Origin of the sequence: Leptospira haakeii (assembly GCF_002812045.1) — a bacterium.
Classification (GTDB): Bacteria; Spirochaetota; Leptospiria; order Leptospirales; family Leptospiraceae; genus Leptospira_B; species Leptospira_B haakeii.
In genome coordinates this window covers 1-42,148 of the sequence record NZ_NPEG01000020.1, presented here as the reverse complement: position 1 = coordinate 42,148, position 42,148 = coordinate 1, and the positions used below count along the sequence as shown (strand labels likewise).

Below are 42,148 nucleotides of genomic sequence, written 5' to 3'. Positions count from 1 at the left end.
ACACTTAGATTCCGAATGTTTCTTTGGAGGTTGTGAATTCCGTCTTAGAAAAGATCCGTTCCTTCTTTCTTAAACCACTTCCTAAATTCTTTTTTCCGATCTCTTGTATTCTATTCGTATATGTGGTGATTATGAATTCTTGGGTCACGGAAGATGCTTATATCAGTTTAAGAAAGAAGGAACGGATCTTTTCTAAGACGGAATTCACAACCTCCAAAGAAACATTCGGAATCTAAGTGTCATTCAGAATTCGGATGCCCAAAAAAAGATCAAAACTTTCCTTTGGGATTTCTTCTTGACCTTTGATTTTCCGTAAGCTTCTTAGTAGAATGTTTAATCGTCTTCTTTCCCGGATTTCTTCCTTTACTGGCAAGTATGCGGGATTCCTGATTTTCGGAACGGTATTTTTATGTGTATTTTTGGCCTGGCAATACCAAACTGGAATCCGAGTCGGAGACGGAGCGGTCAAAGGACAACAACTTGCTGATCTTATACATAACGGTTTCCCTGATTTTTCTTGTAGATACTCCGGAAAAGAAATAGATCCCGAGTTTAGATTCTTACCTTTAGATCTAAAAAAAGGGTCCACTATGACCCATGTGTATAAAGGAAAATGTTATTACGTTTTTCCTTTTTATTATACTGCTATCCAGTATCCGTTCGCAGTTCTCATGGGAAGATTCGGAAGTTTTTTCCTATCATTGATATTTGGGATTTTAACACTAAGAGCGTTATTCCAAATTTCGGAACTTTTAGGACTAAATGAAAAATCTAAATTTTTCTTTTTGATCCTATTACTATTAGGATCAGCATTCAGCCTATTTTCTACGGATCTATCCGAAACGATCTTAGCAGTCTATGGAGTTACCCAAGGAATTTATTTTTTACTTAAAGAGGACAAATCCTCCCAATCTTCCGATTTAGTTCTGGCGGGTGGATTTTTCGGATTCGCAGCATTCTTTCGACAAGAAACTATCCTGTTAGCTGCCAGTATTTCCTTAGTTTATGCTTTTAGAATATTCAGAAATCCGAAAACAGCATTATTCCCGTTTACTTTCGGGACTCTTTTAATCATCCAAGCAGTGATCAATTATTCAGTGGTCGGGCACCCTTTAGGTTCCAGAGGTTATTTGCAGGAATCTTCTTCTTATGAATTAGTTTCTCAAATCTACTATCTATGGCAATTGGTGTTTTTAGGGAATGGCTCCTTGGGATTATTCGGAGCCTACCCCGCTTTGGCATTCATCATTCTATGGAGACCAAAATCCGATTCTTTAACTCGGATTATATACGGATTAGGGATTTTTATACTTCTCTCAGGTTTTTTAACCTCCACTAAATTTTGGCAGGGAGTATTATTCGGACCTAGATTCTTGATCACGATCCTTCCTTTTTTGCTTTTGTTCTTATTTTCAATTTTAGAAAAAAATTGGGAGAAGCTCAGCAAACCGTTGAAGATTACAGCCATTCTTCTTATTTCCTATTCTATCGTAGGAGGAGTGGTATTTGACAGATTATATTATAAATTCACAAAATCAATTGTAACTGAGCAAAGAGAACTCAGCGATCATACTTCCAAAATAGTAATCTACAGAAAAGGTTCCGTATTTTTGCCTTCTAATTCTTTTAGAGAAGAAAGAGAGGTATACGAGATCGATTCTCCTGAATCTTTCGATGCACTTTTAGAAAAATTATATGAGATCGGAAAAACCCGAGTAACAGTAGTCGGTTTCGAAGACTCTTATCCTCGAGAAATTTTAGTTCCTAAATCGGAACATTTCGAGTTTAAGAATAGAATATTCTACCAAAGCCCTTCCATCAATATGGAAACTTTAGAATTTTCTAAAATAACTAAGTAATTAGTTTCGCACGGAGTCCACGGAGATAGAAACTCAACCTCCGTGATCTCAGTATTCTCTGCGCGAATGAAAATACGCTATTACTTTCCCCAGACCCTTCTAAATAGATCCGATTCTAATAGATTTTTTGGATCCAATTTTTTCTTCATGACTCTGAACTTTTCCAGGTTCTGTTTAGGCATGGATCTTCTGTAAACTTCAGGACGAAGAGTGCTATCTTTTGCAAAATAGAATCTTCCTCCATTCTTCACAACGATCTCATCCATTTCTTTGGCGAGTTCCCAAAGTTTAGTTTTGTTCCCTTTGGTCAGAGGAAAATCCATAGCCATTGAATAACCGTCGACTGCATGAGTGAGTAAGAACTTGTCAGGTCTATGTTTCTTAAATACACCTAACCAGTTTACAATCCCTCTTTTTTGACAAAGACTTAAGATCTCTTCAAAACCTTTAACCGCATTCTCTTTTGGAATAAAACTTTGGTATTGGATCATTGCGCCGGGCTTGTACATAAATTTCCAATTCGGAACATAGTCCAAAAGGAAAGCGTATTCTGCATGACCTTGCTCGTAAGGTTTATTATTATTTAAAAACCCGGAGATCCATTTCCCGAAGTTCACGAATCTCATCCCAAATTTATTGCTGAATGGATACATGAATAACCACATCCAAGACTTAGGAATGATCCCTAAGAATGTGCTTGGCAGAATTTGATTTTCCAATTTACAATTTTCAGGAAAACCAGGATCTTCTCCTGCTTTTAGATGAACTGCTTTATGGATTTGACCACGGCCCAAACCTTTCCCGGAAGCAAATCCGTCCACCCAACCAACCAAATAGTCGGATTGTTTATATTCCTTTTCGAAATAATCATACATCTCTTGTAGGTTAGCAGTATTCACCGGCCAAACCTTCATTTTGCCAGAGTAGATTTTTTTGAGTTTGATGGTTACTGTTAGAAATGCTCCGAGCATTCCGAAACCGGAAATTGCGGAGTAAAATAGATCAGAATTCTTTTTAGGAGAACAAAGTGATTCTTTTCCATCAGGACTTAAAAAAGTAAATTCTTGAATATGATCTCCGATCGGTCCAACTGCAAAGTTATTCTTTCCATGAATATTCATAGAAAGTGCACCGCCTAAAGTAGGAAACATCGTACCACTTACAACTGGAGGCCAAAATCCTCTTTCGATCCCAAACTCCCAAAGTTGTTTGATGGTTACTCCGGATTCTGCAACTAAGATACCGGTCTTAGGATCGAATGATAAGATCTTATTAAAGCTGCGAATATCAACTACGATCCCTTGATCATTCGTAGCGGCGTCACCGTAACTACAGCCGCCGCCTCTGAATGCAACTTTCGTATTCGTATCTCTTGCATAAGAGAATAGATCCTTAAAGTCCTGGATGGATGTAGGTAAAAAAACCTTACTGTTGGAGAAATGGTTCATTCCCCAGGCTTCTACCTTTTGAGAAGGACTTAAACGGGACTCAAACTGTTTAGGATTAAAACCCGTTTTTTTAATTTTAGAAGATGTCGCTTTTTTAACGGTCTTTTTTTTAGAAGCGGTTGCCATTTTAGATCACCTTTTCCTTAAACGGAAAGTTTTCTGAAAATAAAAGATGGGATAAGTCTAATAATCAAAGAGACTAAAGCCCAGCGAGCAGGCACATAGAAGTTCTCTTTTCCTGCATTCACTTTTGCTAATATAACTTGAGCTGCTTCCTTAGCGGTGATGAGCCACATAAGACCTGACAAACCTTCCGTCATTGGGGTCTCGATCATTCCTGGCTTTACAGTAACAACTTGTATCCCTTTTACTGCTAAACGATTGCGTAGAGCTTCTAAATAAGTGGACATTCCTGCTTTAGATGCGTTGTAAACCGGATTCCCTCTGCGACCTCTATCGCCCGCGATGGAAGAAATACCTATAATTTTGCCAGCCTTCTTCTCTTGGAAATAAGTAGCTGCAGAATTCAACCAAGCAACACAACCTAAAAGGTTCACTTCTAACATTTCCAAGTCTTTCTCTACAGAAAATTCTTCTGCGCCGACTCTATGCATCACGCCGGATGCATAATAAATTTCGTCCAAGCCGCCTAAAGCCTTTACTGCTTTGGCAAATTCTCCAGGGACCTTGGAGTATTCAGTAACGTCATGTTTGACGAATAAGTTTTTTACTTTGGAAGAAGGAAGTTTTTTCAGTTCCTTCTCTCTTCTTGCAAAAGCAGCGACCTGATGTCCCTCTTCGATCAATTGAGATGCAATTTCTTTTCCGATACCGCTAGAAGCGCCTACTACGATGATCTTTTTAGCCATACCAACCTTTCTGAGACGCAAGGCCAGTATGACAAGCCTGATTTGGGGGTTTCGGAGAGAAGAATGACCCGAGTTTAAGCGCCTATTCGTTTATCTCCATTGGAACCATTCTCCAAAATATAATCGGAAAGAAAAGATTTGCTCTCCTTCCAAACACCAGTGTTACGATTTAAAATTTCAGCCGGTTTCCAGTTCTTTTTATAATCCATCTTAGGATGTCCCGGAAGAAAAAGACCCAAGTGGAATTCTTTATAACCCTTCTCCTTTGCCCAAAGAATAGAAGATAGTATCAGAAAATTTCCCAAACTTCTTCTAGATTCTTCCGGATTGAAAACGGAATACACAGCTGACACGGTTTCTTTTCCAAGATCCAATAAGATCCATCCGAGTAAATTCTCGTCCTTAGTAAGTAGAAGTTCCAAAGAACTTTCGGAACCTTCATACATTTGGTATTTCATCGTTTCCAAAATTTCAAAATCGGATTCTCCGTGACTTCCCTTATGTCTGGATCTTTGGTATTTCAGATATAAACTTTCTTTATTCGTATCTATTTGTGGGAGAGCTGTCTTGAGACTTAGATCGGAATTGATTTTTTCAAATCTTTTATGCGATGAAGTTTTTTGAAAGGTTTCAAGAGGAATACGATAACTTAAACAATGTGAACAGTTCGAACAATTCGTTCTATAAAAAAAGCTCCCGGATCTTCTGAAACCGAATCTAAATAGTACGTCCAATCCTTCTCGTGGAATATTTTCCCTTAAGATAAAACCTTTTACCTTTGAACGCCTTTCCGGATAATAACTACATTCCGACTCAGGAGTTTCAGGGAGAGAATTTAGGAACTGAAAATAATCTATATGCATCGTTAGAATGCCAATATCCTGGATCGTTTTTACATTGCCAAACCAAAGCCTCCGAAGGATAGGACTATTGATGGTATTTGGTTTAATGATAGATCATCCGGCACGTTGGAACGCTTATAAATTGGCTTTCGGATTCACTGCCTTAAGTTATCTTTTTTATTTTTTATCCCTTCCTTTCGTTCTGTTTGCCTTATTAGCGGCCGGACTTTTATGCTTGGCCGGAGGGTTATTCTTTCCTCACACATTCGATCATTTATATCGAACTTTCCAATTTTTGGTTTTAGGCATACTCTCCTTTTTAGTTTCCTTATTCATCCTGATCGGCTATTTAATATTCTGGAGACCACTCCAATTCATTTTGGGATCTAAAAACCAAGATTAAAGCCGGTGAAAAAGTTCAAAATATACTGTGACGGTGCCTCAAAAGGAAACCCGGGGCCTTCTTCCATCGGGGTTGCCGTGTATGAAGGAGAAACCGAGGTACATTCCATCTCACGTAGGATCTCCGACGGAACGAACAATGTGGCAGAATGGGCGGCTCTGGAAGCAGGGGTAGAATATTGCCTTTCCCAAGACGCTAGTGAAGTTACAGCCTATCTGGATTCGGAACTGGTAGTAAAACAATTCAAGGGAGAATATAAGGTAAAATCCCCTCATCTTCAAGTAGCAAAAGAAAAGGTAAAACGTCTGACTTCCAAACTTAAGCTATTTTCTATCCACCATGTCCCCAGGGAAAAAAACAAAAGAGCGGATAAACTAGCCAACCTAGCATTCGAATCTTTATAAAAAATGGTTTCCTAATAGAGTTCTTTCTAAAAAATTCTTAGCATGACTTCTCGAAAGTATCTGCTTCCGATCTTTTTTAACCTTCTAACGCTTGTCGCTTTGTCCAACTGCAAAGTTAGCGTCTTAGACAAAATGTTAGAGCTGAAAAAAGAAGGAAAGTATCTGGAACTTGCAATCCTATGCAACGAACATAAGGACGAAGAATACAAAGAAATCTGCAATACTGCCTGGGACGAAACAGGAAGAAGGATCGACCAAATCCTTTCTCAACAAGCGGATCTTCCCTTCTTAAGAGTTTCCGTAGACCAAAAAACCAAAAAACAAGTAGAGGAAATTTTTTCAAAGAACCCTGCACTCAAGGATCGTTATTTACCAATTTGGAAAAAGATCGTCCAGGAATGATGAGCCCCGATCCAAAACAACTCATCTCCCAAATCCCTTCTCCTTTTTTACAAGATCTATTAGAGATAAGTAAAACGATAAAAGATCACGAAGGAGAAGCCTATTTAGTTGGTGGAAGCGTCCGTGACCTAATATTAGATAAAGTCCCTCATGAATATGATCTAGCGGTTTCCATATCTCCGGAAAAAATGCAAAAGATCTTCAAAAGAACTGTGCCAACAGGGATCAAACATGGGACTATCACCGTATTATTCCAGGATAGATCCTATGAATTGACTACATTCAGAAAAGATGAAGACTATATAGATGGTAGAAGGCCCGAAACAGTACAATTCGGAGTAAGCCTGAGTGAAGATCTAAAAAGAAGGGACTTCACTATGAATGCCCTGGCCCTGGATCTCCTACAAGAGATATTAGTGGATGAACATTCCGGACAGGAAGACATTCAAAATTCTTTAATTAGAACTATAGGGAACCCGGTCTCCAGATTTACGGAAGATGGACTTAGACCAGTCAGAGCTATTCGATTCGTTTCCACACTAGGATTCACGATCCATCCGGAAACTTCAGAAGCAATCGATACTTGTAGATTGATTACTGCAAAGGTTTCCCCCGAAAGAATACACGACGAATTTTTAAAAATACTCAAAAGTAAAAATCCGATCGGAGGATTGGATCTATTAAAAAAACATAAAATTCTGGAATTATTTACAAAAACAAAATTATATTCGGCAGACTGGGAAAAATATAAAAACGGATTCTCCAAACTTCTGGAAACTTCCGAAAGACCAAGGTTGGCCTACTTTTTAGCTTCTTGTTTTTCGGAACAAACCTGGCTTTCTGACTCCACCGTATTTTTTAAAGAACTCAGATTTTCCAACCAAAGGACCAAGGACTCTCAATTTTTGGTAAAGACCCTATATTCTATTATCCGGCATAAAGAAGAATTAAGGACTTCCCCCGGCCTGAGAGTTCATCTCCTCCACCCAATTGCACAATATGCAGGTAAAAAAGATCTTCAAGATCTGTGCTTAGAACTTTCCCTTCTTTGGTCTGCTTTCTTAAATCAAGAACCGTTTTGGCTCGCAAGCGCAGAACAAGAATGGAAGAAGGATCCGCCACTTCTACTTTCCGATCTGACCATAGACGGAAATTCGGTCCGGGAAAAATTTCCAGAACTTCCAGCGCCAAAATTGGGAGAGATACTACGATCTTCTTTACTTGCTGTACTCCAAGATCCGAGTCTGAACTCAAAGGAACTTCTTCTAGATATTATCCAAAAATCATTCTAACCGGAAGACCTCTTAGCGTCGTAGTTACTACAAAATTCACCTCCTTCTAACCCTGCTTATACCAAAACATCTTCTAATCTGCTTACTCCTTCAGCAAGCCCAAACTTGCTCAAAAATTAAGCATATTGCGGCTAATGAAAAAATAGTCCAAAAAGTTTATATAAAATGAGCACCAAATAATGGATTTAGAATCGTTTTTAAGCCTTATTTAGTCTCTTTGCCTATTTTTTACATGTTGGCACGCTAGTTGCATACTTATGGGCATAGGAGATTTAGGAGAATGATGAGAAAAAAAACAGCCAGCCTCATTGCTACCTTTACTCTGGTGACCGCCTCTTCGGTTTTTGCCCAGCCGAAAAAGGAAACGCCGGACCCGAAGGCAGCAGGTGCAGTGAAAGCTGCTCCAGCCCCAGAACCTGAAGATACGAAATGGTATGATAAGGTAGACTTTTCTGGATTTGTGGATGTGTACTACATGTACAACAACAACCCACTCCAAGGAAGCGCCGTAGATTCGACCAGAGCGTTCGAAACAAGTAACAAAAACTTTGGTGTTAACGCAGCAGCTCTTGCTGTTCAAAAAACCGCTGAAAAATCCAGCCCTTGGGGATTCCGTGTGGATTTCCAAAACGGTCAGAACAACGCTTACCAAGAGGCGCCTTACGTTCAATACAACGGAATATACAACTATAACATGCTAAAACAAGCATATATCAGTATGTATTTCCCAGTGCTGAAAGGGATGACCTTAGACGTTGGTAAAATGGCAACGCATATCGGATACGAAGTATTGGAATCGATGAACAACCCTAACTACTCGATAGGGGCCATCTTCCAAAACACAATCCCATTCATTCACACCGGTGCTCGCTTAACTACTCAATTTACAGACAAATGGGCAGGAACCTTTTATCTGTATAACAGTGGTGGTGGTACCGGTTATAGAACTGGAGTTCCAGATGGAAGTACAACTAATAACTACTTCTACGAAGCAGCTACTCAGCATAAAGCGATTGGAACTCAGTTAAAGGGACAATTGATCGAAGATAAATTATCGATCACTTGGAACACTTTGTATTCCCAAGATGGTGCTACCGGAAGAATCGATCCATGGAAACAATATGCAGCTGATCAATTAGCTGCTACTACAGGTGATCCTGCAGTTTCAGCTCTTGTAGCTCCTAATGCAAAGTATAACAAGGATTACTGGTTCATGAACCATGCAATCCTTTCCATTACTCCGACCGACAGGATCCAAATTGACTTAGACTATACTTGGAGTGAAAAAGCCGGTGGCGCTGCTGCGGCTAACCTTCTCCAACAACAGTACAACTCAGCTGGTACTGCAAATCTTGAAACTATTCTTGGTGGAACCGTTACTACTGAAAAAACCAAAAGTAGCTATAAGGCTTATGGTATCTTCAGTAAATTCAAGATCGGTGAAACTTGGGGAGTTAACGTTCGTTTTGAGTATATCGACGATAGCCATAACAACGGCCGTTTGACTACCTTCAACCCATTTGCAGGATCTCAAGCAGCTAACTCTTGGTATGCAGGAAAATATGCGCAAGACAAAGCAGTTGCAGAACAAATCCTTGCAGCGACTCCTGCATTAGCGGGCTTAACTGCGGACCAATTACTTGCAGCTTTAGACCCGAAAAACTACAAAGATTACGGTGGATCTTCCAACTACGGACAGTATAAAACATTTACTGTAACTCCTGTTTGGAACTATACTGAAAATCTACTCATCAAATTGGATATGAGAAGAGACTGGGCAACCGGATATCAATTCGTAACCCAAAGCGGTGAGAAAAGTAAAGACCAATATGGTATAACCTTAGGGGTCGTTGCTAAGTTCGATTAATTCGAATTAAGTAGATTTCTACGAAAAAGAGCGTCCTCTCGGGCGCTCTTTTTTTATCTTCAGATAAATCGATCAGATATATTAACTAAGGAAAGAAGAAGGTTAACTACTTAGAAATCAAGATCTGATTGCCCGGACATGGCAACCAATTGTCTTCTAAAAGAATGAGGAAGAATACTCCAACAGGATCTGAATGTCTTTTTCCAAAAGCCTGAGTCTGCTTTTTTAAGTTTTGCCTTTAAGTGCTCGCTCATCTTCAGAACCCTCTTAAGATTTTTAGAGCGAAAAAATTGTAAAAAAACTTCGGATGATTGGTTGTTTCTTTGTTCGGAATTTTAAAAATCTACCTAAGAAATTGTGAGTCTCTTAGATAGATTTTTAGGATTTATACGTCCGATAAAGGATCAGTTTTCGGACCAGTAGCCTTACGGGTCCTTCTGCCTTCGATCTTAAGCAGCCAAAACCCCATATACGATAATTGCTATCCCTACAAGATTTGCGGTAACGCCGATCCCACCTAGGATCTTTCCAAGAGGAGGGTTTTCCTTAAATTCGTCTTTGACCCCTTGTAACCAATCCACAGTATCTTTCAAAGCGATAAATCCGGAAGAAACCGCAAATGAAATTGCTCCAACTAAAGCTGCCGTTTCTGAAAGGGGTGCAAGTTGAAATGCAAATACCAAACCAAGGATCATAGCGCCTTGCATCAATGGTCCGATATGTGCCGCTTGTAGATATCTGGAAGGAAATTCAGCCTTCATTCTCGCGAATGCATACGCAAAGCCTGTTAGACTTCCGTATGCTAAATTTATGACCCCGGTTAGGATCAAAATTTTTTCGGGTAGATTCATAGTCATCACCTGTCTTTATTTAAGACAAGTGCATAAACTAACGTTTCTTTTTAGCGAGAACTTTTTTCTTTACCTTCTTACTTCCATTCCTATGTACAGGAGAGGCATTTTCTATATCTTCTTCATCATATAAGGAAACGTATGCTTCCGGATGAAGTTCGAATGTTTCAGCTTCAGCAGGATGTTTTGTATCTCCCACCAAAACCAAATAAAGTGAAGGTAATATTGTCAAAACCAGGAATAAAGCGGAGAATAACCCTCCTACAATCACAGTAGCCAGTGGTCTCTGAACGTCCGAACCTACTCCAGATGCAAGAGTTGCCGGAATTAATCCAAGTAACGCAAGTAACATCGTCATCAACATTGGTCGTAATTGGATCACAGCCGCTTGTGTGACTGCTTCTTTCGTAGTCAATGTAGGCTCATCCCTTAAAAGGTGATTTGTCCTAGAAACGAAAAGAACCCCGGACATGGTTGCAATCCCGAAAAGGGAAATAAACCCTACCCCGCTGGATACGTTAAAATAATATCCTCTGAGCAGAAGTGCATACATTCCTCCCACCAAGGAAAGAGGAAGACAAGCTAAAGCAACGTAAACGTATTTTAGATTTCTATAAAGTAAGAATAAGACTCCAAAAATGATCGCAATGGTTACCGGAATAACAGCAGCTAACTTTTTACCTACCCGAGCAAGGTTTTCATACTGTCCTCCGTATCGGACCTCGTATCCTTCCGGAAGTTTTATCTTCTGCTGGATTTTTTTACGTAGTTCGGTTACGAATCCACCCTGGTCCCGTCCCCTTACGTTCGTTCTGACGGTAATTGTTCTTCGACCCTCTTGACGAAAGATCATAGTAGGCCCATCTTCTAAGGTGATCTTTGCCAATTGAGAAAGTGGGACTCTCTCCCCCTTAGGTGAAATGATAGGCATAGTTTCAATTGCTCTTTTGGAAGCCCTATAATCTTTAGAGAATCGAACGACGATCCCGAATCTAGCAGGTGTTCTCGGAGGAATGTCGGAAGGCCCCTCATATAATGTACTGATCCTTTGCATTCCGATGGCAGCTTCCACCATCTGTTGTATATCGCTCACGTTGATCCCGTAACGAGCTGCGGCTTCCCGATCTATCCTAATCGTTAACTGAGGGCTATCCGCTTCTTGTTCTATACCGAATTCACTTGCTCCAGGCATATCCTTTACTAGATCCAGGATCTCTTCTGCAAGCTTACGCATCACTTTTAAGTCTTGGCCGGAAACGAATACCGCCAAATCCGCAATGGTTCCCATGATCGCTTCCGACAAGTTATCCATAATTGGCTGAGAGAAACTGATCCTCGCACCTGGAAGAGTAGCTTCCAGGTCATTCTTCATTCTGAGAAGAAGTTCCTGCTTGGTAATTCTTTCCTTCCAATCATCATAATCTTTCAAACTTACGAGTACTTCCAATCGGTTCGGAGGTAGAGGGTCGGTTCCGTCATCGTTTCTTCCAAGCTGAGAAAGTACTACGCTTACCTGTTCGTTTTTATAGATCGTTTCTCGGATCTTAGGCATAAATTTACGCGCTTCCGGAAGGGAAATCCCTACTGGGAAAAAGATCCTCAGGTTAAAACCACCCTCATCCATTTCAGGTAGGAACTCTGTTCCGAGTTTATAACCGCCTATTCCCAAAAGTATGATCACGACCGTGAAAGCTCCGATCACTACCCTTCTGGATCTTTCTACCAAATAATCTATTAATGTTTTATAACGTACTTCTATCCATTCATACACAGGGTTATGCCATGCGATAGGACCCGGTTTCTCCGATTCGAAATAATTCCGGAACATATAAGTCATCAAGACCGGAACAACTGTCATGGAAAAAATTAAAGCTCCAAAAATCGCAAAGGAGATAGTGAAAGCCATCGGCTTAAACAGACGACCTTCAATACGTTCGAAAGAAAAAATCGGTAAATATGCAAGTATGATGATCAAAATGGAGAATAAAATCTCGGTCCCTACTTCAGAGCCGGACTCTGCAGTCAGCTTAATGATCCCTTTACTCTTATCACTAGGAGTGGCATCCCTATATCTTCTCATGATATTTTCTACCATGATCACTGCGCCATCCACTACGATCCCGAAGTCGATAGCTCCTAAAGACAATAAACTTGCCGGGATCCCGGTCATATTCATTAGAAGGAAAGCGAATAATAATGCGAATGGAATAGTCGCTACTACTACAAGAGAGGCTTTTGCACTCCCTATAAAGAAGATCAAAACCAAGCTGACCACCATCACACCTTCCAGAAGTGTCCTTCCAATAGTACGTAATGTATAATTTACAAGGTCACTTCTGTCGTAAGTGGTTCTGAGTTGAACTCCGTCAGGAAGATAGTTCTCGTTGATCTCTTTTACTTTGGCACGAATTCGATCTCCCATCTCATTCGGATCACCCCAACGACGCATTGCAACAAGACCTTGGACGGAAGAATCCACATCCATGACTTGATCTTCCATGCGGACCGTATAACCCAAGACTCCACTCGGAATTGGATGAGATATTTCCACAGTAGCCAGGTCCCGAACGAAAACCGGAACACCATTCACTGTTTTTACTACGATATTTTCGATATGTTGTGCTTCTCGTATCGCACCCAAAGAACGGATCGGAAATCCTTGCTCTCCTTGTAAAAGTAGGTTTCCACCGGTATTCAGGTTATTTTCCTGAACTGCATCGATTACATCTTTGATAGTAAGTTTATAACGTACTAATTTATCTGGAGAAGTTACTATATGGAATTGTTTAGGCAAACCTCCGAAGGTAACCACGTCCGCGATCCCTGGAATAGCAAGCATCTTAGGCATTACGATCCAATCTTGGATCGTTCTTAATTCCATAGAAGTGTGGTTCCCGGAAGATTCCACCACATATCTGAAAATTTCTCCGACAGGAGAACTCATAGGTCCTAAAGCGGGTTGAACTTCCTCAGGAATATCCGCATCTGCAACTCTTTCCATGAGTCGCATCCTTGCAAAATAATCGTCGGTCCCATCTTCAAAGACGAATTGGAATACTACAAGACCATTGATTGTCCTGGAACGACGGACCGCTACTTTAGGGATTGCATTCAATACCCTTTCAATCGGAAGAGTTACTCTTTCTTCCACTTCAACCGCAGCTTTACCCGGAAATTTTGCAATCAAACGGACTTGAGTATCCGCGATATCAGAGTAGGCTTCCTTTCGAATATCTACCCAGGCCCAAACTCCCAAAATCGCAACAAATAGAGATGCGATAAGGGTGGGAATCCTAAACTTGAGTACGGATTCTATGAGTCTATCTATCATTAGTATGACCTCGTATCAAAGAAGTAGCCTAATTGGATAAGAAGTTGAGGATTTTTATAATCACCACTTCCTATCCCTCCGCCAACTTGCAGAAAGAAATTTCCGAGTAGGAAATCGTAAGTAAGTCCTATATATCTTTGGTTTAAAGTTACCTTCTGTTTGTCCCTACTCTCATATTCCAAAAAAGTAGCTAGATTCGGATTTTGTTGAGCTACATAAGAACGGATGATCGCGTCCTCAAACGTTGGATTCCTATGTTGGTATCCTGGAAAATCACTTCCCGTTGGATAAGAAGTTTGTCCACCTCTTCCCAACTCGGGAGCAAAAGGATCGACTTGGAATTGTCCGATTACTACGGACACACTATGTGCAATGACGGAAGTTTTCCAAAAACTAAATCCAAGATCCGCCTGCCAGCCCCACCAATGAGGTCCCCAGTGACCACCGGACCCGCGGATTACGATATCCTTATAATAATATCCTAAATTAAAATTGATACTCCCTGGAGAACCGATACTTGCTCCGTATACGAAAAAGTTCGTAGATTTAGGAAGAGCCTTTTGGTTAAGATCATCTTTTTCTTCTTCCTTAAATCTGGTCTTGCGATCCGGATCTGGGGTCCACTCAGGAGAAGGATCTTCGCTCTTATAATCTTTCTTTGCTTCCTCCGAATGAACGGACGAAATAAAAGAAAATAAGAATATTATAATAATAAAACTTAGTATTCTTTTCATAGAGATTAAAATCCGAAACTAAGTCCTTTCAAGAGAATGGCTCCTTCTGTAACCACTTTATCGCCTTTAGTCAAACCTTCCAGAACATTGACTCTTTCTCGAGTAGAGATCCCTAAGACAACTTCTCTTCTAAAAAATTCATGAGGAGTCTCTTCTACAAATACGTAATTTTTACCTTCTACAGTAACGACGGAATTGAAAGGAATGACTACAGAGTCGCTTCCTGTTTCTTCTGGGAATTTTACGGTCGCGAACATTCCCGGCTTTAATCTATAACCTTCGTTTTTAATCGCGATCCTTACTTTCACTGTTCTTGTAAAAGGATCTACGTTATCTCCCAATGCCTCTGCAGTTCCGCCCCATTCTTGGTTTGGGAAAGAGTTAAATACTACTTTAACCCTTTTTCCTTTTTGCAGATTGGAAAGTTGGGATTCAGGAACGTCTGAAATGATCCAAGCAGTCTGTCCAGAGGCCTTTTTGATCATCGCAGGGTTTAAACCCACCGCTCTCAGTTTTCCTTCGAATTCAGCAAATTCTGCCTCGTCGTTATTCACTTCGGTTTCTGCTTCGATCAGATCCTTTTCAGTCGCGACTCGATGCTTAAACATATCTTTGATACGATCCAAGTTCTTTCGGGATCTATTCAGGCTATTTTTTGCATGAACATAACCTACATAAAGATCGTTCAACTCGGCAGATTCAAACAATATGATCTGTTCGGAATCGGATACGGAAGGAGAAGTAGTGGCGATCAACCTTGCGGGAGCTTCCACATTTACGAATTCTCCCGGCTTACCTATCTCGGCACTTTTTACGATCTCAAGGCCGGGAGAATTTTCTTTAAATTCTATCCTTTCCCCATGATCATGAACGATTGCCTTTTGAGGACGAGGGGCGTTTTTTTTCTGCCCTTTATTATAGGTAAAAGAGACAATGGAAACGGAAACAGCCCCCACTAGAATGATTAATAAAAGTTTAAGTTTGTTAGATGATGGAATCATTTCGAGCCCCCTTCTTTAGCACCGGAATCTCCGTTGGATTTATAACTTGGAACGATCAGCCCCGTTCCTACCGAGTAATTTACTCCTTCGATCGCTTCCATTCTGTCCGTTTGGAGGCGTAACATTTCCACGATACTGGATCTGTATGTTTCAAAGAAATCGGCGAATTCTAAAATGGATATATAACGTTTTTCGTAACTAAGGATCATATCTTCTGCAAGGTTTGCATAATCCGAAGTATAAGTGTTTCTGAATTTTTTGTAGAGATCGTCTTTCGCTTTCGCGGTAGCCAATGCGACGCTTACATCGTTCTCCACTTCCAAGATCAGGTTTTTTAATTCTTGTTTTCTGACTTGGATAGATTTTTCCGCAGCCTTAATATTACCTTGGTTCCTATCGAAGATCGGAATATTCAACTGAGCGGTAACCCCCCAATAATTCTGGAAGGCAGTTCCCCCTCTGTTGTACATCGGACCGAATGCAAGATCCGGGATCGCGTTTGCATGTTGTAATTCAAGGTTCGCTTCTTCGTATCTCAATGCTTGGACGGCTTTTTTCAGGTCGGGTCTGTATTCCCGAGCTTTCGCAAGCATATTATCTAATTTTAATCCTTCGATGGTTGCTTTTTCCACGAAGTCCAGATCCAAAATTGGAACGATTGCAACCGATTGGCTTTTATAAGAATCTTCGTTAAGTAAAACTCTTAGATCAGCTTCCTTCTCCAGTACCTTGATCCTAAGATCTTCTCTTTCTTTTCTTAAGAAGAATAGGAGTGCTTTTAAACGTAAAACTTCGGATTGAAGGACGGCTCTTCTCTTATAGGCAAGATCCGCAGAGTTCACCGTTTTTTCTAGGGCGATCAGACTTTTGTCGTAAAAGGCGATAGCATCTCGGTAATAATGAATAAAGTAGAAGGTCCTACGCAACTTAGTGATCAGCGCTCTTGCAAGATCATAAAATTCTTGCTCGCTCATCTTAGCGCTTAACTCTGCAACACGTACACGTTTGTCTATTTTACCGCCGAGTAAGAATACCTGTTGGATCTGCACAACAGTTTGTCCCGATCTGGTAAAATCAAAATAACGTTGTGTAGGCTCCGCGAAAATACTCTGATCCACAAAAATATTCGGATTCGCATAGAGACCTGCTTGTTCTATACTGGCTTTTCTCGCATCGATATTAAACTTGGATGCGAGTAATAGAAGGTTATTCTTCCAAAGTAATTCTTCTGCCTTGGCAAGTTCCAAACGAACTTGTGTTCTTTCCTGGTCTCCCGAAGCGGCAGCAATCTTAGCTTCAGAATATAAAGGATCCACCCCAGCGGGAGCACCACCCGGACTAGGATCAGGCTGAGATACGGTCTGATTCGTCGCCCAGACCAAAATTAGAAACGTTAGTATCTTTTTATTCATAGTTGTACGAAGTTATCCCTGAAGATAGCTTATGCTTATGCAAGACTCCCCTATGGAACGATGCCAATAAACCTATGGCGCGAAAATCGTTCCGAAGTTAATATAAACGATTAAGCCAGGTTAGGTGGGGGTAGATTTGTTAGGGAAAAGTGGAGAAGTCGGTCCGATTTACGTTGGCCGCTTATAAATACGATCTTAGAATCGAATGTGGATGGAGTCCAAGGATAGCTGGATAACGCTTCGGCAAGAAAATCAATGAGCCTGCTGTCTCTTTCTCTTGCTTGAGTGTAAACTAATCCTTCGGAATCCTTAAGATCCGATTCCAGGGCGGTGGAAATGTTTTTCTTTGTTTGGGATAAAGAAATAGCACGACTCTCTAGGTCCTTATCCACCCATTCCAAAGTAGATGAAAAGACTACCAGAGCAATCTGTAAGAAGATCAGCAGAATGTAAGGTATGCGCCGCACTATTATGCCAAAAGAATATAGAGGTATATTCCGTCAATCCTTACTATATATTACGAAGAAATGACTGACATTCCAATAAGTTTTTGTTAAATTAAATGGAAGATGGATTAACGATTAGGGCTAGGCGGTGTATAACCCACATGGACTACTGCACCCCGTTGAAATCGTATTAAGATCTCTCTATCCGGCCTGGAACCTTCTGCGAATTTGGAGACCGGCCTATAATACAGCCATTCTTCCATTCCCGGAGCCCAGTTATTCACTATCCTTTTTTCGTCCGGTTCCCCTAATTTATTTTTTACGAATAGCTTGTTTTGGTAGAGAAGCGATTGGATCAGTTGGGCACGGATAAAAATATTAGCGGAAGCTGCTAGCTCCGCCTGATTTGCAGTTTGTCCCAATAAACTTACATCCGCATCCGGAATGGATTTGAGAACGAACTCTTTACACTTTGTATCATCTGAGAATGTACTCATACACTCGGAATACAATTGTGAAGGACTTTTACCTTCTCTTGCGCCCGCATTATCTCCCGAAAGATAAGCGCATTCCGAGAAGGCTAAAATACAAAAAGGAATTAGAAGTTTAGCATTCATTTTCTTTTCCTACGACTGGTTTTTCTTTCAGAACCGCCGCCTCCGGAAGTCACTGGCATTGCTTCTGCCATAGGATTTTTAGGTTTAGCTCCTTGCAATTCCTGGAAGCCTCCGGTCAATTCCTGTCCTACTTTTTTATACTCTTTTTTCTCTTCAGGCAACTGAGTTTTTTCAGTAACTTCTACACGGACTAAAAAGCTGACGATCTCATATTTCATGTTCTCGATTGCTTGGTCGAATAATCTAAAACCTTGTAGTTTATATTCTACGAGAGGATTTTTTTCTCCATAACCTACGGTCCAGATACCTTCTCTCAAATGGTCCATCGAATATAGATGTTCTTTCCAACGATGATCTAGAATATCTAGGAAGATATTTCTTTCTAAAAGTTTCCAAACATCTCCGCCAATCCGATCCGCTTTCTCTTGATAGAAAGTTTGAGCCGCATTATTCAAAGAATCAAAAATGGCTAATTGAGGATTTTTGGATTTTCTGATAACCTCTTGGTCCACCTTCCAAGGAAGCCCTAGGCCTTCGAACCATTCTTTTAAAACATCCCATTCCCAACCGTTAGGGTTTCCTCCCTCACAGGTGGCGACTACTTGTGCTTCGATCATTTCTTCTAAGAAACTTTTTGCCTGACCGGTTACATCTCCACCTTCTAAGACCTCGTTTCTCATCTTGTAGATCACAATACGCTGACGGTTCATCACATCATCGTATTCCAAAAGATGTTTACGGATATCGAAGTTATGACCTTCTACCCTTTTTTGCGCTCTCGCAATTGCGTTAGACACCATCGGATGTTCAATCTCTTGCCCTTCCGGCATCTTAAGCCTTTCCATGATGCCTGCGATACGATCCGATCCGAAAATCCTCATAAGATCGTCTTGTAAGGAAAGATAGAATCTACTGGAACCAGGATCTCCCTGACGACCGGAACGACCTCTGAGCTGGTTGTCGATCCTTCTTGCCTCATGTCTTTCCGTTCCTAAAATATGAAGACCACCCGCTTCCAAAACTTCTTCGTGGTTCTTTCTCCAGATCTTAGCGCTGGTAAGGATATCGTTTGCTTTGGATTTTTTTGCCTGAGAATCTAATCTTTGAGAAACAGATTCCGCTTTTTCAAAATCTGCACGAACCACTGCTTCTTTAAATTCGCTGATCACAGGATCCGATTCTTTCCAAGACTCCAGACTTTCTTTAAATAACTGAGCCCCGCCGAGAACAATATCAGTTCCCCTTCCCGCCATGTTCGTAGCGATAGTGACTGCCGCAGGTTTTCCTGCGTTTGCGATAATCTCCGCTTCTTTTTCGTGGAACTTAGCATTCAATACATTATGCTGAATTCCAGCCTGAGCTAAAAGTCTTGCGAGAACTTCCGATTTTTCGATGGAAATAGTTCCAACAAGTACAGGTTGTTTTTTGTCCCTACAATCCTTGATCTCATTCAAGATGGCGGTGAACTTTTCTTTTTCAGTTCTGTATACTCTATCCGCTGCGTCCTTTCTTTGCACAGGAACGTTAGGAGGAATCACAATCACATCCAGATTATAAATCTTATGGAATTCCTCGGCTTCCGTGTCTGCAGTTCCTGTCATACCGGAAAGTTTTTCATATAATCTGAAATAATTTTGGAAAGTGATACTCGCGAGAGTTTGGGATTCTCTTGCGATAGGTACACCTTCTTTTGCTTCGAGAGCTTGGTGAAGTCCGTCCGAATATCTTCTACCGGACATCAAACGACCAGTGAACTCATCCACGATGATCACTTCTCCGTTTTGGACCACATAGTCCACGTCTCTCTGGAATATTTTATGAGCTTTTAATGCTTGGTGAACGTGGTGAACCAAATCCACGTTTTGAGGAGCGTATAAGTTCTCGATTCCTAGGATTTCTTCCACATGAGCCACGCCCTTTTCCGTCATGAGAGTGTTTTTGGCCTTCTCATCTTTCTCGTAATCCTCACCTTCGATGAGTCTAGGAATGATCTTGTCGATACGAGTATATTTGTCAGTGGATTCGTCGGAAGGACCTGAAATGATAAGTGGAGTTCTTGCTTCGTCGATAAGAATCGAGTCCACCTCGTCCACAATCGCAAAGTAATGACTTCTTTGTACTTTATGATCGATGTGAGAAACCATATTGTCTCTCAGATAATCGAATCCATATTCGTTATTGGTTCCGTAAGTGATATCGGAAGAATATGCTTTCTTACGATCATCATGTTCCATATCATGTTGGATGATCCCCACAGATAATTCCAAGAAATCGTAAATCGGTTTCATCCAATTTGCGTCCCTTCTTGCCAGGTAATCGTTCACTGTAACCACATGAACTCCTTTACCGGCGAGCGCATTCAGATAAACTGCAAGTGTAGAAGTAAGAGTTTTACCCTCTCCAGTCTTCATTTCGGAGATATTTCCCCAATGAAGAGAGATACCACCCATCATCTGCACATCAAAATGGCGCATCCCTAATTTTCTTAAGGCCGCCTCTCTTACTGTAGCGAATGCTTCCGGAAGGATATCATCCAGAGTTTCTCCCTTAGAGAGCCTCTCTTTAAACTTTCTAGTTTGGGAAGAAAGTTCAGAATCGCTTAGAGAGCGCATGGACTCTTCCAAGGAATTGATTTGGACTACAATCGGAGTGAGTCTTTTAAGATCTCTTTCGTATTTACTTCCGAATAGAACCCTGAGTAATTTCTGAATCATGTATGCACCATCAACCGTTTCAATTCAATAGATAATAGTCCCGGAATTCGGGACATTGGATAGAATATTATAAATCCAAAATTCCTTCGAAGAGAGCTCTACCTGCTCTTTCCATCTGAGACCTAAGATCTTCCGTTTCGGGTCCGGAAATCCATCCTGCTTTTTTGATAAACTCAGAATGTACATTCTTCCATACGCCCAACATGTTCTCTGTTACTTCCAGATGACATTGGATACCGAATACACGATTTTCATATCCAAACATCTGGTTGGAATAAAAACTTCCTTGTAATAGATGATCAGCATCTTTTGGGATCTCGAATACGTCTTCGTGTAAATGAAATGCTGGAAAGGAAGTTATCCCGTTTAATTTAGAGAACGCAGGATTAGAAGGGTTAACCAATTTTACATCGGAGAATCCTACTTCCGGTCCCTTCTCCCCTTCGTATACCTTAGCTCCCAAAACTGTTGCTAAGATTTGAGAACCCAAACAGATCCCGATCACCTTTTTATCTTTCATAGACACTAGGTGAGATGCAAGTTCCAGCCAAGGTTTAAAAAATTTATGCTGATTAGGATCATGAACCGTTTGGGGTCCGCCTAAAAATACAACCAGATCGAACATTTGGTGAGCCGCAGGAACGATATGCACTCTTTCGTCATACGCGTTATGATAGGTAATCCTATAATTCCTAGCTTGCAAAGAATCTAATAGAGTTCCAGGTCCTTCACAATCCTTGAACCGAACGATGAGACATCTCATGATTGGCCGGCCATTCTTTTGAAGAAGATCACTTTCATATTTTTAGGGATTTTATTCGGATCAGACTCTTCACTGATCGGCCCAATAAAATTATAATATAAGATCAAAGGTTTTGTTTTGAATAGAAGTGTTTCCGGAGTTCCAGTAACCAGACCTTCAGTACGATCCACTTTAAAAGGAGGTTTCATAATAATGACCGGAAGTTGTATCCCGAATTTTTTAACTTCTTCTTTCATTAAAACTGCAGCTTCCTTCATTTTTTGTTCTGTAGAAAGAGCTTCCGGATTATCGAAAAATATATCCGGGTCCACGATCATGTATAACTTGATATGTGGAGTTTTTTTCAGTTCTGCATTCAGATAATTTAAAACCGGAATTTCCTTAACACAAGGAAGACAATTCGGTCCGTATACATTTAGAGCGATACGATCAGCTGCAATATCCGATATTCGGATATTCTCTCCTTCCAAACTGATGCCTTCAAAATCTTGGACACCTAGATTGGATTGTTCTGATGGAGCACAAACAGTAAGAAGGCTCGCTATTAATAAAAGGATTAGGCGGAAGAAAATCCCCTTGGAATAGGGAAAACTAAGCCTGGAATCGGAGTTGGCCTGAGAATCCATGGGCGTTTACCAAAATCGAAGATTCTCCCCAGAATTCAAGGAATAAACGAAAGATATAAGGGATTGACAGAGAAGAGAAATTGAGAATGATGGTAGTTTCAAAGGCCTCTATCCCCTCTCAGGAATACAAAATGACCCAGAACCAGAATTCAGAATTCGATATTGTAACTTTGATTGAACTGGCCAAAAAAAACAAGTACGAAAGAGCCGTAGCCGGCTTCCAAATCCTGGATAGAATCGACAGACTCGAATTGCCTAAAAAAATCAAAGGACGCAAACTTGCCGTCCAAGCGATGTTTGCACTCGCAAACGAAGAAGTTCAGTATAAATACGTAACTAAAGAAGAAAGAGCGATCACTGAAGCGGAAGCTCAAGGAAACGGAGCTACTTACTCCCAATTCAACGGACTATTCGAAGCACCTCAAGCACCAATCGCAGAAGAAGATATGGAAGAAGATTTCATTCCGGAAGAAGCTGCAAAACCTCTTATGGACATGGAAGATGGCGAAGAGGGAGAATCCTACGACGAAGAGGAAGATGATTCCGATGACGACGAGGATGAAGACGAAGAAGATGATGATGATTCCGACGACGATGATGACGATAAGGAAGAAGAAGACGAGGATTAATCCATCTTCCAGCTTGTCCGGCAATCTGACGGTTCTCTGAATTTGAAGGAGGAAAATTCCTCCTTCCATCTACATTCCACACAAAATCCAATCAAAGAGGGAGAAAGAATCTCCCTTTCTATTCCTTCCCCACTACAAAAAGACGAATTCCTGGTAATCATCGGGATCGGCTGCGGGTATCATGCGATTTCTTATTTAAATTCTGTCGAAAAACCTACAAAAATCCTACTACTCGAACCATTCTCCGAACTTGAGTCCTTGGTTGGCGCCGAGCTAAAGGAAAAATTAGCCACGGTTCCTATCTATTACGGATGGGAGAAGTTCGAAAAATTAGATAGATCCGAATGGCTGCCTTCTGAAACTAAGAATCTTCGAATTTTTATTCATCCGAATTATTCTAGGCGTTATCCTGATCTAAGCCAAAGGATTTCTTCCTTCTTCCAAAAAAAAGAATCCGTTTCTCAAAACAAACTCGCAAAGCAGGAATTCGGCAGACTTTGGGTCAGAAACTTCTTCAAACATCTGAAAATATCCTCAGAAAGTCCAAACTCGTATCGTATTTTAGGAAAAACCCTTTCGCCTATGGCAGGTAGAGTCGGATGTTTTGTAGGAGCTTCGCCAAATTTAGAATCAGAGACCGATTGGATCCGACAAAATAAGGATAGATTATTCTTACTCAGTTCAGACACCGCACTCGGATATTTATTAGAGAATGATATCCAACCACATGCAGTGCTCTCCATAGACAGCGGACTCGGAACATTCTACCATTTTCCCGAGGGTATTCCTGAAAATATTCCGATCTTCACCTGGTTTGGCGGAGCTAGTAGGATCTTCGACCTCAAAAATCCGAAGATCATCTATCTTTCTACTCATCCACTGGACCAGATCCTGGGAGCAAAATTTTATCCAAAGGCCCCGATCTTGGAAAACCCAACCTTAAATGTGGCAGGCCTTGCAGTTTCCTTACTTCAATCCTTAGGAGCAGAGTCTGTTCTATTAAAAGGATTCGGTTTCGAAAGAGAAGGAGGAAAAACTCACTGCAGGTCCACAGGTTACGAAAGATACGACAGGTTCTTCATCGATAGAAAAAGAAGCTTATACAATTCTAGATATACGCCTGAATCTCGATGGAGAACAAGAACGAGCGTCCTAGAAATATTACAAAAATGGAGTCCTATCCCCATTCTTTCGGAAATCGACCCGAAGTCAGACAAATTCTCTGATTGGGAAAATTCTTTAGAGAATTACCCTTCTTCTCTTCCTAGCTCCGGACAGAATTGGAGAAAACTTTGCTCCGGAATTTCAGAACTTCCAAGCGAGATCCAGAATCTTCTGCCCAGAGAAACTAGGCTTTTAGATCTAAGAACCTAATTTTGAGTCGAAGAACCTACAAGTGAAAGATTCTACTACTTGACATTCCGGGAGAATTCTCCAAAACTCTCTAGTTCCGGGAAACCGGCAGCCTTTCGGTCAGGGATTATGAATAAAGGTTATATTATTTGTGTCGATGATGAAGTGTCGGTACTGGAAACTCTCCAGGAACAGCTTCATAACGAGTTCGGAAAAACTCATGAGATCGAAACCGCAAGAAGCGCCGAGGAGGCACTCGCCTTATTGGATGAGATCCAAGCTTCCGGTTATGTGATCGAAGTTATCATTACGGACCAGGTGATGCCCGGTATGAAAGGAGCCGATTTTCTGGAATCGGTCCATAAACGGTCTCCTGATTCGATCAAAATTCTGCTCACCGGTCAGGCCGGTTTGGATTCCGCAATCCACGCGATAAATTTCGGGGGATTGAGCAGATACGTGGAAAAACCCTGGAACATAGAGGATCTAACCAAAGACATCCGATCTTTGATAGAAAAGTTCCGGCAGAACCTGGAGAATCAACATTTAGTCAATGAGCTTAACAGAAGAATTAAGGACCTCGAAGAAGAAAACCGCAAACTGCAACAAACAGGCGAATAATCAGCTGAAGTTTGTAGGTAAAATTTCCCTTGGGTACATTTATGCTCTCTCCCTGGTATTTTGTTTGTTTTCTTTCGGCTCCTTAGCCGCCAAAGAAGCACCACCTAAGCCTAAATATACGGAAGAACAGATCCGCAAGAAGAAAGAAGTCCTCTATCAGATCTTAAAATACGGAACCACAAAAGAAAGAGCAAGCGCACTCAGAGAGCTAGAAGATTTTCCAAAAGAAAGCGCAGGAGAATTGTACGATCAAGTCGGAGTGATCCTTTCCAAGGATCCGGATTGGTCTATGAAGATCTATGCACTTAGAATTTCCGGCATTCTGAAACTTACCCAATTCGAAGATAAGATCATCGCATTATTAAAACATGACCAACAAGACGTACAGAAAGAAGCAGTCTATGTAGTCAAAAAGCTTAAATTCGATTCTGGGATTCCGGTCTTAACTGAATTGCTTAAGGCCCAAGACTTCACTAAAAATTCGAATTTTCTAATCGCACTTATCGAAACCTTGGGAGAATTTCCTCAAGCAAGCGAGCCATTCTCGGTCTTAGAAGCAAGATTCCAAGAGAAGTTTAACGATCCGGAAATAAGAGCTCAGATTGCTCTTTATTTCGGGAAAGTAAAAAAATCTTCGATTGAGAATGTCCTGATCGCAACAGTAAAAGACGAAAAAGAACCGATCACACTTCGCGCTTATTCAGTAAACGCACTCGGAAAAATCAAATCAGAAGCCGCAATCACCCCTCTTAGGGAGCTTCTGGAAAAGATACGTGCCTTAAAATCAAAGAACGATATCCAAGATTACCAAGCACTCAAGATACATACAATCACGGCACTTGTTTCCTTAGGAGATAAGGAAATTATAGAAGAGTTATATTCATTTGCAAGAGACGATGATGCAATGGTTCGACTTCGAGCCATCAAACATTTGGCAGAAACGGAAGATCCTGCAGTTATCGAAATTTTAGAATATAAAGCGCAAAGAGATCCTAGCGAGAAAGTAAAACGTGCGGCCCAAAACGCATTAGATACACTTCGCAAAAAACTAGATCCGAATTTTGTTCCGACAAACCCTGACACTAAACCTGCAAAAGATACAAGTACCCGAAAAGCTGGAGGATCCAATTCTTCTTCCAGAAGATCCAGACCAGGCAGCGGAGAAGGTTCCAATCCAGTTCCATTAAGTGGAGAAGGAAGCGGATCTTCTTCTGGAGGAAGTGGTGGTGGATCCGGTTCAGGCGGAGGTTCTTCCGGAGGAGGAAAACCTGGCGGCGGGGAATCCGAGGATCTGGAAAACGATTAATGAAACAATTACTTCTCCTATCCGCAATCCTTTGTTTGATACCTACATCGGATGGGAGAAGATTGGATGCAGAACCCGCTGGAAACACTTATCGCGGAACAATCACTCTAAAAGAGCCTAGAGCCCTCGATATAAAAGAATCCTTAACGGATTCTTCTCCTAATTATCCAGAAACAATCAAACTTTATTACCAAGGTTTAAAAGAGAACTACGTGGTATTCTATGATTGGAACGGGCATACATTATATTATAAATATAGAGATAATAAATTCGATAGAAGATTAAGAAAATATGTTTCTAGATTGGCGGCCGGTGCGCCTTATGAGGTCACAGGAGAATACCAAGGAGTATTCGTATTCGAAAACAAAACCATTCGAAGATTTAAGAAGAAGGGAGAAGATACACTTGCCGACAGAAAAGAAAAACAGTCCATCCCGGTATTTCAACTAGTTAAATATAGAGAATTGATCTTAGAGGAAATCATCTTTTGATCCGGCTTCCCTTCTCCAAAATTGTTCTGTTCTTATTTATACTCGCAAACTTATCCCTAGATTCTGTTCCTTTAGATCCGGACCAAAAGGTCTACCAGCCCGACGAAACGTTCACAGAGGATTTTATTAAGATCGATTTCCCGGAAAAAGCATTGGTGAGGACCGAATCCAGAAAACGTTGGAGAGCAGTTCCACTCAAAGACAGGCCCTGGCTCGTAATCTGGCGCAAACTGGACAGAGTAGGAGAAGAAACCCTTGGAACCAAAGTATTAGAAGCAATATTTCCAGACTCAACACCCGAAAAATTCAGTATATCCAAGACGGAGATACTACGCTGGTCCAAAGAGGATAATTCAGGAGGAAATCCACTCCAACTCTATTTTTTCCTGCTCCGAAAAGAAGACAAGGCCTACACTTTTTATATCGCTTTTTACAAAGAACGCCAAGACTTGAAGGAATGGTTTTCGAATCCGAATCGTTACTTAAACCCCCAGTAAAATCGACTTGCTAGGAGGCACGGTTCCCAAAAGATGGAGCCTCCGGGCCTATAGCTCAGTTGGTTAGAGCAGCAGACTCATAATCTGCGGGTCGAAGGTTCAAGTCCTTCTGGGCCCAAAATTTTCTTCTCATCCGTTTATACAACAGATTCAAAATCTCCGGGTTGCAGGTGCATGTCCTTCTGGGCCCAAGAAATAATCCTTACAATCAGAACAAAGTTTCAGAAGGACTTGAAGCTTTTGCACGAAAGCATTTGCAGCGATCCTTTTGAGCGCCCCTTAGGAAGCGAAAAACCCGAAGGGTGGCTGAGAGAATCGAAGCCAAATTTTAAATCAAACACACTGCAATCTAATCAACAGAGACGAAGAGCGTCGCAAATGCGCCGTGAGCCATGGATGGCGAAGCGAGTGCAAAAGACGCCGTGGAGCCAAGTTTGCCAGGAAGGCAAACTGCGTAACGGCAAGTCCTTCTGGGCCCAGTAATTTCTTACATTTAATATAAAGCTAGAATAATTTGCGGATTTCTTTGCTATAGTAAAGAATCATGCAATTCCATTTCTTTTTGCAAAATAGAATTCACAATCGTACTTAGATCTTTTTTCTTTTTTATCGCGATCTTTCGATAATATTCTTCCAACGCCGGGTCCAAGTATACCGGTAAATGTAGATCTTTCAAGTCTCTCGAATAGAGATTGCGTTTACCTTTTGAAAAATCGTATTCTTCTCTCATATCAATCAATTTCGCTCGAATAATATTGTTGCTCTTCAGACTTAGTAGCTTTTCTGGCCGAAATTACTCTAATAATTTCTTCATCATTCTTAGATTTATCAACAAAAATTACAACGGCTATCATCAGATTTCGAACTTTACCCAAAGCAATTAGCCTTTCCTCCCCTATCGAATGATCAGGATCTGCTAAATAAATTGTTCTCGGATCAGCGAAAACAAAGGCAGCATCACTAAAAGTAAGACCATGTTTTTTATGATTTCCTTTTTCTTTTTCTAAATCCCATTCAAAACGCACTCTATGAATTTAAAAACACCTAAATGTATGTAAAGCCCTTTCTTACTCTTCCTTAAACGATTCCCCGCGGAAGGGATACGCAGGGCTTAAGTCCGGGCAGAGCCCGGATGAGCGCGTGCGCGAACCCGAAGTAGCCCGGTCCGAGCGAAGCGAGGATCCGCCCAAAATTTTTGTGGAAGTTCCGACGAGAATTATAGCTTTCTACCCACCTACTCCGTGATCCAAATTCGTTCTCAAAAACCAATCCACTCCAAAATATAAAAAGATACTTCCCGCATAGAATAGAAGAAAGAACACCCATTTCAGCCTGGAACCATAACCTAATCCAAAGTAGATGAACAGACACACATTCAAAATATGTTGAATGCCAACGATTAGATAAAGCCAAAGAAATGCGCGATCCAAAGAAGTAAGATGTCCGTCAGGAAAACCGATCATAGATCTTTCATAGAAAAAATATGCAGAGAGGAACATTGAAATGAGTCCCAGATAGATCGCAGTTGGCAAAATTCGTTTTTGGAATGCGTTCATGTAGGATCTTCGACGAGCTTAGTCGAAACAAATCTTAAACTATTTAATGCGACAGAATAAGGTAAAGAAATCTTAATATTATGTCTTTTGAATTAGATTTTTCCTAGACCGATATAATTAGAAGCCAGTCTAAATTTTTCAGTTTTGCTTGCCCTCTCATTTGGGATAATGCAAATTGTGTCAGAATAGTAAAATTAGTCAAAACTTTGACACAGTTTACATTAGGAGAGACTCGGGATGATCCAGACTGTTGAAAAAATTTTTAGAGAATATTTCCCCATCCCGGAAGAGAGAAAGAAAACCATTCTTCTAGTGGAGGATGAGGCGATCATTGCACTCTCTGAAACCCAAAGATTGAAGAAGAATGGGTTCAGAGTTATCTCTGCCTACACCGCAGAGGAAGCAGTCCAAATAGCGACTAACGACTACACCATCGATTTGGTTCTCATGGATATTGATCTGGGAAGAGAAGAAGATGGAACCGACGCAGCAGTTCGTATTTTAAAAACGAGGGATATTCCAATCGTATTTCTCTCCAGTCATATTGAACCGGAAATCGTTGAAAAAACAGAGAAGATCACTTCTTACGGTTATGTTGTTAAGGATTCAGGAGAAACTGTTCTAATCGCTTCTATCAAAATGGCTTTCAAACTTTATGAGTCGCATCTTCGTTTAAAAAGAAGTGAAGAATCCTTAAAAGAAAACCAAGAACTTCTAAAAGCTACATTAAGGTCCATCGGAGATGGAGTCATCTCGACTGATGAACTCGGCAATATTACCGATATGAATTATGTTGCGGAAACTTTAACAGGCTGGTCCAGAACAGATGCGATCGGCGAACCTATCGAAAGAGTTTTCAAGATAGTAAACGCTAAGACTAAAAGAAGGATGCGAAACTCTGTAGATGTATTTACTCCCAAAGAAAAGAATATGGGTTTAGAAAACCAAGCATTACTTATTTCTAAATCAGGTTCTGAACATAGAGTTGCTGAAAGTTCAGCTCCTATCCGATCAGAAAAAGGTTATACTGTAGGTTCTGTTCTAGTTTTCAGGGATATTTCCAAAGAATATAGTTTACTGGAGAATATTAAAGAAAGCGAAACTAGATTTAAAACTGTAGCGAATGCGGCCCCAGTAATGATTTGGGTTTCTGGCTTGGATAAAAAATGCAATTGGTTTAACCAAACTTGGCTGAATTTTACCGGAAGAACGATGGAACAAGAGCTTGGTGACGGCTGGGCAGAAGGTGTTCATCCAAACGATCTAGGAGAATGTATCCAGATCTATTCCAGCCATTTCGACCAAAGAGAAACCTTTAGTATGACCTATCGTCTAAAAAACAAAAATGGAGACTGGAGATGGATCCAAGACAATGGTCTCCCTATCACTAACGAATCAGGTATCTTTACCGGTTTTATTGGTTCCTGTGTGGATATCACGGAAGCAAAAGAAGCTTTGGAAACATTGTCAAAAGATCTTCATGAAAGGGAATATCTATATACTGAACTCCAACATAGGGTCAAAAACAGTATGAGTATGATCAGCTCTATTGTAGAGATAGAAGCATCCAGATCTTCTGATATTAAGTTAGAAAATACTTTGGAGAATTTAGTAAATCGTATCCACTCTGTAGGGAATTTGTATGAGATGTTATCCACTTCAAATAATTCTCATTCTGTTCGTTTGGATCATTATATCCAAACGATCACTGAAAATCTACTGAATGCATTTAAGGAAAAGACAAAGGAGATCACTTTGCAACTAGATCTAAACGATCTGGAGATAGATGTAAAAAGTGCGATTCCCCTAGGGCTCATCTTGAATGAACTAGTAACTAATATTTTTAAATATGCATTCCCTAAAAAACAGGAAGGAAATATTTCCATCAGACTCTTTAAAGAAGAATCCTGGGTAAACCTAATCGTTTCCGATAATGGAGTTCCTTTTCCAACAGGTTTCCGCACGGATTATTCCCCGGGACTAGGGCTTCAACTTGTGAATATGTTAGTCGATCAATTGAAAGGAAAGATCCAATGGAAATTAAATGGGGAGAAGGAAGTTTCTATCCGTTTTTGCAATAAAGAAGAACATTCGGATCAATTTAACTTTGTAAAATCTTAGAAATTTCTTCCCGATTTTTCTAAATTTCGGGCCAAAATTGGCCAGAATTCCAGATTGCCAGGGTACAGGGTGAAATGGAAACTTAAACTATGGACCAGACCCTAGCCCGAAAGGTCAACCCCAAGTCCCGCAGAAAAGGGGGCGCTTATGCAGTAGGTGCGGAAGATATTTATATCTTTCCACTTTCAGAAAGTACAAACTTATTTCTTCAAAAAGTTTGGACTGCATTCGTAAATAAAATGGTCTCCATGACCCTTCCGAATGGAAAACCAGTATTCCAATATGCAATTTTCGAGGCGATCCAAGATAAAAATCTGAAGATAGTCGCATCTGCCACTCATTTCAGGATGAAACAGGTAACCGATAGGATCGGTCTCCAAAGTATCGATGATTTTATCCGTAATACTATTCCAATCTCCATACAAGATCCCGGAAATCTCTCCGCCAGATATCTGAGAGAAGCGATCCTCTCCGTAGAGAAAAAAGCAAGACCAGAAGTTTATTTCCATAGTTTGGACGATGAAAGAGTCCATCCCAACTTAAAGCAGCTTCTTACCAAAACTATGAATTATGCTGCGGGTATTCCATTATTCGTGAAGGGATTTCCTATCGGTATGTTATGGGGGATCCGCAGGGATAATATGAGTCCCGAACAGGAAGAAGAAGTTCGCCAGCAATTATATAGTCTTTATGATGTAGTGGACTTTGTGATCTCCAAAGAGATGGACCTAAAGGGAGATCCATATTATGCCCGTAAGAATATCGAAAAGTCGGATCTTCATTCCAGAGCAAAACATCTATTCTATACCAGAGGTTTTGGTCAGGCCGAACCTGTTACCACCATTGTATTCGATTCTCATACCTACCAAAGATCTTATCGTTTAGACGCGAGTTTTCTAATTCCTTCCGGAGATGGATACTCAGTTAGTTTAAAACGTTTCGAGCCGAAGGAAAGGAATGATACCGGTAAAAACCTTCTTCTTATCCCCGGCTTTTTTTGCAGAAGGTCCGTAATGGATAAGGTGGCCAGAGAGTTATCTCTTCGCCACGGTTATAGAGTTTTCTCTATGGATATGAGGGGAAGGTCCAGAAGAACCCTGCCACTTTTTGGTATCCGGGAGGGCTGGACTGTGGATGATTTTATCCAAGAGGATTTTCCGGCAGTTCTTGCATGGATCAAAGAGAATTTTCCAAACGAAGAATTAGTCGTAGTCGGCCATAGTATGGGGGGAATGATCCCTCGCTTCTATTGTTCTGCATACGAAGAAATCGTAAAAAGAAAAAAGGACACCTCTGTCCCACTTCCTCGTCCGGAGGAACTGATCTCTGGGATTGTTTCGATTACTTCTCCTAATTTTGTTAGATTACAGGCTCAAATCCCAGGCTTGGACATTTTAAAAATGGGACTGAAATTAGTTCCTTCTAAAACGATTTCGGATTTTCTTTTCGATCTAACTTCTTTTTCTTTGCAGACCACTCTCCCAACTGTGGACCTGAATAAATTTTTTAAATTTCTTCTGGGACTACATTCTTCTTTGAGAGCGGTTTCTTTTGATCTTCATGCAAAAGTTGTAAATTTAAGAGACTTCGTGGGATACAAACAGATCTCTCCTCCCGAATGGTATTTTTTGATCGAAGATATTTTCTGCGAAGAATCTACAAAAGTAGTTCTTCAGTTCCTAAGATCTCAATTGAGCCAAGACAGATCTTTTCTTTCGTACGATGGAACTCTGGATTATACCGCACTCCAAAAAAATCTGAAGATCCCACTTTTTTCAGTTCTGGGTTCCGTGGACAAAGTGGTTCCGAGCGAAACAATCGAGGACGATCTTGCCGCACTTCCTCACAAAAAAAATAAGATTCTTTCGTACGAACAGGGTCACTTAGGTATCGTTTTTCACATGCCGGTGGTGAAAGAAATGTGCTCGGAAATTGACTCCTGGATCAAAGGATTGGACTCGACTTGATCCCCAGGTTTAGAACGCTTGACATTTCGGGAAACGAAAGATAGGTTCAAATACTAGGAAATGGATCTTTTGGAAGCGACCATATATAATATCTCTCTCACGAATGTGGGCTTTGCCGTATTTTTAAAGGCGAAAGACGATTCGGATCAGAGGGTCGTTCCGATTTTTATCGGTCCTCTAGAAACACATTCCATCACTTCAGTTTTAGAAGGTACAAAACCGCCGCGTCCAATGACGCACGATCTGATGACAATTCTACTCACCACTTTGGGAGTGCAGATCGTAAAAATCGCAATCGAAGAAATCATTGATAATACTTTCTATGCAAAGATCACTCTACGCAAAGACGAGGAGTTGATCGTTCTAGATGCAAGACCAAGTGATTCAATCGCACTTGCTCTTCGTGCGAATGCTCCCATTTATCTGGCAAAAAAGGTAATCGAAGAAGCCGGGATCGTAATGAAAGACGACGAGATCCCTGGCGAAACCATCGGAAAAGAAAAAATATCCCAGCTTCCTAAGTCCCAGTTGGAGATCCTACAGGATTCTTTAGACAATGCTCTAAAAGCTGAGGATTATGAGACTGCGGCAAAGATCAGGGATCAGATCCGCAAACTTCTAGAAAACCCCTCCTAATTTCTTTTCAAATCGGTAAAAAATCGGATTTTTCCTCCGAACATACTGGACCTAAGTCCTTTCCTTCTGTATCCTTGGTCCCCTCGGAGCAACAATCATGGAAAAATCTCTAATGGACATTCTAAACGCCGGAATCGCATTATTTCAATCCGGAGAAGATAAACTAAAACAAAGCCTTTCCGACCTGGACCATGCCTACCAGGACCTTAAGAACAAGGGAGCACAGAACCAATCGGAACAAGCAAATAGACTTAGGGATCTGATCCAAAAAACGGTAGGAGACGCTCAGGACAAACTGCTAAACGCAAACGAAAGTTCTAAAGCTGTGATCAATCAGCTAAAAGAGAATTTTGAAAAAATTTCCCTACAAATAGACGAGGCTCTTCCGGAAGAATTTAAAACAAAGGCTAAGTCCGCTCTAGAAGAGCTGAAAAAGCTTACTAAAAAGTAAAATTCGGAAATATTGATAAAAGTTATCCCTTAGAAAAATTCGGGACAAACAAAGCGGGTCCCGGATACTAGGCCTCATCTTATTCAGGCCACCCATGATGAGGAAACAATCCTTCATATTAATACTTACAGTCTTCATTGACATGATGGGATTTTCTCTCATCTTCCCTATCTTTCCGGAAACATTAAATCATTTCCTGGCTCAGGCAGGAGATCCTGTCTTAGATCTTTTAGCCGGTTGGACTTCCCGGATTTTGGATGGAAGAACAAGCGACTGGAAACTTTTTGTAGCACTCTTCGGTGGGATCGTAGCTAGTTTATATTCTATACTTCAATTTTTGTTCTCACCTATCTGGGGAAAACTTTCGGACAGCACTGGACGTAGACCTGTTTTAGTTTTTACCTGCACGGGTAGTTTTTTAGGATATTTGGTCTGGTTATTCTCAGGAAGTTTTTCATTATTTGTTCTCTCTAGACTGATCACAGGCCTTATGGGCGGGAACGTTTCCGTTGCAACTGCTGCGATGGCGGATTCCACTTCCGAACAAGATAGAACTAAAGGAATGGGAATGATAGGAGCCGGGATCGGTCTTGGATTTATCGCAGGGCCTTCTATCGGTGGAATTTTAGCTCATACGGACCCATCTTATCTTCTTCCCTTTTTACCTTTGGAGAAGATGACTATCTTCCCTTCAGTAGCTCTAATGGCGACTGCTGCGTCTTTTGTAAATTTACTCTTAATACTTTTTAGATTCAGAGAAACTCTTCCGCATAATTTACGCAAAAAATCGGAAGGAAGGCTCCATCCTGCATTAGGAGTTTTTGATCTGGGCTCCAAAGAGATCATGTATTTGGGGTTCTTGAATTTATACTTCTTATTGTTCTTCTCAGGATTTGAATTCTCTTTGAACTTTTACTTGGATCAGTTTTTAGGATATAAACCTGTAAGTATAGGATATACTTTCGTTTATATTGGACTCATCATTGTATTCGTACAAGGTGGAATAATTCGTAGGATCAGCGGAAAAGTTCCTGAAAAGAAAGTGGGACTTCTCGCCTCTGTATTTTTAATTCTCGGATTTTCTTTCTTATATTTTTCAAGCGCATCAGTGATTGCTTCAGAACAATCCACATTTCTTTTATTCGTAGCTTTAACTTTTTTAGCGATGGGAAGTGCTTTCTTAAATCCCACTGTATCTTCTATCGTTTCTTTATTCTCTTCTCCGAGCGAGCAGGGAAAAAACCTGGGAATTTTAAGAAGTTTAGGATCTTTCGGAAGAGGGATCTCTCCAATCATATTCAGCGTGGTGTATTCACAAAAAGGACCTCAGACTTCCTTCTTGGTTTCAGGGATCTTAAGTTTTATTTTCCTAGGATTATTCCTGTTTGTAAAACAGCCGAGTCCTAAAAATTAAAGAACTGCGTTTAACGCTTCTTTTAATCTATTGAAATGAAGATTTTCATTCAGCTTGGATCCGTTCTCTAATCTAAGCAAGAATGTATCTCTTACCTGTCCTGAATCTGTTACTGCTTTAAAGGATAGAATATCCACTCCGAATAAAAATAAGATCTGGGAGATCTCAAATAAGATACCAGGTCTATCTTCCATTCTGAGATCCATCACAGTGGAATCACTAATCTCTGAATTGAATAGGAAAATTTCCGGAGTAATCTCCACTTTGGCCCTTAAACTTTCCATCTTTTCGGGATGGTTGGCCAGATAGTTCATTACGGACATTCCACCGTAAAACAACTCATGCAGATCCGCATGAATTGCATTCAGATGTTCATCCGTCATAGGAGCACCATCTATACGTTTCACTATAAAGATGTCCTGGATATAACCGTCCATAGAGGTTTCGGCGATCGCCTCTTCTATATTCCAACCATGAACGTATAGAACTGCTGTTACCCTATAAATGATCCCTATCTCGTTTTTTGAAATATTGACCTTTAGGGCATAAGCCTCGCCCCTTGGGATACAAGAAAGATGTAGAGGTTTTCCTGGAGTAGTGATCATCGGATACCTTTGACGCTAAATGCTGAATTCCTGAACATTAAATCCAATAGATTCCAGACTTTTGCATTCTACTAACAATACTGCAAAAGGCGTGCCTTTTTTGCATATGCTTATAATAAAAATATAAGAAATAGACAGCCCGGTTCACCCCGGGCTTAGACCCTTTATTTTAAAGGGCGAACTTAACGCCTAGGTTCGCAGAATAGATCTTATCGTCTGTGGCCATAGCTTCTGCCAATACCTTGAACATCAATATGTTCAATTCAAAGCCTCCCACGAAATAGTTCATCTGAGTTCTAACGTCGGCTGATCCACTAGTTCTTAAGGATAGAGTACCACCTGCATTACCGTTCATCTGTTGGATTACCTGAGGAGGAAGACCTGAAGCGTTAGGATCCAAAGCTAAATAAAGAGGTCCACTTACTCCCAAATTCAATTTAGTATATCCTGTATTATTTGAGATACCAGCACCCGCAAATAGGGTTAAGATATAGAAGAGTCGAACCCCAGTTCTAATATCAATCGGGACAGATTGTACCTTAGATTGATAAGCGAAGTTAACATCAGCATCCCATCTACCTGTGGCGGGACCAAATGCAACCTTAACGGCATCCGTACCACTCGGATGATAATTCATATTGATCTCTTCCCATTTTCTGTGGAAGCCGACACCTAAACTTAATCCTGTAAATCCGAAGAAGTCCAGCTTGGTATATCTTTCTTTCGCGATCTGGAATCTAACGGTCATTCCGAAACTGTTTATATTTCCGGACATAGATAAGTCTTTTGAAGTGGAATCACTTAACGACTTTATATCTCCGTTAGAAATATTACCTTGGAAACCGTGTGCGTAAATATTGATCCTGTGTAGGAAAGACCTATTCGAATCCTTTTCGTCGTCAGTCGGTTGGTGAGAAGGTCCTTGGCCGAGTAACCAGCCCAGATTCACACCTACCATTACTCCCGGGTTGATCGAAGCTCCTACATTTGGGAACTTAGGGATGGAAATATCGCCGTATTGGATATTGATATCGTCTTTTTTGACTCCTGCAACTCCCAGGCCCGCTCCTACTTGGAAACGGTTCACTGTTCCTGGTCCCATCATAGAAGAGTTGATATTTGCAAGAACGGAAGCATCCGCCATAGACTTGGTCAGTTCGTTTAGATATTCTTTACGGATGGTTTCTTCCAAACCGTTGAACTGAGCTACCGTAGAGGCCGGAATTAAACTACAGACATTGTTTCCAGATGCAGGGGGAAGACATGATACCTGAGCCTCTGCAGAGGAAACTGGGATGAAATATAAGGAAGAAGCTAAAATAAGGAAGGCGGTATATCGAACACACCGCCTAACTATACTCTCTAAAGGAGCCATTCGATCCATTTTACCCTTGGACGACAGCTATTTCGAGATTATTTCAGAGTCCTAAACTTCCACCAATAATTTCTTTCATAATTTCGGTGGTTCCCGCGTAGATCGTTTGGATCCTTGCATCCAAATACGCTCTTGCGATCGGGTATTCCATCATATAACCGTATCCTCCGAAGAACTGGAGGCAAAGGTCAGTATGACGTTTTTGCATCTCGGTGGAATAATACTTAGCCATAGAAGCCTCTACAGTTAATTTTTTTCCGGCGATATGCTCCGAAACCACTTTGTCGACGAAGGTACGGCACATTTCCAGTTCCGTAGCCATCTCCGCCATTTGAAATTTGATGTGTTGAAAACTTCCGATCTTTTTCCCGAAAGCCATCCTCTCTTTAATATATTTTAGAGTCATTCTTTGGACAAGTGCAGTGGCTTCTACCGCTGCAATCGCCAATACAAGACGCTCTTGTGCGAGTTTCATCATTAAATAACGGAAACCTTGTCCGTCTTTTCCGATTACATTCTCTTTAGGAACTACTACGTCGTTGAAGTATAATTCCGAGGTGTCCTGGGCTTTTAACCCGATCTTCTCGAGATTACGGCCTCTTTCGAAACCTTTCATCCCCTCTTCTATCATAACAAGCGAAATCGTGCCGTTTTCATGTTTCACGGCAGTAATTACTAAATTTGCAAGCTGCCCGTTGGAAATAAATGTTTTTTGACCGTTGACCACATAATGGTCCCCTTTATCCACGGCAGAAGTTCTCAGGCTTTTTAGATCAGAACCCGCTCCAGGTTCTGTCATAGCGACCGCTAAAATGCTATCTCCGCTACAACAACCTGGTAGCCATCTCTTCTTTTGCTCTTCATTTGCGTATGCGCTAATGTAAGGTGCAATCACATCATTATGAAGTGATACGAAAAATCCGCTATTTCCGGATCTGGAAGATTCTTCTATTACAACAACGTTATATAGAAAGTCGGCACCCGATCCACCGTATTCCTCTGGAACGTCAGGGCAAAGTAATCCACTTGCTCCCGCTTTTTTCCAAAGTTCTTTCGGAACCATTCCGACTTTTTCCCATTCATGATGATAAGGAGCTACTTCAGTTTCGAAAAACTTGCGTGCCATATCACGAAAAGCTTCATGCTCTTCGGTAAATTGTAGGACTCTTTCCATTTATATCTCCCGTGTCAGTAGACGGTATTCATTCTCATGTAAACGCCGGGATTCCGTTTAATGTACTGGATGAGTTCGTTCTGAGAAATAGAGAACAATTCCGTTTCTGATTCTGCTTGGAACGTGTAATTTGACACCAGCTTTTTGGATATAGAGTAAATCTCTCCCACGAAATCTCCGTCGGTCAACTCGGCTAACTTTTTACCGTGTTGGTATACGCTTACTTTTCCATGACGAATAATATATGCCTCGTGGTAAAACGCTTTTTCCGTGATAAGCACTGAACCTTTGTTCACCTTAGAAAGTCTCATGATCATTTCTAATTGTGTGACCTGATGACTTGTAAGTCCTTTGAAATGGCGTGAATCTAACAGTGTTTTCCAAGAGTTACTATCACGAATGCTGTTCAGTCGAATTAAGTTTTGTCTTAGATCCGTATTTCTAATGAACTGTAAGAATTTATTCTTCTCTATAGTAAGGGCGACTACATCTGTTTCTGCGAAAACGTCAGCAGCTCGAGGAAGGTCTAGGACAAGAGAAGCTTCTCCAAAATATTCGTACTGCCCGTATCGTTTAATGGGCGCTATATCGGCATCTCCAAGAAGTCCTTCGAATTTTACGTTCCCGGAAGCAATGATATAAAATTTATCACCGGGAGTTCCCTTCTTAATGATCTGATCGCCACGTTTATATTTTTCTTCGCGAACGATTAGTAGGAATTCCTTCGCCTTCTCTATTGGGAAACCGCTGAAAATATCGATTTGGCTTAAGATATCCAGAAGGTTATAAGCCTCCATATGTTTCGGAGGAGTAATCTCCGGGTAAACAGTGTTCTCTATTCCAAAACGAGCTAGTTTTAGTTTGGTATCTGGAGGCATATCCGTTCTTGCGATATGATAAACAGTGATCTTTTCCTGGATCTCAGGAGGTAAACTAGCTAAATAACTAACTCTTGTGTGAAGAGGAGGAATTCCTGCCTCATGATAGATAATCCTTCTGTCCCAAGGGAATTCCTTTAAGAATTTCCAACGAGATTCAGGGAGAACCCCTTTCTCATACATCTTATCATGCACATCCGGCTCGTTCAAATGATCGGAAGTATACACAAAGGATTGGTCTTGGAAGAAGAACTCGAATCCTACAGAAGGAATAGAATGTAACGCATAATGAAAATTGAATTCTCCACCGTTGATCATCGCAGGTCTTCCTATGATGATTTGTTGGAAATTAAAAAGTTCTAGTAATTCCTTACGAGGGATTTTAGTAAGAGCGGAATACTTACGGATAAAACTTTCCATCACAGTTGCTGTTGCGTGAATAGTGATCTTAGTTTCTTCCATAATTTTTTGGAAGGTACCTGCGTCATGGTCCGCGTGACAGTGAGTAAGAATAACATGGTTGATCAACTTAGGATTTACGTTAGACATCCTAAGCCACTCAGTAGAGTTCACGGGTGGATCCACCATTATACCTTGGTGGTTCAACCAAATAATAAAACCCGAAGTGTTGTCCTCGGGATCGAATCCATGAGAAGGTCCGAGACAGGTAATCCCGAGTAAAGGAGCTTGGAAAGGCTCCTCTAGTCTATGACCGATCTCGTATTTAATATTGAATCCAACTTCTCCAGGGATCTCGGTTTCCTTAGTTCCATCAGTAATCCTAAAATCACCAGAAGGAAGCTTACGTACTAAAACCTTTCCCAGGTTGACCATATTATCTTTATCGAATACTTGGAAATCAACTACATCGTCGAGTCCCTTATATCCTCTAAAGTAACCCATCTCAGCTTTCATATCAGGAAAGCCGAACGATTCTGCGCCATCCAAATATTCAGATTCTAAATTGATCTCTTCAGGACCCATTAAGGATTCTTTAAGTACCGTGATAAGCTGATCTTTTTGTTCAGCAGTACATATGATTGTGGTCTTTTTTTGTCTTAAGAAGAAGTTAAAGTAAATCGGGAATTCAAGCTCTGCGGTACTGATCCCCTTTTCTACGTGGAAAAATTTGTTAGGGAGTATGAATACCAGGGGAGTCTTTTTTTCGGCCATCGTGTCTTTGATGGTCTCGGGAGGAGAACCGATCTGAAAGAAGCCCTCACTTGTTTCGACTAAATAGCCCCCTCTAGGAAGCTCTATGTATCCCCTGGTTTGTTCTTTTAGCATGGAAAATTCCGCCGCAGTCGAGATCGAATTTTTTATTTATGTCTTTCGATGAAACTTTTGATTTGCGCCTTAGGAAGAGCTCCTATGATCTTATCCACCAATTGTCCGTCTTTGAAAAGTAGAAGGGTCGGCAAAGATTGGATATTTAATTTTTGTGCCGTGTCCTGGTTGTCGTCTACGTTTAATTTTTTAATTTTTAAGATATCGTTCATCTCGGACGAAAGTTCTTCCAGAACCGGGGAAACCATTCTACAAGGACCACACCATTCGGCCCAGCAATCTACTAGAACCATGCCCTTGTTGATCTCGGAACTGAAAGTTGAATCGTTTATTTCGGTCAATGCCATGAGTTAGATTTTCTCCTGTTTTTTTCCCACTCTTTATAACAAATTGGACGGGTCTATTTCTTCTTTTTCTTCTTCTCCGAAATATAAAGCTACCACGAAGAAAACAGTGAATACCAGAATAGAACGAATTAGTACGGAACGTAGTTCTTCTAAATGTTCCCCCAGGGTCATAAACTTTTCTCTATCATGAGGAAGACTTTCCTCAGGGGCAGAGATTACAGGTTGAGGGGTACTGGAGAGGTTCTTTTTTTTAGAAGGCATATCGAAAGGTTGGAATTCCTTCCCTGTTATAAAAGGGCCCGAAGGCCCTTATCATATTAAGCGGATTTTTTGGATTTTTTAGGGGAAGAAGCTGGAGTAGCCGGTTTTGTTTCCGGTTCCTGGATTTTAGCGGATTCAGATTCTGCATCTCCGGATAGAGATTTGCGGAATTGGCGAATTCCGTCTCCTAAATCCTTAGCTAAAGAGGGAAGTCGCTTGCCCCCGAAAAGCAGGAGAGCTAAACCTAGTATGAAAAAGATTTCCCAAGGGCCTAAATTTAAAAATGCGAGTGGTGCGTACATATACTATCTCCTTAGTTAGGATTTTGCCTCTGTAATATATGTCAAATAGTTAGTAGGAACAAGCCGATAATTCTATTGGGACTTCGGTTCAGATTAGAAAGGCAAAACGGACGAGTTTATGAGAATAGAATCCAGCCCCTTAGATTCAATCTCCGTTCCTCTTCCAGTTCGGGAACCGGGTGGAGAGGAAGAAAAAGAAGAAGATCGGAAAAAGGCGGAGAATGCTCCGAATTCCGATTATATGTATGCTCTTTCTGTCGGAAGTCTGATAAATGTGCAGGTGTAATTAGAATGGCTCTTACTAAGGAACAGAAGCAGGAATTCCAGGAAAAACTGGCGGATTTTCGTGCATTTTTGGAGGATTTGAAGAAGGAAGGAAATCTTCTCAAAGCCCAATCTAGAAAAGATCCTAAAATGGAAGGTTACTTCAATGTGGCTCTTTCCTTAAATTCGATAAAAAATATAAATACCTGTCTTCTTATAAATGAGATCTCTGTCGCGATCTTGGATCTGAAATCGGATACATACCTTAACCAGGGGAGGAAAGAAATTTATAGCGCGATCTCATTTATGGAGAAAGTAGTCGGAACCGACTTCGAGTCTGGTCTGGCGGAAAATAAGGACCTTCTCGCCAAAATCCTAGAATTTAATCCTCTCCAAAGACTGAATTACGTAAAGGGACTCAGGACCTGCACCACGAACACAATCGAGGCATTCGGTTCCAACTCCAAATGGAAATGGAGTTTTCCTGAGATACATTTCAAAATCGCCATACTTAGTAAGAATCTTTTTGACTTCCGGGCTTTTGAGAAGGAAAGAGACCTAGAGAATCCGTTTTACTATCCTAGACAGGAACATTATAACTTAATTCTGGAACTTTGTAACTTTGCCGCTCAGGAATATCGCGCCAAATTCGATTTGTCCACCAATTGTCCGTCTTTGAAAAGTAGAAGGGTCGGCAAAGATTGGATATTTAATTTTTGTGCCGTGTCCTGG

Annotated in this window: 43 protein-coding genes, 1 tRNA gene and 2 pseudogenes; 21 read left to right on the top strand and 25 right to left on the bottom strand. The window is 40.9% G+C overall.

Annotation, left to right across the window (positions count from 1 at the left end; genetic code table 11):
* Positions 1–32: 32 nt before the first annotated feature.
* Both CH377_RS18635 and CH377_RS18630 read left to right on the top strand, forming a co-directional pair.
* Positions 33–236 carry a hypothetical protein gene (locus CH377_RS18635; RefSeq protein WP_165782912.1) on the top strand — a complete coding sequence of 68 codons (204 nt, stop codon included), beginning with the start codon at positions 33–35 and terminating at the stop codon, positions 234–236.
* Positions 237–329: 93 nt separating this feature from the next.
* Entirely contained in the window at positions 330–1,859 is a 1,530-nt protein-coding gene (locus CH377_RS18630; protein ID WP_100725245.1) for an LA_3751/LA_3752 family putative glycosyltransferase, read from the top strand.
* Positions 1,860–1,939: 80 nt separating this feature from the next.
* On the opposite strand, the gene CH377_RS18625 is transcribed toward CH377_RS18630, so the two are convergent.
* The 3 genes from CH377_RS18625 to CH377_RS18615 form a co-directional block, all read right to left on the bottom strand.
* The gene (locus tag CH377_RS18625; protein ID WP_100725240.1) at positions 1,940–3,433 is read right to left on the bottom strand and encodes an FAD-binding oxidoreductase; all 1,494 of its coding nucleotides are present in this window, start codon (positions 3,431–3,433) and stop codon (positions 1,940–1,942) included.
* A 17-nt stretch (positions 3,434–3,450) separates the two neighbouring features.
* A complete protein-coding gene (locus tag CH377_RS18620; RefSeq protein WP_100725239.1) occupies positions 3,451–4,176 on the bottom strand; it encodes an SDR family NAD(P)-dependent oxidoreductase in 726 nt (241 codons plus the stop codon).
* 74 nt (positions 4,177–4,250) lie between these two features.
* The gene (locus CH377_RS18615; protein ID WP_243402083.1) at positions 4,251–5,039 is read right to left on the bottom strand and encodes an arginyltransferase; all 789 of its coding nucleotides are present in this window, start codon (positions 5,037–5,039) and stop codon (positions 4,251–4,253) included.
* A 70-nt stretch (positions 5,040–5,109) separates the two neighbouring features.
* On the opposite strand from CH377_RS18615, the gene CH377_RS18610 reads away from it, so the two are divergent.
* From CH377_RS18610 to CH377_RS18590, 5 genes are all read left to right on the top strand, one after another.
* Complete coding sequence (locus CH377_RS18610) at positions 5,110–5,421, top strand: hypothetical protein (protein ID WP_100725244.1); 312 nt, start codon at positions 5,110–5,112, stop codon at positions 5,419–5,421.
* A gap of 5 nt (positions 5,422–5,426) precedes the next feature.
* Complete coding sequence (locus tag CH377_RS18605) at positions 5,427–5,825, top strand: ribonuclease HI family protein (protein WP_100725237.1); 399 nt, start codon at positions 5,427–5,429, stop codon at positions 5,823–5,825.
* 132 nt (positions 5,826–5,957) lie between these two features.
* Positions 5,958–6,227 (top strand): hypothetical protein, encoded by a 270-nt coding sequence (locus tag CH377_RS18600; RefSeq protein ID WP_243402082.1) that lies wholly within the window; start codon positions 5,958–5,960, stop codon positions 6,225–6,227.
* The gene (locus tag CH377_RS18595) at positions 6,224–7,519 is read left to right on the top strand and encodes a CCA tRNA nucleotidyltransferase (protein WP_100725235.1); all 1,296 of its coding nucleotides are present in this window, start codon (positions 6,224–6,226) and stop codon (positions 7,517–7,519) included. Before CH377_RS18600 ends, CH377_RS18595 begins: the two co-directional genes overlap by 4 nt.
* A 280-nt stretch (positions 7,520–7,799) precedes the next feature.
* The gene (locus tag CH377_RS18590) at positions 7,800–9,386 is read left to right on the top strand and encodes an outer membrane beta-barrel protein (protein WP_207797643.1); all 1,587 of its coding nucleotides are present in this window, start codon (positions 7,800–7,802) and stop codon (positions 9,384–9,386) included.
* Between the two features lie 110 nt (positions 9,387–9,496).
* Here the strand turns inward: CH377_RS18590 and CH377_RS19750 are convergent, their stop codons facing one another.
* The 11 genes from CH377_RS19750 to CH377_RS18540 all read right to left on the bottom strand — a co-directional run bounded on the left by CH377_RS19750 (position 9,497) and on the right by CH377_RS18540 (position 21,881).
* Positions 9,497–9,640 carry a hypothetical protein gene (locus tag CH377_RS19750; protein WP_165780495.1) on the bottom strand — a complete coding sequence of 48 codons (144 nt, stop codon included), beginning with the start codon at positions 9,638–9,640 and terminating at the stop codon, positions 9,497–9,499.
* A gap of 195 nt (positions 9,641–9,835) precedes the next feature.
* Positions 9,836–10,237, bottom strand: a complete 402-nt coding sequence (locus CH377_RS18585) for a hypothetical protein (RefSeq protein WP_100725233.1) — start codon at positions 10,235–10,237, stop codon at positions 9,836–9,838.
* 37 nt (positions 10,238–10,274) lie between these two features.
* Positions 10,275–13,568: an efflux RND transporter permease subunit gene (locus CH377_RS18580; protein ID WP_100725232.1), complete on the bottom strand. Its 3,294-nt coding sequence runs from the start codon at positions 13,566–13,568 to the stop codon at positions 10,275–10,277.
* Positions 13,568–14,302, bottom strand: coding sequence for a hypothetical protein (locus CH377_RS18575; protein ID WP_100725231.1), 735 nt, complete (start codon positions 14,300–14,302; stop codon positions 13,568–13,570). The genes CH377_RS18580 and CH377_RS18575 overlap by 1 nt, the downstream gene beginning before the upstream one ends.
* 5 nt (positions 14,303–14,307) lie before the next feature.
* Entirely contained in the window at positions 14,308–15,303 is a 996-nt protein-coding gene (locus tag CH377_RS18570; protein ID WP_100725230.1) for an efflux RND transporter periplasmic adaptor subunit, read from the bottom strand.
* Complete coding sequence (locus tag CH377_RS18565; protein WP_100725229.1) at positions 15,300–16,715, bottom strand: TolC family protein; 1,416 nt, start codon at positions 16,713–16,715, stop codon at positions 15,300–15,302. The genes CH377_RS18570 and CH377_RS18565 overlap by 4 nt, the downstream gene beginning before the upstream one ends.
* A 110-nt stretch (positions 16,716–16,825) precedes the next feature.
* Positions 16,826–17,182, bottom strand: a complete 357-nt coding sequence (locus tag CH377_RS18560) for a hypothetical protein (RefSeq protein ID WP_243402081.1) — start codon at positions 17,180–17,182, stop codon at positions 16,826–16,828.
* Positions 17,183–17,289: 107 nt separating this feature from the next.
* A complete protein-coding gene (locus CH377_RS18555) occupies positions 17,290–17,778 on the bottom strand; it encodes a hypothetical protein (RefSeq protein WP_100725228.1) in 489 nt (162 codons plus the stop codon).
* On the bottom strand, positions 17,775–20,492 hold the full coding sequence (gene secA / locus CH377_RS18550; protein WP_100725227.1) for a preprotein translocase subunit SecA: 2,718 nt from the start codon (positions 20,490–20,492) through the stop codon (positions 17,775–17,777). Before secA ends, CH377_RS18555 begins: the two co-directional genes overlap by 4 nt.
* A 67-nt stretch (positions 20,493–20,559) precedes the next feature.
* Positions 20,560–21,255 (bottom strand): type 1 glutamine amidotransferase, encoded by a 696-nt coding sequence (locus CH377_RS18545; protein WP_100725226.1) that lies wholly within the window; start codon positions 21,253–21,255, stop codon positions 20,560–20,562.
* A complete protein-coding gene (locus CH377_RS18540) occupies positions 21,252–21,881 on the bottom strand; it encodes a TlpA family protein disulfide reductase (RefSeq protein ID WP_100725225.1) in 630 nt (209 codons plus the stop codon). The genes CH377_RS18545 and CH377_RS18540 overlap by 4 nt, the downstream gene beginning before the upstream one ends.
* A gap of 86 nt (positions 21,882–21,967) precedes the next feature.
* Between CH377_RS18540 and CH377_RS19745 the strand changes: the two genes are divergently transcribed.
* The 7 genes from CH377_RS19745 (at position 21,968) to CH377_RS18505 (ending at position 26,896) form a co-directional block, all read left to right on the top strand.
* Positions 21,968–22,510 carry a DNA primase gene (locus tag CH377_RS19745; RefSeq protein WP_165780494.1) on the top strand — a complete coding sequence of 181 codons (543 nt, stop codon included), beginning with the start codon at positions 21,968–21,970 and terminating at the stop codon, positions 22,508–22,510.
* 42 nt (positions 22,511–22,552) lie between these two features.
* Positions 22,553–23,884: a 6-hydroxymethylpterin diphosphokinase MptE-like protein gene (locus tag CH377_RS18530; protein WP_100725224.1), complete on the top strand. Its 1,332-nt coding sequence runs from the start codon at positions 22,553–22,555 to the stop codon at positions 23,882–23,884.
* 108 nt (positions 23,885–23,992) lie between these two features.
* Positions 23,993–24,484 (top strand): response regulator, encoded by a 492-nt coding sequence (locus tag CH377_RS18525; RefSeq protein WP_100725242.1) that lies wholly within the window; start codon positions 23,993–23,995, stop codon positions 24,482–24,484.
* The gene (locus CH377_RS18520) at positions 24,417–25,790 is read left to right on the top strand and encodes a HEAT repeat domain-containing protein (protein ID WP_100725223.1); all 1,374 of its coding nucleotides are present in this window, start codon (positions 24,417–24,419) and stop codon (positions 25,788–25,790) included. Before CH377_RS18525 ends, CH377_RS18520 begins: the two co-directional genes overlap by 68 nt.
* Positions 25,790–26,281 (top strand): LIC_11959 family protein, encoded by a 492-nt coding sequence (locus CH377_RS18515; RefSeq protein WP_100725222.1) that lies wholly within the window; start codon positions 25,790–25,792, stop codon positions 26,279–26,281. Before CH377_RS18520 ends, CH377_RS18515 begins: the two co-directional genes overlap by 1 nt.
* Entirely contained in the window at positions 26,278–26,778 is a 501-nt protein-coding gene (locus tag CH377_RS18510; RefSeq protein ID WP_100725221.1) for a hypothetical protein, read from the top strand. Before CH377_RS18515 ends, CH377_RS18510 begins: the two co-directional genes overlap by 4 nt.
* A 44-nt stretch (positions 26,779–26,822) precedes the next feature.
* Positions 26,823–26,896: transfer RNA gene (locus tag CH377_RS18505), tRNA-Ile, on the top strand.
* Between the two features lie 411 nt (positions 26,897–27,307).
* Here CH377_RS18505 and CH377_RS18495 read toward each other — a convergent pair.
* The 3 genes from CH377_RS18495 to CH377_RS18485 all read right to left on the bottom strand — a co-directional run bounded on the left by CH377_RS18495 (position 27,308) and on the right by CH377_RS18485 (position 28,334).
* On the bottom strand, positions 27,308–27,508 hold the full coding sequence (locus CH377_RS18495) for a toxin-antitoxin system, antitoxin component (protein ID WP_100725219.1): 201 nt from the start codon (positions 27,506–27,508) through the stop codon (positions 27,308–27,310).
* A 1-nt stretch (position 27,509) separates the two neighbouring features.
* Positions 27,510–27,803 (bottom strand): BrnT family toxin, encoded by a 294-nt coding sequence (locus CH377_RS18490; protein ID WP_100725218.1) that lies wholly within the window; start codon positions 27,801–27,803, stop codon positions 27,510–27,512.
* Between the two features lie 201 nt (positions 27,804–28,004).
* Positions 28,005–28,334 carry a hypothetical protein gene (locus CH377_RS18485; protein ID WP_100725217.1) on the bottom strand — a complete coding sequence of 110 codons (330 nt, stop codon included), beginning with the start codon at positions 28,332–28,334 and terminating at the stop codon, positions 28,005–28,007.
* Between the two features lie 237 nt (positions 28,335–28,571).
* Between CH377_RS18485 and CH377_RS18480 the strand changes: the two genes are divergently transcribed.
* The 5 genes from CH377_RS18480 (at position 28,572) to CH377_RS18460 (ending at position 34,923) form a co-directional block, all read left to right on the top strand.
* On the top strand, positions 28,572–30,455 hold the full coding sequence (locus tag CH377_RS18480; RefSeq protein ID WP_100725216.1) for a PAS domain S-box protein: 1,884 nt from the start codon (positions 28,572–28,574) through the stop codon (positions 30,453–30,455).
* Positions 30,456–30,544: 89 nt separating this feature from the next.
* Entirely contained in the window at positions 30,545–32,422 is a 1,878-nt protein-coding gene (locus CH377_RS18475; RefSeq protein WP_100725215.1) for an alpha/beta fold hydrolase, read from the top strand.
* Between the two features lie 60 nt (positions 32,423–32,482).
* On the top strand, positions 32,483–33,058 hold the full coding sequence (locus tag CH377_RS18470) for a bifunctional nuclease domain-containing protein (protein WP_008592198.1): 576 nt from the start codon (positions 32,483–32,485) through the stop codon (positions 33,056–33,058).
* Between the two features lie 97 nt (positions 33,059–33,155).
* Positions 33,156–33,509 (top strand): phasin-related domain-containing protein, encoded by a 354-nt coding sequence (locus CH377_RS18465; RefSeq protein WP_100725214.1) that lies wholly within the window; start codon positions 33,156–33,158, stop codon positions 33,507–33,509.
* Between the two features lie 97 nt (positions 33,510–33,606).
* A complete protein-coding gene (locus CH377_RS18460; RefSeq protein WP_100725213.1) occupies positions 33,607–34,923 on the top strand; it encodes an MFS transporter in 1,317 nt (438 codons plus the stop codon).
* Here the strand turns inward: CH377_RS18460 and CH377_RS18455 are convergent.
* From CH377_RS18455 to CH377_RS18425, 7 genes and pseudogenes are all read right to left on the bottom strand, one after another.
* Positions 34,920–35,528 carry a hypothetical protein gene (locus tag CH377_RS18455; RefSeq protein WP_100725212.1) on the bottom strand — a complete coding sequence of 203 codons (609 nt, stop codon included), beginning with the start codon at positions 35,526–35,528 and terminating at the stop codon, positions 34,920–34,922. The two genes, CH377_RS18460 and CH377_RS18455, sit on opposite strands and share 4 nt — an antisense overlap.
* Positions 35,529–35,697: 169 nt before the next feature.
* The gene (locus CH377_RS18450; RefSeq protein ID WP_100725211.1) at positions 35,698–36,912 is read right to left on the bottom strand and encodes an Lsa36 family surface (lipo)protein; all 1,215 of its coding nucleotides are present in this window, start codon (positions 36,910–36,912) and stop codon (positions 35,698–35,700) included.
* Positions 36,913–36,946: 34 nt separating this feature from the next.
* Positions 36,947–38,077 carry an acyl-CoA dehydrogenase family protein gene (locus CH377_RS18445; RefSeq protein WP_100725210.1) on the bottom strand — a complete coding sequence of 377 codons (1,131 nt, stop codon included), beginning with the start codon at positions 38,075–38,077 and terminating at the stop codon, positions 36,947–36,949.
* A 14-nt stretch (positions 38,078–38,091) separates the two neighbouring features.
* Positions 38,092–40,242 carry a cAMP/cGMP-dependent 3',5'-cyclic-AMP/GMP phosphodiesterase gene (locus CH377_RS18440; RefSeq protein ID WP_100725209.1) on the bottom strand — a complete coding sequence of 717 codons (2,151 nt, stop codon included), beginning with the start codon at positions 40,240–40,242 and terminating at the stop codon, positions 38,092–38,094.
* A 32-nt stretch (positions 40,243–40,274) separates the two neighbouring features.
* A complete protein-coding gene (gene trxA / locus CH377_RS18435) occupies positions 40,275–40,589 on the bottom strand; it encodes a thioredoxin (RefSeq protein WP_086446488.1) in 315 nt (104 codons plus the stop codon).
* A 69-nt stretch (positions 40,590–40,658) separates the two neighbouring features.
* Positions 40,659–40,850, bottom strand: a pseudogene (locus CH377_RS18430) (twin-arginine translocase subunit TatC); the annotation flags it as partial.
* Between the two features lie 56 nt (positions 40,851–40,906).
* Entirely contained in the window at positions 40,907–41,152 is a 246-nt protein-coding gene (locus tag CH377_RS18425; protein WP_100725208.1) for a Sec-independent protein translocase subunit TatA/TatB, read from the bottom strand.
* A gap of 118 nt (positions 41,153–41,270) precedes the next feature.
* On the opposite strand from CH377_RS18425, the gene CH377_RS19740 reads away from it, so the two are divergent.
* Both CH377_RS19740 and CH377_RS18420 read left to right on the top strand, forming a co-directional pair.
* Positions 41,271–41,438: a hypothetical protein gene (locus CH377_RS19740; RefSeq protein WP_165780493.1), complete on the top strand. Its 168-nt coding sequence runs from the start codon at positions 41,271–41,273 to the stop codon at positions 41,436–41,438.
* A gap of 5 nt (positions 41,439–41,443) precedes the next feature.
* A pseudogene (locus CH377_RS18420) lies at positions 41,444–42,079 on the top strand (hypothetical protein); the annotation flags it as partial.
* Here CH377_RS18420 and CH377_RS19875 read toward each other — a convergent pair.
* Positions 42,046–42,148 (bottom strand): thioredoxin family protein (locus tag CH377_RS19875; protein WP_244283718.1); only part of this gene is annotated, 103 nt, incomplete at its 5' end. The pseudogene CH377_RS18420 and the gene CH377_RS19875 sit on opposite strands and share 34 nt — an antisense overlap.

Coding starts and splice junctions, on each gene's coding strand:
- CH377_RS18525 (WP_100725242.1), top strand. CDS start 23,993: ATGAATAAAGGTTATATTATTTGTGTCGATGATGAAGTGTCGGTACTG.
- CH377_RS18495 (WP_100725219.1), bottom strand. CDS start 27,508: ATGAGAGAAGAATACGATTTTTCAAAAGGTAAACGCAATCTCTATTCG.
- CH377_RS18470 (WP_008592198.1), top strand. CDS start 32,483: ATGGATCTTTTGGAAGCGACCATATATAATATCTCTCTCACGAATGTG.
- CH377_RS18465 (WP_100725214.1), top strand. CDS start 33,156: ATGGAAAAATCTCTAATGGACATTCTAAACGCCGGAATCGCATTATTT.
- CH377_RS18600 (WP_243402082.1), top strand. CDS start 5,958: ATGTTAGAGCTGAAAAAAGAAGGAAAGTATCTGGAACTTGCAATCCTA.
- CH377_RS18595 (WP_100725235.1), top strand. CDS start 6,224: ATGATGAGCCCCGATCCAAAACAACTCATCTCCCAAATCCCTTCTCCT.
- CH377_RS19740 (WP_165780493.1), top strand. CDS start 41,271: ATGAGAATAGAATCCAGCCCCTTAGATTCAATCTCCGTTCCTCTTCCA.
- CH377_RS18445 (WP_100725210.1), bottom strand. CDS start 38,077: ATGGAAAGAGTCCTACAATTTACCGAAGAGCATGAAGCTTTTCGTGAT.
- CH377_RS18480 (WP_100725216.1), top strand. CDS start 28,572: ATGATCCAGACTGTTGAAAAAATTTTTAGAGAATATTTCCCCATCCCG.
- CH377_RS19745 (WP_165780494.1), top strand. CDS start 21,968: ATGATGGTAGTTTCAAAGGCCTCTATCCCCTCTCAGGAATACAAAATG.
- CH377_RS18570 (WP_100725230.1), bottom strand. CDS start 15,303: ATGATTCCATCATCTAACAAACTTAAACTTTTATTAATCATTCTAGTG.
- CH377_RS18620 (WP_100725239.1), bottom strand. CDS start 4,176: ATGGCTAAAAAGATCATCGTAGTAGGCGCTTCTAGCGGTATCGGAAAA.
- CH377_RS18475 (WP_100725215.1), top strand. CDS start 30,545: ATGGACCAGACCCTAGCCCGAAAGGTCAACCCCAAGTCCCGCAGAAAA.
- CH377_RS18615 (WP_243402083.1), bottom strand. CDS start 5,039: ATGCATATAGATTATTTTCAGTTCCTAAATTCTCTCCCTGAAACTCCT.
- CH377_RS18625 (WP_100725240.1), bottom strand. CDS start 3,433: ATGGCAACCGCTTCTAAAAAAAAGACCGTTAAAAAAGCGACATCTTCT.
- CH377_RS18555 (WP_100725228.1), bottom strand. CDS start 17,778: ATGAATGCTAAACTTCTAATTCCTTTTTGTATTTTAGCCTTCTCGGAA.
- CH377_RS19750 (WP_165780495.1), bottom strand. CDS start 9,640: ATGAGCGAGCACTTAAAGGCAAAACTTAAAAAAGCAGACTCAGGCTTT.
- CH377_RS18565 (WP_100725229.1), bottom strand. CDS start 16,715: ATGAATAAAAAGATACTAACGTTTCTAATTTTGGTCTGGGCGACGAAT.
- CH377_RS18515 (WP_100725222.1), top strand. CDS start 25,790: ATGAAACAATTACTTCTCCTATCCGCAATCCTTTGTTTGATACCTACA.
- CH377_RS18545 (WP_100725226.1), bottom strand. CDS start 21,255: ATGAGATGTCTCATCGTTCGGTTCAAGGATTGTGAAGGACCTGGAACT.
- CH377_RS18485 (WP_100725217.1), bottom strand. CDS start 28,334: ATGAACGCATTCCAAAAACGAATTTTGCCAACTGCGATCTATCTGGGA.
- CH377_RS18425 (WP_100725208.1), bottom strand. CDS start 41,152: ATGTACGCACCACTCGCATTTTTAAATTTAGGCCCTTGGGAAATCTTT.
- CH377_RS18590 (WP_207797643.1), top strand. CDS start 7,800: ATGATGAGAAAAAAAACAGCCAGCCTCATTGCTACCTTTACTCTGGTG.
- secA (WP_100725227.1), bottom strand. CDS start 20,492: ATGATTCAGAAATTACTCAGGGTTCTATTCGGAAGTAAATACGAAAGA.
- CH377_RS18610 (WP_100725244.1), top strand. CDS start 5,110: ATGGTATTTGGTTTAATGATAGATCATCCGGCACGTTGGAACGCTTAT.
- CH377_RS18455 (WP_100725212.1), bottom strand. CDS start 35,528: ATGATCACTACTCCAGGAAAACCTCTACATCTTTCTTGTATCCCAAGG.
- CH377_RS18585 (WP_100725233.1), bottom strand. CDS start 10,237: ATGAATCTACCCGAAAAAATTTTGATCCTAACCGGGGTCATAAATTTA.
- trxA (WP_086446488.1), bottom strand. CDS start 40,589: ATGGCATTGACCGAAATAAACGATTCAACTTTCAGTTCCGAGATCAAC.
- CH377_RS18540 (WP_100725225.1), bottom strand. CDS start 21,881: ATGGATTCTCAGGCCAACTCCGATTCCAGGCTTAGTTTTCCCTATTCC.
- CH377_RS18630 (WP_100725245.1), top strand. CDS start 330: ATGTTTAATCGTCTTCTTTCCCGGATTTCTTCCTTTACTGGCAAGTAT.
- CH377_RS18460 (WP_100725213.1), top strand. CDS start 33,607: ATGAGGAAACAATCCTTCATATTAATACTTACAGTCTTCATTGACATG.
- CH377_RS18520 (WP_100725223.1), top strand. CDS start 24,417: ATGAGCTTAACAGAAGAATTAAGGACCTCGAAGAAGAAAACCGCAAAC.
- CH377_RS18450 (WP_100725211.1), bottom strand. CDS start 36,912: ATGGATCGAATGGCTCCTTTAGAGAGTATAGTTAGGCGGTGTGTTCGA.
- CH377_RS18575 (WP_100725231.1), bottom strand. CDS start 14,302: ATGAAAAGAATACTAAGTTTTATTATTATAATATTCTTATTTTCTTTT.
- CH377_RS18580 (WP_100725232.1), bottom strand. CDS start 13,568: ATGATAGATAGACTCATAGAATCCGTACTCAAGTTTAGGATTCCCACC.
- CH377_RS18440 (WP_100725209.1), bottom strand. CDS start 40,242: ATGCTAAAAGAACAAACCAGGGGATACATAGAGCTTCCTAGAGGGGGC.